Source organism: Halorussus salinisoli, assembly GCA_005239435.1.
Taxonomy (GTDB): Archaea; Halobacteriota; Halobacteria; order Halobacteriales; family Haladaptataceae; genus Halorussus; species Halorussus salinisoli.
Genome location: SZNP01000001.1, coordinates 276,346 through 332,857 on the forward strand (window position 1 = coordinate 276,346; position 56,512 = coordinate 332,857).

Annotated in this window: 52 protein-coding genes (2 of these 52 running past the window's edge); 25 read left to right on the forward strand and 27 right to left on the reverse strand. The window is 64.7% G+C overall.

Annotated elements, in window-relative coordinates; all coding sequences use genetic code 11:
• A protein-coding gene (locus tag E2484_RS05950; RefSeq protein ID WP_137284312.1) for an N-6 DNA methylase crosses the window boundary here: on the forward strand, positions 1 to 430 show its final stretch. Its footprint begins 1,808 nt before the window's first position; 430 of the gene's 2,238 nt are visible here — the last part of the coding sequence; its start codon lies beyond the left edge, outside the window; it ends in the stop codon at positions 428 to 430.
• Here the strand turns inward: E2484_RS05950 and E2484_RS05955 are convergent.
• From E2484_RS05955 to E2484_RS05965, 3 genes are all read right to left on the reverse strand, one after another.
• Complete coding sequence (locus E2484_RS05955; RefSeq protein ID WP_137284313.1) at positions 403 to 2,388, reverse strand: AMP-dependent synthetase/ligase; 1,986 nt, start codon at positions 2,386 to 2,388, stop codon at positions 403 to 405. The genes E2484_RS05950 and E2484_RS05955 overlap by 28 nt on opposite strands.
• Before the next feature lie 63 nt (positions 2,389 to 2,451).
• On the reverse strand, positions 2,452 to 3,666 hold the full coding sequence (locus E2484_RS05960) for a Gfo/Idh/MocA family protein (RefSeq protein WP_137284314.1): 1,215 nt from the start codon (positions 3,664 to 3,666) through the stop codon (positions 2,452 to 2,454).
• Between the two features lie 449 nt (positions 3,667 to 4,115).
• Positions 4,116 to 5,027, reverse strand: coding sequence for an MBL fold metallo-hydrolase (locus E2484_RS05965; protein WP_137284315.1), 912 nt, complete (start codon positions 5,025 to 5,027; stop codon positions 4,116 to 4,118).
• A 168-nt stretch (positions 5,028 to 5,195) separates the two neighbouring features.
• On the opposite strand from E2484_RS05965, the gene serS reads away from it, so the two are divergent.
• The gene (serS, locus tag E2484_RS05970) at positions 5,196 to 6,554 is read left to right on the forward strand and encodes a serine--tRNA ligase (RefSeq protein ID WP_137284316.1); all 1,359 of its coding nucleotides are present in this window, start codon (positions 5,196 to 5,198) and stop codon (positions 6,552 to 6,554) included.
• A gap of 27 nt (positions 6,555 to 6,581) precedes the next feature.
• On the opposite strand, the gene E2484_RS24805 is transcribed toward serS, so the two are convergent.
• A complete protein-coding gene (locus E2484_RS24805) occupies positions 6,582 to 6,755 on the reverse strand; it encodes a hypothetical protein (RefSeq protein ID WP_170977253.1) in 174 nt (57 codons plus the stop codon).
• Positions 6,756 to 6,881: 126 nt separating this feature from the next.
• Here E2484_RS24805 and E2484_RS05975 point away from each other — a divergent pair, with 126 nt between their 5' ends.
• Positions 6,882 to 8,300: an FAD-dependent oxidoreductase gene (locus E2484_RS05975; protein WP_137284317.1), complete on the forward strand. Its 1,419-nt coding sequence runs from the start codon at positions 6,882 to 6,884 to the stop codon at positions 8,298 to 8,300.
• A gap of 10 nt (positions 8,301 to 8,310) precedes the next feature.
• On the opposite strand, the gene E2484_RS05980 is transcribed toward E2484_RS05975, so the two are convergent.
• Entirely contained in the window at positions 8,311 to 8,634 is a 324-nt protein-coding gene (locus E2484_RS05980; RefSeq protein ID WP_137284318.1) for a nuclear transport factor 2 family protein, read from the reverse strand.
• An 80-nt stretch (positions 8,635 to 8,714) separates the two neighbouring features.
• On the opposite strand from E2484_RS05980, the gene E2484_RS05985 reads away from it, so the two are divergent.
• Positions 8,715 to 9,791, forward strand: a complete 1,077-nt coding sequence (locus tag E2484_RS05985; protein ID WP_137284319.1) for a DNA primase large subunit PriL — start codon at positions 8,715 to 8,717, stop codon at positions 9,789 to 9,791.
• 329 nt (positions 9,792 to 10,120) lie between these two features.
• Here the strand turns inward: E2484_RS05985 and E2484_RS05990 are convergent, their stop codons facing one another.
• On the reverse strand, positions 10,121 to 10,324 hold the full coding sequence (locus tag E2484_RS05990; RefSeq protein ID WP_137284320.1) for a DUF7472 family protein: 204 nt from the start codon (positions 10,322 to 10,324) through the stop codon (positions 10,121 to 10,123).
• Between the two features lie 368 nt (positions 10,325 to 10,692).
• Here E2484_RS05990 and E2484_RS05995 point away from each other — a divergent pair, with 368 nt between their 5' ends.
• Positions 10,693 to 11,379: an SWIM zinc finger family protein gene (locus E2484_RS05995; protein ID WP_137284321.1), complete on the forward strand. Its 687-nt coding sequence runs from the start codon at positions 10,693 to 10,695 to the stop codon at positions 11,377 to 11,379.
• A 153-nt stretch (positions 11,380 to 11,532) separates the two neighbouring features.
• On the opposite strand, the gene hjc is transcribed toward E2484_RS05995, so the two are convergent.
• Positions 11,533 to 12,024 carry a Holliday junction resolvase Hjc gene (gene hjc, locus E2484_RS06000; RefSeq protein WP_137284322.1) on the reverse strand — a complete coding sequence of 164 codons (492 nt, stop codon included), beginning with the start codon at positions 12,022 to 12,024 and terminating at the stop codon, positions 11,533 to 11,535.
• A 169-nt stretch (positions 12,025 to 12,193) separates the two neighbouring features.
• Here hjc and E2484_RS06005 point away from each other — a divergent pair, with 169 nt between their 5' ends.
• The gene (locus tag E2484_RS06005) at positions 12,194 to 13,018 is read left to right on the forward strand and encodes a formate/nitrite transporter family protein (protein ID WP_321111952.1); all 825 of its coding nucleotides are present in this window, start codon (positions 12,194 to 12,196) and stop codon (positions 13,016 to 13,018) included.
• 24 nt (positions 13,019 to 13,042) lie between these two features.
• On the opposite strand, the gene E2484_RS06010 is transcribed toward E2484_RS06005, so the two are convergent.
• The 6 genes from E2484_RS06010 to E2484_RS06035 form a co-directional block, all read right to left on the reverse strand.
• Positions 13,043 to 13,438 (reverse strand): RidA family protein, encoded by a 396-nt coding sequence (locus E2484_RS06010; protein ID WP_137284323.1) that lies wholly within the window; start codon positions 13,436 to 13,438, stop codon positions 13,043 to 13,045.
• Between the two features lie 25 nt (positions 13,439 to 13,463).
• Positions 13,464 to 14,426: an alpha/beta fold hydrolase gene (locus tag E2484_RS06015; protein ID WP_137284324.1), complete on the reverse strand. Its 963-nt coding sequence runs from the start codon at positions 14,424 to 14,426 to the stop codon at positions 13,464 to 13,466.
• Positions 14,427 to 14,515: 89 nt separating this feature from the next.
• Positions 14,516 to 15,799: an adenosylhomocysteinase gene (locus tag E2484_RS06020; protein WP_137284325.1), complete on the reverse strand. Its 1,284-nt coding sequence runs from the start codon at positions 15,797 to 15,799 to the stop codon at positions 14,516 to 14,518.
• Positions 15,800 to 16,407: 608 nt separating this feature from the next.
• The gene (locus E2484_RS06025) at positions 16,408 to 17,109 is read right to left on the reverse strand and encodes a hypothetical protein (protein ID WP_137284326.1); all 702 of its coding nucleotides are present in this window, start codon (positions 17,107 to 17,109) and stop codon (positions 16,408 to 16,410) included.
• A 181-nt stretch (positions 17,110 to 17,290) separates the two neighbouring features.
• Positions 17,291 to 18,589 carry an amidohydrolase gene (locus tag E2484_RS06030; RefSeq protein WP_137284327.1) on the reverse strand — a complete coding sequence of 433 codons (1,299 nt, stop codon included), beginning with the start codon at positions 18,587 to 18,589 and terminating at the stop codon, positions 17,291 to 17,293.
• A gap of 40 nt (positions 18,590 to 18,629) precedes the next feature.
• Complete coding sequence (locus E2484_RS06035; protein ID WP_137284328.1) at positions 18,630 to 19,904, reverse strand: threonine synthase; 1,275 nt, start codon at positions 19,902 to 19,904, stop codon at positions 18,630 to 18,632.
• Between the two features lie 304 nt (positions 19,905 to 20,208).
• Between E2484_RS06035 and hisG the strand changes: the two genes are divergently transcribed.
• The gene (hisG, locus tag E2484_RS06040; protein WP_137284329.1) at positions 20,209 to 21,075 is read left to right on the forward strand and encodes an ATP phosphoribosyltransferase; all 867 of its coding nucleotides are present in this window, start codon (positions 20,209 to 20,211) and stop codon (positions 21,073 to 21,075) included.
• A gap of 30 nt (positions 21,076 to 21,105) precedes the next feature.
• Here the strand turns inward: hisG and E2484_RS06045 are convergent, their stop codons facing one another.
• From E2484_RS06045 to E2484_RS06055, 3 genes are all read right to left on the reverse strand, one after another.
• Entirely contained in the window at positions 21,106 to 21,519 is a 414-nt protein-coding gene (locus E2484_RS06045; RefSeq protein WP_137284330.1) for a VOC family protein, read from the reverse strand.
• A gap of 35 nt (positions 21,520 to 21,554) precedes the next feature.
• Positions 21,555 to 21,899, reverse strand: coding sequence for a DUF7473 family protein (locus tag E2484_RS06050; protein WP_137284331.1), 345 nt, complete (start codon positions 21,897 to 21,899; stop codon positions 21,555 to 21,557).
• Positions 21,900 to 22,016: 117 nt separating this feature from the next.
• Entirely contained in the window at positions 22,017 to 22,577 is a 561-nt protein-coding gene (locus tag E2484_RS06055) for a TATA-box-binding protein (RefSeq protein WP_115797963.1), read from the reverse strand.
• A gap of 219 nt (positions 22,578 to 22,796) precedes the next feature.
• On the opposite strand from E2484_RS06055, the gene E2484_RS06060 reads away from it, so the two are divergent.
• On the forward strand, positions 22,797 to 23,807 hold the full coding sequence (locus tag E2484_RS06060) for a methyltransferase domain-containing protein (RefSeq protein WP_137285313.1): 1,011 nt from the start codon (positions 22,797 to 22,799) through the stop codon (positions 23,805 to 23,807).
• A 53-nt stretch (positions 23,808 to 23,860) separates the two neighbouring features.
• On the opposite strand, the gene E2484_RS06065 is transcribed toward E2484_RS06060, so the two are convergent.
• The 4 genes from E2484_RS06065 to E2484_RS06080 all read right to left on the reverse strand — a co-directional run bounded on the left by E2484_RS06065 (position 23,861) and on the right by E2484_RS06080 (position 28,359).
• Entirely contained in the window at positions 23,861 to 24,298 is a 438-nt protein-coding gene (locus E2484_RS06065) for an acyl-CoA thioesterase (RefSeq protein WP_137284332.1), read from the reverse strand.
• A gap of 67 nt (positions 24,299 to 24,365) precedes the next feature.
• Positions 24,366 to 25,385, reverse strand: coding sequence for an AAA family ATPase (locus tag E2484_RS06070; protein WP_137284333.1), 1,020 nt, complete (start codon positions 25,383 to 25,385; stop codon positions 24,366 to 24,368).
• A 186-nt stretch (positions 25,386 to 25,571) separates the two neighbouring features.
• Entirely contained in the window at positions 25,572 to 26,558 is a 987-nt protein-coding gene (locus tag E2484_RS06075) for a DUF4382 domain-containing protein (protein WP_137284334.1), read from the reverse strand.
• 151 nt (positions 26,559 to 26,709) lie between these two features.
• A complete protein-coding gene (locus E2484_RS06080; protein WP_137284335.1) occupies positions 26,710 to 28,359 on the reverse strand; it encodes a DUF7282 domain-containing protein in 1,650 nt (549 codons plus the stop codon).
• Positions 28,360 to 28,574: 215 nt separating this feature from the next.
• On the opposite strand from E2484_RS06080, the gene rnz reads away from it, so the two are divergent.
• From rnz to E2484_RS06100, 4 genes are all read left to right on the forward strand, one after another.
• Positions 28,575 to 29,501: a ribonuclease Z gene (gene rnz, locus E2484_RS06085; RefSeq protein WP_137284336.1), complete on the forward strand. Its 927-nt coding sequence runs from the start codon at positions 28,575 to 28,577 to the stop codon at positions 29,499 to 29,501.
• A gap of 122 nt (positions 29,502 to 29,623) precedes the next feature.
• The gene (locus E2484_RS06090; protein ID WP_137284337.1) at positions 29,624 to 31,612 is read left to right on the forward strand and encodes a bifunctional metallophosphatase/5'-nucleotidase; all 1,989 of its coding nucleotides are present in this window, start codon (positions 29,624 to 29,626) and stop codon (positions 31,610 to 31,612) included.
• Positions 31,613 to 32,100: 488 nt separating this feature from the next.
• On the forward strand, positions 32,101 to 34,110 hold the full coding sequence (locus E2484_RS06095; RefSeq protein WP_137284338.1) for a DUF460 domain-containing protein: 2,010 nt from the start codon (positions 32,101 to 32,103) through the stop codon (positions 34,108 to 34,110).
• Between the two features lie 112 nt (positions 34,111 to 34,222).
• Positions 34,223 to 35,203: a tyrosine--tRNA ligase gene (locus E2484_RS06100; protein WP_137284339.1), complete on the forward strand. Its 981-nt coding sequence runs from the start codon at positions 34,223 to 34,225 to the stop codon at positions 35,201 to 35,203.
• A gap of 164 nt (positions 35,204 to 35,367) precedes the next feature.
• Here the strand turns inward: E2484_RS06100 and E2484_RS06105 are convergent, their stop codons facing one another.
• Positions 35,368 to 35,577, reverse strand: coding sequence for a DUF7470 family protein (locus E2484_RS06105; protein ID WP_137284340.1), 210 nt, complete (start codon positions 35,575 to 35,577; stop codon positions 35,368 to 35,370).
• 100 nt (positions 35,578 to 35,677) lie between these two features.
• On the opposite strand from E2484_RS06105, the gene eif1A reads away from it, so the two are divergent.
• The 6 genes from eif1A to thsA all read left to right on the forward strand — a co-directional run bounded on the left by eif1A (position 35,678) and on the right by thsA (position 42,117).
• A complete protein-coding gene (eif1A, locus tag E2484_RS06110; RefSeq protein ID WP_137284341.1) occupies positions 35,678 to 35,968 on the forward strand; it encodes a translation initiation factor eIF-1A in 291 nt (96 codons plus the stop codon).
• 351 nt (positions 35,969 to 36,319) lie between these two features.
• Positions 36,320 to 36,988 carry a nitroreductase family protein gene (locus tag E2484_RS06115; RefSeq protein ID WP_137284342.1) on the forward strand — a complete coding sequence of 223 codons (669 nt, stop codon included), beginning with the start codon at positions 36,320 to 36,322 and terminating at the stop codon, positions 36,986 to 36,988.
• Between the two features lie 62 nt (positions 36,989 to 37,050).
• A complete protein-coding gene (gene rio1, locus E2484_RS06120) occupies positions 37,051 to 37,914 on the forward strand; it encodes a serine/threonine-protein kinase Rio1 (RefSeq protein ID WP_137284343.1) in 864 nt (287 codons plus the stop codon).
• A 223-nt stretch (positions 37,915 to 38,137) separates the two neighbouring features.
• Positions 38,138 to 39,310, forward strand: a complete 1,173-nt coding sequence (locus E2484_RS06125) for a tryptophan--tRNA ligase (protein WP_137284344.1) — start codon at positions 38,138 to 38,140, stop codon at positions 39,308 to 39,310.
• A gap of 224 nt (positions 39,311 to 39,534) precedes the next feature.
• Entirely contained in the window at positions 39,535 to 40,083 is a 549-nt protein-coding gene (locus tag E2484_RS06130; protein ID WP_137284345.1) for a KH domain-containing protein, read from the forward strand.
• 345 nt (positions 40,084 to 40,428) lie between these two features.
• Positions 40,429 to 42,117 carry a thermosome subunit alpha gene (gene thsA / locus E2484_RS06135; RefSeq protein ID WP_137285314.1) on the forward strand — a complete coding sequence of 563 codons (1,689 nt, stop codon included), beginning with the start codon at positions 40,429 to 40,431 and terminating at the stop codon, positions 42,115 to 42,117.
• A 320-nt stretch (positions 42,118 to 42,437) separates the two neighbouring features.
• On the opposite strand, the gene E2484_RS06140 is transcribed toward thsA, so the two are convergent.
• Together E2484_RS06140 and lrp are read right to left on the reverse strand one after the other, a co-directional pair.
• Positions 42,438 to 43,091, reverse strand: a complete 654-nt coding sequence (locus E2484_RS06140) for a helix-turn-helix domain-containing protein (RefSeq protein ID WP_137284346.1) — start codon at positions 43,089 to 43,091, stop codon at positions 42,438 to 42,440.
• A gap of 84 nt (positions 43,092 to 43,175) precedes the next feature.
• Positions 43,176 to 43,637: an HTH-type transcriptional regulator Lrp gene (gene lrp / locus E2484_RS06145; protein ID WP_137284347.1), complete on the reverse strand. Its 462-nt coding sequence runs from the start codon at positions 43,635 to 43,637 to the stop codon at positions 43,176 to 43,178.
• A gap of 125 nt (positions 43,638 to 43,762) precedes the next feature.
• Between lrp and glnA the strand changes: the two genes are divergently transcribed.
• Positions 43,763 to 45,133: a type I glutamate--ammonia ligase gene (glnA, locus tag E2484_RS06150; protein WP_137284348.1), complete on the forward strand. Its 1,371-nt coding sequence runs from the start codon at positions 43,763 to 43,765 to the stop codon at positions 45,131 to 45,133.
• A gap of 15 nt (positions 45,134 to 45,148) precedes the next feature.
• Here the strand turns inward: glnA and E2484_RS06155 are convergent, their stop codons facing one another.
• The 3 genes from E2484_RS06155 to E2484_RS06165 all read right to left on the reverse strand — a co-directional run bounded on the left by E2484_RS06155 (position 45,149) and on the right by E2484_RS06165 (position 48,430).
• Positions 45,149 to 45,976, reverse strand: a complete 828-nt coding sequence (locus tag E2484_RS06155; RefSeq protein ID WP_137284349.1) for a phosphatase PAP2 family protein — start codon at positions 45,974 to 45,976, stop codon at positions 45,149 to 45,151.
• A 33-nt stretch (positions 45,977 to 46,009) separates the two neighbouring features.
• Positions 46,010 to 47,248 carry a YihY/virulence factor BrkB family protein gene (locus E2484_RS06160; protein WP_321111963.1) on the reverse strand — a complete coding sequence of 413 codons (1,239 nt, stop codon included), beginning with the start codon at positions 47,246 to 47,248 and terminating at the stop codon, positions 46,010 to 46,012.
• Between the two features lie 72 nt (positions 47,249 to 47,320).
• Positions 47,321 to 48,430: a tRNA (guanine(26)-N(2))-dimethyltransferase gene (locus tag E2484_RS06165; RefSeq protein WP_137284351.1), complete on the reverse strand. Its 1,110-nt coding sequence runs from the start codon at positions 48,428 to 48,430 to the stop codon at positions 47,321 to 47,323.
• Positions 48,431 to 48,872: 442 nt separating this feature from the next.
• Between E2484_RS06165 and E2484_RS06170 the strand changes: the two genes are divergently transcribed.
• On the forward strand, positions 48,873 to 49,220 hold the full coding sequence (locus tag E2484_RS06170; protein ID WP_137284352.1) for a hypothetical protein: 348 nt from the start codon (positions 48,873 to 48,875) through the stop codon (positions 49,218 to 49,220).
• Between the two features lie 219 nt (positions 49,221 to 49,439).
• Here the strand turns inward: E2484_RS06170 and hisH are convergent, their stop codons facing one another.
• Complete coding sequence (gene hisH, locus E2484_RS06175) at positions 49,440 to 50,105, reverse strand: imidazole glycerol phosphate synthase subunit HisH (protein WP_137284353.1); 666 nt, start codon at positions 50,103 to 50,105, stop codon at positions 49,440 to 49,442.
• Between the two features lie 124 nt (positions 50,106 to 50,229).
• On the opposite strand from hisH, the gene E2484_RS06180 reads away from it, so the two are divergent.
• The 5 genes from E2484_RS06180 to E2484_RS06200 form a co-directional block, all read left to right on the forward strand.
• The gene (locus E2484_RS06180) at positions 50,230 to 51,543 is read left to right on the forward strand and encodes a DUF4350 domain-containing protein (RefSeq protein WP_137284354.1); all 1,314 of its coding nucleotides are present in this window, start codon (positions 50,230 to 50,232) and stop codon (positions 51,541 to 51,543) included.
• Positions 51,544 to 51,909: 366 nt separating this feature from the next.
• Complete coding sequence (locus E2484_RS06185; protein WP_321111964.1) at positions 51,910 to 52,878, forward strand: PhnD/SsuA/transferrin family substrate-binding protein; 969 nt, start codon at positions 51,910 to 51,912, stop codon at positions 52,876 to 52,878.
• Positions 52,879 to 52,926: 48 nt separating this feature from the next.
• Positions 52,927 to 53,709 (forward strand): phosphonate ABC transporter ATP-binding protein, encoded by a 783-nt coding sequence (gene phnC, locus E2484_RS06190; protein WP_137284356.1) that lies wholly within the window; start codon positions 52,927 to 52,929, stop codon positions 53,707 to 53,709.
• Entirely contained in the window at positions 53,702 to 54,700 is a 999-nt protein-coding gene (gene phnE / locus E2484_RS06195; protein WP_137284357.1) for a phosphonate ABC transporter, permease protein PhnE, read from the forward strand. Before phnC ends, phnE begins: the two co-directional genes overlap by 8 nt.
• Before the next feature lie 464 nt (positions 54,701 to 55,164).
• Positions 55,165 to 56,512, forward strand: the 5' portion of a protein-coding gene (locus tag E2484_RS06200; RefSeq protein ID WP_137284358.1) for an outer membrane protein assembly factor BamB family protein. Its footprint extends 812 nt past the window's final position; the window shows 1,348 of its 2,160 coding nt (coding positions 1–1,348); the start codon lies at positions 55,165 to 55,167; its stop codon lies beyond the right edge, outside the window.

Below are 56,512 nucleotides of genomic sequence, written 5' to 3' on the forward strand. Positions count from 1 at the left end.
CGTCTCGACCGTCGATGACGACGACCTCGGCGAGAAACTGGTCGTGCCGGGCGACCACTACATGTTCGTCGCGGCCGACAGCGAGCGAGAGGCCCACTTCCTCTGTGCCCTGCTCAACTCGGCCGTCTACCAGCGGTCGCTGAAGAACGTCGCGTCCGAGGGGAAAGCCAGCCTCTCGAAGACGGTCGTCTCGAAACTGGAACTCCCTGAGTACCGGGAGACCGAACGCCACCAGCGACTCGCCGACCTCTCGATGCAGGCCCACGAAATCGTCCCCGAGTACACCGACACGTCCAAGCGCGCCTACAACGAGCGGACGATACCGGAGCTAGAACCCGTGCAGGCCGAAATCGACCGCCTCGTCGAGGAGATAGTGTCCGACGGGTCATCTTCGGACCGCCGTCAGGCCGTCTCGTACTCGCGCTCGTAGATCTCGTCTATCTCGTCGGCGAAGCGGTCCAGGATGTTGCGGCGCTTCTTCTTCATCGTCGGCGTCAGCAGGTCGTTGTCCTCGGTGAACTCCTCGCCGACCACGCGGAACTGCTTGATCTGTTCGTGAGACTCGAACTGCTCGTTGATTCGCTCGACCTCCTCCTCCATCCACGCCTGGACTCGGTCGTCCCGGGGGAGGTCCCGGTCGTCGTCGGGCAGGTCGATGCCCTCGCTTTCGGCCCGCTGGCGGACCGTCTCGAAGTTCGGGACCACGAGCGCGGAGACGAACTTGTGGCCGTCGCCGACCACCATGACCTGTTCGACCACGTCGCTCGCAGCGAAGGCGTCCTCGATGGGACCCGGCGCGACGTTCTTGCCGGTCGAGAGCACCAGCAGTTCCTTGGCGCGCTCGCGGAACTCGATGTAGTCGTCGGGTCGAAGCTCCACGATGTCGCCGGTTCGGAACCATCGCTCCGACGACTCGTCTTCCGTGAAGGCGCGCTCCGTGGCCTTTGGCATCTCCCAGTAGCCCTCGGTCACGTTCGGTCCCTTCACGAGGAGTTCGCCGACTTCGCCCTCGGCGTCGTCGAACGCCTCCTGCGAGACCGCCGACTGGTCCACCTTCACGTCCGCGTCCACGACCGGCGGGCCGACGGTGCCGACTTTCGGGTCTTCCGGCGGGTTCACCGCGACGACGGGCGAGGTCTCGGTCAGGCCGTACCCCTCCAGAATCGGCAGGCCCATGCCGTGATAGAGCGAACAGAGGTCGGGCGAGAGACTGCCGCCGCCGCTGATGAGGAAGTCGACGTTGCCGCCGAGTCCGTTCCGGACTTTCCGGAAGACGAGTTTGTCGGCGACCGCGCGCTTGGCCCGGAGGACGGGTCCCGGACGCTCGGTCTCGAAGTACTCTCGACCAACGTCGGTCGCCCAACCGAACAGGCGCTCGGAGACCGGCGAGGACTCGGCCTGCTCGCGGATGGCGTCGTACATGCGTTCGTACACCCGCGGGACGCTGGTGCCGGTGGTTGGTTCGACCTGCTGGAAGTCCTCCTGGAGGGTCTCGGGGTCCTCGGCGTAGGCCACGGTCGCTCCCGCGGCGAACATCAGGAAGTGACCCGCCAGTCTCTCCAGGACGTGCGCGAGGGGCAGGAATGAGACGGTCCGGGAGTTCTCGTCGATGCCCGGCAGGTCGCCCTTGTCGGGCCGAGGACCGAACCGGCGATAGCACTGGTTGACGTTCGACCGGAAGTTCCAGTGGGTCAGTTTCACGCCCTTCGGTTGGCCCGTGGTTCCGGAGGTGTAGATGAGCGTGGCGAGGTCCTCGGGGTCGCGGGCGTCGAGCCACGACTCGTACTCGTCGCGGTCGAACGCCTCGCGTCCGCGCTCGTAGAGGTCGCCGAGCGTCAGAACCTCGAAATCGGCCGCGTCGGTCACGCGCTCGGCCTCGTCGCCGAGTTCGTCCATCACGACCGCGAACTCGAGGTCGAGCGAGTCCTGGACCGCCAGCACGCGGTCGAGCAGTTCGGCGTTCTCCACGACCACGCCGTCGGCGTCCGGGTCGCCGAGCAGGTACTCCACTTGGTTCGGCGACGACCCGCGGTACACCGTGGTCACGACCGCACCCGCCGCCAGCAGGCCGAAGTCGGTCTGTGCCCACTCCATCCGGGTGTCGGCGAAGATACCCACGCGGTCGTCGGCTTCGACGCCTAACTCCCGAAAGCCCGCCGCGAGCGACCGGACGACGTCGCGCATCCCGGCGTACGAGAGGGGCCGAAACTCGCCGTCGGTCGCCGCCGGAAACGCACTACCGGCGAGCGACCGGTCGTAGATGCCCCCTTTGTACTGCTGTGCCGGACGGTTCTCGTGTCGGGCCGCGCTCTCTTCGAACAACCGGGACAGCGTGGACTCCCCGATGACCCTGTCCTCGTAGTCCCGTTCTGCGTCACGCCACTCCATACCATTGTATCAGAACCCCGGGACATTAAGCTACTCCCGAACTTCCCGGCCGTTCATCAGGGTTTACTCGGTCTCTTCGGACGCTCGTTCTATCACTTCCTCGCGGGTGACCTCTCGGCCCGCCTCGGCCGACCGATAGATGCCGTCCGTGACCACCATCGACTCCAGTGCCAACTCGTCGGTCGGCAGGGGGTCGTCGTTGCCGAGCAGCGAGTCGACCCACTGGTAGAGCGGGTCGGCCCAGAGTCCGAACTCGTAGGCCCGTCGGCCGCGCTCTCCGTCGAGCAACTGCTGGCGGAACAGGTACTCTTCGAGGTCGGCGCTGGCCCGCATCTCCACGTCGGCGACCGTCGAGAAGTACTCGAAGGGGTCGAGGCGGACGCCGCCCTCGGTACCGACCACGGCGCTCGACTCGCCCTCGGCGTAGCGCGACCAACTCGTCCGGATCGACAGGACCGACCCGTCCTCGAAGGTGACGAAGGCCGCGCTCACGTCCTCCACGTCGTAGCCGCTCTCCTCGATGCGCCGGGCGTACTCGGAGCCGTCGGAGACTCGCTCGGGCACGGTCCGGAACGTCTCGCCGCGCACGCGCTCGACCGTGGGCAGACCGTCGTCGGGCGACCCCATCAGGTAGAGGAGTTGGCCCACAGTGTAGCTTCCGAGGTCGAGGACGACCCCGCCGCCCGCCGTCTCCTCTCGGACGAAGGGCGGGGAACCGTAGCCGTCGACGTAGGGCGTCCCCCGACGGCGCGCTCCCAGCGGGACCTCCTCTGGGTCGTCGCTGGCGTCGAAGGCGAATCCCGACGACCGGGCCGCGATGCCGTGGTACACGTCGCCGAGTTCGCCCGCGTCGGCCAGCGCCCTGGCGGCCCGCGTCTCGACGGTGTAGAGCAACTGGTTCTGGACTGCGAGGCGATTGCCGGTCCGGTCGGCGGCGTCGGCCATCCGGCGAGCGTCGGCATAGCTCCCGGCCATCGGCTTCTCGCAGAAGACGTGCGTCCCGGCCTCCAGCGCGTCCACCGTTACCTCGGCGTGGAGGGTCGCGTGGATGCAGACGTTCGTGGCGTCGAGGTCGGCCGCGCCGAGCATCTCGCGGTGGCTGGCGTAGCTCTCGGCCCCGTAGTCGTCGGCGAGGGCTTCGGCCTTCGGTTCGTCTATGTCGGCGACTGCGGCGACCTCCGCGCCGGGAATCCGGTCGTAGCGCGCGGCGTGGTTCCGGCCGCGGTTGCCCGCGCCGACGATGCCTACACGAACTGGTTCGGTGAGTTTCGCTCCCATCAGAATCAGCACATCGCACGACATGAGGACGTAAACCGCTGACGGTTATCTGAACCCGTGGCGGCGATACGCACTGGCTGACCAGTCTCCCTGGCGTGCGCTCTTCTGGTCACTTCCATCCCGGCGCGCGCTGGCGCGGCCCGCGATTTGGGTCGCGCCCATGCGCGCGAGGGACGAGCGAACGAAGTGAGCGAGGAGGCTGGGGAGGCGTGAGGTCCGCGGTTGCGGTGCGGGGCGGTGCTGTGCGGGTCTGATTGGCTCAAGCCTGTAGCTAGCTTCGCCTCAGCTTTCGAGGGAGTTTCGGCGATAGCTTCATTCGTTACTGTTCGGACTGGTCGTGACGTTCACCGCGTCTCGTAGACGAAAGCTGAGAAACCAGCCACCGACCTGCAAGAAACATTCTTGCTTCTTTTAGAAATGAATACCTACTTAAGACGTATATTTAGTCACTATTCGCGTTCGTCTAGATACGTCACGACGCCGCGGACGTTGAGTCGCGCTTCCTCGCTTGCCTTCCGTTCGCCCCACACGTCGGCCATCTCGGTGTGTTCGGCGAAGTAGTCCTCGACGGCCTCGGCGTCGCCCAGTTCCTCGTACTTCTGTTCGACCTCTGCGACCCACTCGCGGAGGACGTCGGCGTACTCGTCCATGACGCCGGTCTCGTACTCTCGCGGGCCGAAGTGCGGGTAGAGCAGCGCCTCGGGGTTCAGGTCCCGGATGGTCTCGAGGTCCGCAAGACACTGTTCGAGGTCGAAGTTCGACGGCGGCGAAGACTCCCGAATCTCGCCCTTCGAGGGGACCCAGATGCCCGCCGCGTCGGCGGTGAACACGGCGTCGTCGCCCCGGTCGTGGAAGACGACCTGATGGGGTGCGTGGCCCGGCGCGTGGTACACGTCGAGGTGGTGGTCGCCGAGCTCGATGGTGTCACCGCCGTTGAGTTCGACCACGCGGTCCTCGGGGACGGGTTTCGGTTCGACGTAGAACTCCCACTGGTCGCCGACCGCCGCCTTCGTTCCGGCCACGAGTCGGGAGGGGTCCACGAGGTGGCGCGCGCCGATTTCGTGAATCATCACCTCTGCGTTCGGGCATGCCTCCGCGAGGTAGCCCGCGCCGCCCGCGTGGTCGAGGTGGACGTGGGTCGGCGCGATGACCGCCACGTCCTCGCGGGCGATGTCCAACTCGTCCAGCGCGTCGAGAACGAGTTCGTGATGGGTGCCGATGCCCGTGTCCACGATGGCGGGCCGAGCGGCGTCGTAGATGTAGACCGCGCCGTACTCGTCGGTGTCGTACATCCCGGTGTCGAGGTAGTAGAGGTCCGAGCAGTCGCCGGTCGTGACCTCCCGGAGGTCTCCTCGTGTCATGGTTGGGAAGTGGGTCGTGGCGGGGTAAAAGGTGTTCGCCCGCGGAAATTTAGTCGTGAAACGTTCGTGAGACTGGGGGAGACGCGACGAGTTCCGAACCGGCCCCTGTCAACCCCTGCCCCACGAACGATACGGTTTTTTGCCGGGAGCAGAATTTGGGGAGTAGGAATGCTAGACCGGAACTACATTCGGGACAACCCCGACGAGGTCCGCGAGGCGCTTCGCAAGCGAAGGGCCGACGACGTGGACCTCGACGCGATACTGGAGATGGACGAGGAGTGGCGCGACCTGAAGGCCCGCGGCGACGACCTGCGCCACGAGCGCAACCAGGTCAGCGACGAAATCGGCGAACTCAAGCAGGCCGGAGAGCACGACGAGGCTGAAGAGGCCATCGAGCGCTCGCAGGAACTCAAGACCGAAATCGAGGAGGTCGAAGAGCGCGCGGCCGAGTTGGAAGAGGAACTCGAAGACGTGCTTCTGCGCGTCCCGCAGGTGCCCCACGAGAGCGTCCCCGAGGGCGACGACGAGGACGACAACGTCGAGACCCGCCGCGAGGGCTTCGACGACCTGCGAGACCTGCCCGACGAGGTGACGCCCCACTACGACCTCGGCGAGGAGTTGGACATCATCGACGAGGCTCGGGCCGCCAAGACCACCGGGAGCGGTTACTACTTCCTGAAAGGCGAGGGGTGTCAACTCGAACACGCCCTGATGCAGTTCATGATGGACATCCATCGCGAGCAGGGGTATCAGGACGTGTTCCCCCCCATCCCCATCGACAGCGAGTCGATGACCGGGACGGGCCAACTTCCGAAGTTCGCCGACGACGCCTACAAACTCGAAGACGAGGACCTCTGGCTCTGTCCGACCGCGGAGGTTCCGGTGACGAACATGTACGCCGACGACATCCTCCTGAAGGACGACCTCCCGCTGAAGCACCAGGCTTACACGCCGAACTTCCGGCGCGAGGCGGGCGAACACGGAACCGAGACCCGCGGCATCGTCCGCGTCCACCAGTTCAACAAGGTCGAGATGGTCAACTTCGTGGAACCCGAAGGGAGCTACGACCGACTCCACGAACTGCTTGACGAGGCCGAAGAGGTCCTCCGACGCCTCGACCTCCCCTACCGCGTCCTCGAACTCTGTACCGGCGACCTCGGGTTCAAGGCCGCCAAGCAGATCGACCTCGAAGTCTGGGCCCCCGGCGACGACATGGAGGACGGTCCCGAGCAGGGCGGCCGCTGGCTGGAAGTCTCGACCGCCTCGAACTTCGAGGACTTTCAGGCCCGGCGCGCTGGCCTGCGCTACCGACCTGAGCGCCACGAGTCGACCGAGTACCTCCACACGCTCAACGCGTCGGGTCTCGCCCTGCCGCGCGTGATGGTCGCCATCCTCGAATACTACCAGAACGACGATGGCACCGTGACGGTCCCCGAACCCCTCCGGCCCTACATTGGCGGCAAGGAGGTCATCGAAGGCCACGAACCGGTCGGTGAGAGTGCCCTCGGCGCGGGCGAGAAGGAGTAGTCCTCCGCGACCGTCCGGAGACCGACCTCACTCGGTCAGCGAGACGACGTCGGAACTGCCACATTCGGAACACTCCTCGCGGTCGGAGAAGAATCGCTCGCCGCAGTTCCGACACTCGTGGGTCGCCTCCTCGGACGCCACGGCCTCCGAGGCTTGCTTGAACTCCTCGACTTTCTGCCCGAGGTCTCTGAAGAGGCCCATCGTACGTGTACAAGTGGCAGAACAGCACAATAAGTCTTGTTGGCCGAGGAGTGGTGCCGGAATCGAGCCCCTATATTGTAAGAGACGTACAATTCTATTTTATGTTTCGAGCGCGTACGCTCACGCATGGGAGAAACGTTCGTAGTCATCGGTGGCGACGCGGCCGGGATGAGCGCGGCGAGCAAGGCCAAGCGCGAGAATCCGGACCTCGACGTAATCGTCTTCGAGAAGGGCGAGTGGGTGTCCTACGGCGCGTGCGGGATGCCGTACTACGTCAAGGGGGAAATCGCGGAACTGGAAGACCTCGTGGCTATCACGCCGGAGGAGTTCCGCGAGGAACGAAACATCGACCTCCGGACCCACAGCGAGGTAGTCGGTATCGACCGGGAGGCGAAGACCGTGACCGTGGAAAGAAGCGAGGCGAACCGTGCCTCGGAACCGCGAGCGGGGAGGAACGACCCTCGAGCGAACGACGACGGGACCTACGAGCAGGCGTACGACGACCTGCTCGTGGCGACCGGTGCGCGAGCGATTCGACCCCCTATCGACGGGATGGACCTCGACGGCGTCTTCACGTTTCACTCGATGGAGCGCGCGAGGGAGGTCCGAGATATCGTCGCGGGTGACGCGGCCGAGAGACCCGAATCGGTCGGTATCATCGGCGGCGGCTACATCGGGTTGGAGATGGCCGAGGCGTTCGACGCTCGGGGTCTCGACGTGTCGGTGTTCGAGATGCTCCCGCACGTCCTCGCACCCTTCGGCGACTCCATCGCGGAGACGGTCGAGGACCACCTCCGCGAGCAGGGCGTCTCGCTCCACCTCGACACGCTGGTCGAGGAGATATCGGGCGAGCAGGGCCGAGTCGCCGCCATCGAGACCGAGGACGACCGCTACTCCGTCGATTCGGTGCTGGTCGCCACGGGGGTCGCACCGAACGCCGAACTCGCCGAGTCTGCTGGCATCGAACTGGGCGAGACCGGCGCGATTGCCACCGACGAGTACGGCCGGACCGACGACCCGCACGTCTACGCCGCGGGCGACTGCGCCGAGGCCCACAACGTCGTGACCGACGCTCCGGACTACGTTCCGCTGGCGCTGACCGCGAACCGGGCCGGGCGAGCGATCGGAGCGACGGTGGCGGGCGACCCCACGGAGGTCGGCGGCATCGTCGGCACGGCGGTCGTGAAGGTGTTCGACCTCGAAGTCGCCCGGACGGGCGTCACCGACCCCGAGGTGGCCGAGGAGGCGGGATTCGACCCCGTATCGCAGGTCGTCACCGCCGGGTCGCGCGCTCACTACTACCCCGGCGGCGAGCCCATCACCGTCGAGATGGTGGGCGACCGGGAGACGGGTCGCCTGCTCGGCGCGGCGATGGTGGGCGAGGAGGGCGTCGCCAAGCGTATCGACACCGTGGCGACTGCGCTCCACGCCGGAATGACCGTCGAGGAGGTTCAGAACCTCGACCTCTCGTACGCGCCGCCGTTCGGTCCGACGTGGGACCCCGTACTGACCGCGGCGAAGGTGCTGTCCGGAAAACTGGAGTAGGTCGGCGAGACTACCGGGTGTAGGTCCGAATCTCGGCGATTCGCTCGCCCTCGAACGAGAAGGTGTCCACGAACTCGAACATCGGTTCTTCGTCGGAGTCGAGCAGACGCCCTTCGACGGCCACGCCCTCGCCTCCGTCGTAGATTCGCTTCGTCTCGTGGGACGTGTTCTTGTTCGGCCGACCCTCCTGCATGAACTCGACCAGGGTCTCCCTGCCCTCGATGGTCCGGTCGGGTCGGCGGTGGACGGTTCCCGGCGCGAGCAGGTCGGCGAACGCATCGTAGTCGCCCGCGTCGATGGCCTCGTAGTAGGCACGGGCGGTCTCCTCGCTCATGAACGGGGAGAGGGCCGCGGGGCGTATCAACCCCGTCCATCTTCGTCGCGTTTATCGGGGTTGCCCGAAATGAGGCGAACATGGACCCGCTTCACGCCCGGTACCCGTTTCTCGCGGCGGCCCGCGAGAGCGTCAGAGAGGCCGACATCGGTCTCGTGGCCATCGTCACGGGCGACGGGCGCCACCCCGCGGTCGAGCGCGGCGTCGAGCGGGTGCGCCGGGCGCTCATCGACGGGACCGTCAGACCCGACCCGGAGACCGGACGGCGGTGGGACGCGCGCGCAGAACTGCTCTCGTACCCGGTCGCGCGCGTGCTCGTGTCGCTCGTGGACGCGCCCGGCGCGGTCGAGAAGTACGCCAGTGCGGAGGCCAACACGGCCTACGACCGGTTCACCGACGACTTCCGGAACCCCGACGACGGCCTGAAGAGTACGAGCGCCAAGGCCATCTCGCTCGACGCGCTCCTCGCGGAGTTCGACCTCGCGAGCGACGTCGAGGAACTCCGGGACGGCTACCGAATCGACGTCGGCCGGTATCTCCCGCTGTCCTCGAATCTCGACGGCGAGTCGTGGACGCTCGCCACCCGACAGTTGGCCGGCGGGACGGTCAAAATCTCGGCGGCGGAACTCCACGAACTCCTCCGGGAGGCGGTCCGCCAGCGAGTCGCCGCGGGCCTGCCGACTCGCGTCCCGGACGAGATTCGGGAGGGCCTGACCGACGAGGTGGCCGAACTGGAGGACACCTTCTCCGACGTCGATTTCTCGCAGGACATCGACGTGCTCGCGCCCGACTGCTTCCCGCCGTGCGTCGAGTCGCTGATGGAGCGAGCGCAGGCGGGCGAGAGTCTCGCGGACCACGCCGAGTTCGCGCTCGTTTCGTTCCTGGCGAGCGCCAACGCCGACACCGACGAACTGCTCGCGCTCTGCGGCGTAGATAGCGACACCACCGCGAAGTCGGTCCACTACCGGGCCAAGCGCGTCGGCGACGAGTCGGGCGCGCAGTACGCGCCGCCCTCCTGCGAGACGATGCAGGCCTACGGCGAGTGCCCGGTCGCCGACGACGAGGACCCGACGACCGACGCCCGCTGTGACTCGATTTCCCACCCGCTGGCCTACTACGAGGACGCGCTGGCCGAAGCGGGACGCGCCGGGGAGTAGCGGATTCCAGGAACGTACGTCTTTCAGCAATCAAATCATATCTATAAACAACAAATAGAAACCTCGACGCGCGCTGGCACGGCACACGGGTGCACTGCGCCAACTCGCGCGAGGTTCGCGCGAGCGAAGCGAGAAGCCCAGGAGGAGGGGAGATTCGAGGCTCTCGCGGACCGGGGCGGTTGCGAGCGGGGCCGTGCATTCTTCGTAGGGTCACGGAGTAGTTAGCCACGCTCTCCTCCATCCTCGTCGAGTAAGAAGGACCCCGAACACGTTCGGAAAACCGAGACGATTAGCTTCCCAGACGAGAACCGATCCACGAGAACCCGGTTTCAGTACTGCTGTGCCATCCAGTAGCCGACGCCAGTCATCACCAGCACGAAGACGACGATGACGCCCACCGCGGCTAGCGCACCCGTCTGCGTGAGACTGCCGTTACCGTAGTTCGCGCCCACCCACATCAGGAGCGCGATGAATAGGCCGACAGACCCCACGCCGACGAGTATCTCTCGGCGCGTCTCTTGGTCGATTTCCATGCCGAGGGCTTCCGAGGGTACCGGCAAAAGGGCTTCGGAACGACCTACGACCGTTCCCGCGGCCGCGAGAGCGCGAGCAGTTCGTCGGTGTGTACGACCGCCGGTGCGCGACCCTCCGGTTCGCTGCGAAACGGAGTCGGACTGACCGCTCGCGGACGCCGATTTAATTCGAAACGACGGGGGGCGGATTTAGCTGTTATTCGGCCATTAACGCCACTAGAACTGACTATAGCCTCACTGACAGGTGCAAGACTTAGGAGTGTCCAGCCCCTATCTATCTGTACGCGGAACCGACCGCAGGCGCGACGATTGGGGTGGAGACGCCGACGCTGTACACTGCCGGTCACCGCACAAGAGGTGGGAAGCCTATGGGAAACACAACAGCTTCCGAACGAACGCGCGCATCGCTCCCTCCTGCGGGCCGCGTGACCGACGCCCGGTCACAGCGCGCTCGCATGGAGCGGATGGCAGTCACGCCGCTCGGTGGCGGCGTCTACGAAGTCGAGGGGCAGAGCGGCAACGCCTACTCCGTGGACCTCCCCGGCGGGCGCTGTACCTGCCCGGACCACAACTTCCGCGGCGTCCGATGTAAGCACATCCGACGGGTCGCCATGGAGGTCAACGAGGGTCTCGTCCCGCCGCCCGGCAAACGAGCCGTGGCGTGCCGGAACTGCGGCGAGGAGACCTTCGTGGACGAGACCGCCGAGGGACCGCACTTCTGCGAGGAGTGCGAACTCGACCCCGGCGAGGCCGTGGTGGACCGCGAGACGGGCGACCTGCTCGTCGTGGTCCGGACGACCGGTCGCCGGGCCGACGAAGTGGAAATCACCGACCGGGACTACACGGTCGCGGCGTATCCGAACAACGAGCAGTACCGACCCGACGACGTGGTCGTCGAGGCGATGTACCCGGTACCAGCGGGTCTCGGCTCCGACGACCTGAAGCCACACCACCTGCGGCGTTACTCGTTCCCTCGCGGACGACTCGCACGCAGGGGAGAAGCAACGGGCCACGACGACCAGTCGGAACTCGCCGACTTCGAGGTGGCCGAGTAGCTACCTTCGAGGGGTAGGTACGAGAGACGGCGGCGGTCCGGCCCTCCGTCGGTTGTGTCCCAGTGTGGACCACCGCCGGTGAGGGGAGACGAACAGTCGTACCAGCAGACGTTTTCCGTCTACTTCAGTGACTACGAAAATCGCGTGGAGTCGCTATTCGAGCATCGCCGCCGCCTCGTCGGGCGACAAGACGCCTTGCTCGACCGCCTGGAGCACGTCCCTGATGTCGTGCCCGTCGTCGTCGCCGTCCTCGTCGGTTCCTCGGAGTGCGTCGAGTGGGTCGCCGTCTTCGAGCGCGGCCTCCTTCTTGACGCGGTAGTTGCCGCCGTCGGTCTCGTGAACGTCCGCGGGGTGGAAGAAGTACCAGTCCTCGCGGTCGAACCGCACGCCGATCTTGGGTTTCGCGCCGAAGTTCTGAGAGAAGTAGACGAGGGCTTCGACCTCTTCGCCGGTGAGATATATCGGGTCGCCCGAACTCGACTTGGCTTCGATGGCGTAGAAGACGTCGCCGTCGCCCGCGAGTACGTCCGGGAGTTCGCGCTCAGTTGCGCTGCCGCTGGCGGGCGCGCGCATGACGGCGAACCCGGCCTCGTCGAGTCGGTTGACGAGTTCACGCTCCCGCCTGTCGCCCTTGGCGTTGGACATCACGGCACCCCCGAAAGATCCGTCGCGTCTGGCATATCTGGTACTGTTTCCTTCGGCGTGTTAAGTCCCCCGCAAGCGCGGTGGAAGTAGAACTCGTCGGGTCGTCAGCTTTCGCTCTGTAATCGGGCGGCCAGACCGCTTTTCATCGGAAAGGCCGACGCTATCGATAGTGTCGAAGGAAGAACTTGACCGGCGAATCCGGACCGAAGCGCCGGGGGAGGGCCAGAAGCCCAAGCAGGAGATCCTGGCCCAGGAGATTCAGGAGGGGTTAGAGGAACTCGAACGCCCGTCGGACGGCCTGTTCCTCTCGGGCATCTCGGCCGGACTCGACATCGGCTTCGGTCCCCTGCTCATGGCGGTGGTGCTCACCGTCGTCGGCGGTTCGTGGGGCGACCCCCTGACCCGAATCGTCGTCGCCAACGCCTACGCGGTGGGATTCATCTTCGTCATCGAGGGGCGGTCGGAACTGTTCACCGAACACACGGCCCGCGCCACGCTTCCGGTCCTCGACGGCCGGGCGACCGTCGGGGAACTGGCTCGGCTCTGGGCGCTCGTCTACGGCGGAAACGTACTCGGCGGAAGCGTCTTCGCCGTCGCTATGGTCTGGTTCGCTCCGGCCTACGGCATCGTCGATCCCTCGGCGTTCACCGAAATCGCGTTGCATCTCACGGAGCACGGTCCGTGGATACTGCTGGCGGGTGGCGTCGTGGCCGGATGGCTGATGGGTCTGCTCTCGTGGCTACTGACGGCCGCCAGGGAGAGCATCTCGCGCATCGTGGTCGTCTGGCTGGTCACGACCAGCATCGGTCTCGCGCACCTGCCACACTCCATCGCGGGTAACGTCGAGGTGCTGGCCGGGACGCTCGTCTCGCCGACCATCTCGCTCGCACAGTACGCCGGGTTTCTCGCGCTCGCCACGGTCGGCAACGCCATCGGTGGCTCTGTCTTCGTCGCCCTGCTGAAGTACGGTCACGTCGTTCGAGGCGAGGAGTGATCCGCTTCTGTTTCGCCTCGGCATTTACTCGCCGTCTCCGATCCTGGCCACTGCTTCGATCTCTACGAGCATCTCGGGGTCGATCAGGCGCTCGACCTGCACCATGCTCGTGGCGGGTCGAACGTCGCCGAACACCTCCGTGTGGGCACGTCCGACCGCCTCCCACTGGTCGACGTCGGTGACGTAGATTCGGGTCCGCACGACGTCCTCGACGCTCGCGCCCGCCGCGTCCAGCGCCTCCGCGACGTTCGAGAGCGCCTGCTTCGTCTGCTCGTACGGGTCGCCCTCGCCGACGAGGTTTCCGCCGTCGTCGGTCGCGGTCGTACCGGAGACGTGGACCTCGTCCCCGGTTCGGACCGCCCGCGAGTAGCCGACCTTCGGTTCCCACTCGGTGCCCGAGGAGACGCGCTGTCGCTCCATGCGAGGCCGGACGGCCGACGGTGCCTTAACGTTCGCCACTCGGTCCGACCTCGCCCGCCAGAAACGCCACGGCCGGTTCGGTCGCCTCGTCGCCCGGTTCGAGCCACGGCATGTGTCCGTGGTCGTAGAGGGTCACGAAGTCGCCGTTCGCCATCGCCCCGGCCACCGGACGACCCACCGACGGCGGCCAGAAGTAGTCCTCGGTGCCCCAGACGAACCGCGTGGGCGTCTCAACCTCCCGAACCTCCTCGCGCAGGTCGAACTGGGGCTTCATCCCGCGGAACGTCCCGAGGGTCTCCATCAGCGACCGGAGGCTCTCGCGCTGGCCGGGCAGACCCTCGCCGACGATGCCCGGCCGGAAGTAGCAGTCCGGGAGCGCCGAGTCGTCAACGACGTTCATCTGGCGGTAGGCCCGCCGGGCGTCGGCTACCGACTCGGCCTCGAAGTAGTCGAACAGCCAGTCGCCGACCAGGGGCAGGTCGAACAGTCGGAAGAACAGCGGAATGTCGAGCGAGAGCCCGGCAGGTGCGCCGATAGCACAGAGTCGCTCCACGCGCTCGGGGTGGTCCACGACCAGTGCGAGCGCCTGAAATCCGCCGAGGGAGTTGCCCATCACCGCGGTCCCTTCGATACCGAGCGCGTCGAGGAAGTCGGCTACGTACTCGACGCCGAACTCCCGGAATCCCGTCTCTCGGTAGTCCACTGCGGTCGAGAGACCCCTGCCCGGTCGGTCGGGCGCGTAGACCGTGAAGTGGTCGGTCAAGGCGTCGAACATCGGAACCCACACCGTCGCGGTAGCTCCGAGTCCGTGGAGGAGAAGCAGGGGCGGCCCTTCGCCCGCGGTCAGGTAGTGAACTCTGCTGGCGGGGTCGGGGAGGTCTACGTACTCGGATTCGGCTTCGACCTCGTAGTGGTCGCAGACTTCGGAGAGCGCGTCGAGGTACGGTTTCGCCGTCTCGCTCGGGTCGGCGGCGTGGTCGAGGGGCATACCCCGAAGTTCGAGCGTTCGAGAGAAAAGAGTTGGTTCCGCTTACAGGCAGTCGAGGCGAATGCCCCGGGGCTTGACCCCGAGGCGATTCACGTTCCGTGCTGCCAGCTACTCATGTACTCCGCCTGCTCGTCGGTCAGGTCGTCGTACTCGACACCTTCGGCGTCGAGTTTGATTTCGGCGATTTCGCGGTCCAACTCGTCGGGCACGTCGTGGACTCCGGCGTCGTACTGGTCGCTGTTCTCGACCAGTTCGCGGACCGAGGCGGCCTGCACGCCGAAGCTCTGGTCCATAACCTCGACCGGGTGGCCCAGCGCGATGGGTGAGGCGAGGTTGACGAGGCGGCCCTCCGCGAGGACGTTGAGGCGGCGGCCGTCCTCCATCTCGTACTCCCGGACGCCCTCGCGGGCCTCGCGCTCGTTCACGGCGAGGTCCGAAAGCTGGTCGAGGTTGATCTCGATGTCGAAGTGGCCCGCGTTGGCGAGCAGGACGCCGTCGTTCATCTTCTCGAAGTGGTCTCGGGTAATCACGTCGCGGTTACCCGTGGTCGTGAGGAACACGTCGCCGATTTCGGCCGCCTCGCCCATCGGCATCACGTCGTAGCCCTCCATGTGGGCTTCGAGCGCGCGCCGGGGTTCGACCTCGGTCACGACGACGTTCGCGTTCTGTCCGGACGCCTTCTTGGCGACGCCGCGTCCGCAGTCGCCGTAGCCCGCGACGACGACGTTCTTGCCCGCCCACGAGAGGTTGGTCGTCATGGCGATGTTGGCCAGCGAGGACTCGCCCGTGCCGTGGACGTTGTCGAAGAGGCGCTTCATCGGCGTGTCGTTCACGGCGAAGACGGGGTACTTGAGTTCGCCGTCGGCGTCCATCGCGCGAAGTCGGTGGACGCCCGTGGTGGTCTCCTCGCACCCGCCGACGATGGAGTCGATGAGCTCGGGGTAGTCCTCGTGGATGGCCGCGACGAGGTCCATCCCGTCGTCCACCGTCAGGGTGGGTTCGTGGGCGATGACCGCCTCGATGGCCGCGTAGTACTCCTCGTCGTCGACCTCGCGCTCGGCGTAGGAGGTGATATTGGGGTGTTCGTCGAGCGCGGCGCTCACGTCGTCGTGAGTCGAGAGGGGGTTACAGCCCGTGATAGCGACCTCTGCACCGCCCTCGGCGAGGGTCTCGACCAGCACGGCGGTCTTGGCCTCGACGTGCATCGCCATCCCGATTCGCTGGCCGTCGAGCGGCTGGTCGGTCTCGAACTCCTCTTGGACCGCGGTCAGAATCGGCATGTGTTCGCGCGCCCAGTCCATCTTCCGATGGCCCTCGGTGCGAGCAGATTCGAGATCGTCTACCTGCTCGCTTATCGTCGGATAGTCTGCCATACGCGAGCAAAGGGGAACCGCGCCCAAAACGCTACCGAAGGGCGACACGCGAGACTTGCCGTTCCGGAATCCTCTGCGAACTCGCAGTCCGTCGGAGGTCCCCCGAGTTCCCACTTCCGTCGCTGTGTCTTCGACACTCTCCGTGCCTTTTCACTTCCGAGGTATCCGGCCCTGGCGCACTCATCACTTCTTCGAACCTGTTCTCCAGTCGTTACCTTTCACCCCCCGATACCCCCAGTGCGCGCTAGCGGTACGGTCACGTGCACTTCGGTGGTCTCTGGAGCGCGAGCGAATCAGTACGTCCGGGTACGGTTCCCCGGACGAATTTCCTCGAAGGTCCATCCGAGAAATAAGTATATTTCTACAACAGTTACGTACGATTTCCTAAGAATTGTATTCGTTTCCGAAACCGACCGTCGTAGTGGTGTAGACGTGTCGGCGTTCGACGGTCGTGACGGGTCGACAGTCGGAGGAGTTCGCCGACAGCGGCGAGTCGATCGGGGACGGCGGAGGGTGAACGAGAATCGGAGGACCGACGAACTATCGGCGAGGACCGACGGAAATCGGCGAAATCAGCGGCGGACCAGCGAGGGCGTCAGCGGAACCGCTCAGTGGCCCTTTCCGTTACCGTTGTTGCTGTTGCCTTTCTCGTCGTCGCCTTCCTCGTCGTCGCCTTCCTCGTCGTTACCAGCGTGCTCGGGCGGACCCTGCGAGCCACCTTCGTCGGTTCCGTTCTCCGTGGTGGCGTTACCGGAGTTGCCCGCGTCGGCGGGCTTGCCCGCGTGGTCGGGTTTCTTCTCGGAGGCGTTGCCCGGGTTGTTCGAGGTCACGAACTCCGAGACGGCCTGTCCGATGGGGCCGCCGTCGTCGCCCGCGTTCAGCATCTCGTGGACGAACGAGGACACGAGGTCACCGAACGAGCCTTCCTCGGCGTCCTCCGCTGACGCGGTGAGCGTGGCAGTCGCCGCACCGGTCGCGTTGTCCTTCTCTGCAGTGACCGCGACGGTCACGTTCTCCTCGGGTGCTGGCAGATAGACCGTCCCGTTTTCGTCGGTCTCGTAGTCGCCAGCGCCCGCGTACGTGTCGTTGTCGTCAGTGGTGTCGACGGTCACGCTTGCGTTCTCGACCGTCGAGTCGTTCTGCGTCACCGTCACGGTCGCACTGTGGTCGTCGGCTTGTTCGACCGCGACCGTGAGCGATTCGTTCGCCGTCGTCTCGGCTGCTGCACTTCCCATGCCCGCGGCCGCCACGCTCGACAGGAGCAGGACTCCCACGAGGACGACCGAAAGGGTGCGGTTCTTCGATGTCATTGCACTCGGTCGTAAGGGAAATGGTAGATTAAACCCCGTCTGTCGTCCAATTCGTTTTCGTGGTTCATCCGAGCGGAACGAAACGGCGTTACGAACGTAGACCGTTTAAAAATAGTTCTAATCGTTTATCTCCGACAGTTCAACGACCCGTTTCGAGCACCGAAAACGAGGAAACAGTGCGTTACTCGGCGCGCTCGACGGCGGCCGCGGCGCGCTCCTCGGCGCGTACCCGAACCGCCTTGGCGTCGAGAGTCAGTACCTCACCGTCGCGCATCAGGACCGCGCCGTCACAGATGGTGTGGCGCACGTCCGACCCGCGGGCCGCGTAGACGAGGTGGCTCACGAGGTCGTGGTGCGGCGTCAGATGGGCGGCGTCGAGGTTCACCACGGCGATGTCGGCGTTCGCGCCCGGTTCGATGCGGCCGCTGTCGAGTCCGAGCGCCTGCGCACTCCCCTCGGTCGCCATCCGGACGACGCTCTCGGCCGGGACCGCACTGGCGTCGCCCTCGGCCAGTTTACCGACCATCGCGGCGTCGCGCATCTCGTCGAACACGTCCAGGTCGTTGTTCGAGGCCGCGCCGTCGGTGCCGAGACCGACCGTCACGCCCGCGTCGAGGAGTTTCTGAACCGGGGCCATCCCGCTGGCGAGTTTCATGTTCGACGCCGGGCAGTGGATGACGCTCGTACCGGTCTCGGCCAGCAGGTCGATTTCGGCCGCGTCGAGGTGGACGCCGTGAGCCACGAAGTCCGACTCGTCGGTCATATCGAGGCCGCGGGCGTATTCGAGCGGTCGCTCTCCCTCCTCCTCGACGATGGGGTCCACCTCGTCTACGGTCTCGTTGGCGTGGTAGTGAATCGGAATCCCCTCCTCGCGGGCCTGTCCGACGTACTCTCGGAGGTACTCCTCACCGACCGTCGTGAGGCTGTGGGGCATGAACGCGGTTTTCACCCGACCGTCGGCCGCGCCGTCGAGTTCTCGGGCAGTGGCGAGGCTCTGCTCGCAGTCCTCGCGTGCGCCCTCGTCGTCTTTCCCGACCGTGACGATTCCGTAGCCGAGACGAGCGCGCAGACCAGCGTCTTCGACCGCCTCGGCCACCTCGCCCTCGTGGAAGTACATGTCGGCGAACGCCGTGGTGCCCGACCGAATCATCTCCAGCAGGCCGAGTTCGGTCCCGGCGCGCACATCCTCGGGCGTGAACTCGGCTTCGACCGGCCAGACGTCCTCCTGTAGCCACGCGTCGAGTTCCTTGTCGTCGGCGTAGCCCCGCAGGAGCGTCATGGCGACGTGGGTGTGGGCGTTGACCAGACCCGGCATCACCAGGCCGTCTTCGGCGTCCAGGGTCTCGTCGCCCTCGGGCATGTCTTCGGGGTCGCCGACCGCGACGATGTCCCCGGACTCGGAATCGACCAGCACGTCGGCGCGCTCGACGGTCGCGTCGGGACGGAGGACCTGCCCGCCCGCGATTCGCAGTTTCGTCATGTGGTGTCGTTCACACCGAGGGGGCCTGAAACCTCCGACTTCATCGCAGACCGAAGGGAACTTCCTCGCCAATCGCGTCCAGCGAAGGCTCGACGGTCGGGGACTCGCCCACGGCCCCGGCCGTCTTCCCGGGCCACGCGACCCCTGCGCCGGTTCCCACTGCGACCACGGTGTCGTCCTCGCCGACTACGCCGTCCGCGAAGGCCTGCGAGACCACGGCGGGCGCGAGCGCGGAGGCCGGTTCGAGGAAGACGCCGTCCCGACCCACAGCCCGGATGGCCCCCTCGACCGCCTCGCGGTCGGCCGCGTAAGCCGCCCCGCCGGAGGCCCGGACTGCCGCCAGGGCGTGGTCGCCCGAAGTCGTCCCCATCGTGGAGGTGCTGAGGGGTTCGGGACCCTCGTCCCGGCCGACCGACTCGGCGTCGGCCTCGAAGGCGGCCGCGAGGGGGTGGCGCTCTGTGCTCTCGGCGCTCAACATCCGAGGCGTCTCGGCGACGACGCCGCGGGCCGCGAGTTCCCGGAACCCCTTCCAGATACCGTAGAGACCGTCGCCAGCGCCGACCGGGACGACCACGGCGTCGGGGGACTCCCCCATCTGCTCGACGAGTTCGTAGGCGATGGTCTTGTACCCCTCGTAGACGTACGGCTGGCCGGTGTAGCGGCCATCGAGGTTGTAGGCGGCGAACCACCCGCAGTCGGCCAGTTCGGCGAGGAGTCGCTTGCGCTCGCCGTAGTCCGTGAGGCGGATCGATTCGCCCCCGTACGCCCGAATCTGGCGGTGGTGTGGCGGTTCGCTCGACGGCGAGAGGAAGGCGACCACGCGATCGATTCCGGCCCGCGAGGCGTAGGCCGCGACTGCGCTGGCGTGGTTGCCGGTCGAGGCGGTGGCGATGCGGTCGGCACCGTCGGACCGTCGGCCCGCAGATGCTCCGGCGACTGCGTGGGGGACCACGACCGAGGCGAGCCGGTCCTTCCACGACCACGTCGGGTTGGTCGTCTCGTTCTTCAGCAAGCAGTCGGGACCCGCCGCGTCGAAGTCGGCGGCCGCCTCCTGAGCGAGGTGCGGCGCGTCGGCGAGCGGGGTCCACCCCTCGCCCATCGATGCCGGAGGTGCGCCCGCGGAGTCGAGGTCGAGACCCTCGGTCGGAAGCCAGTCGGCGTAGCGCCAGAGGTCGGTCCGGTCGGAGTCCGGGAGGGCATCGGGGAGGTCCTCGTGAGCGACTTCGAGCGGGCCGCCACAATCGGGACATCCCGCGGGACGCTCGGCGTGGTCGGTCGTCGCGCCACACGACAGACACTCGAAGACGTAGGTCATGGCAGAAGTGTTGGCTCGGTGGATAGATAGTGGTTCGGGAAACGGCCAGGAACGTCGGAAGTTGGGGAACGAAGGTTGTTCGCCCGGGCCGTCGTTTCCGGTGGAAAACGCCACTCAGATTCGGCATGCGCTGGCGTCGTCGCGCCGTCGGCGCGATGGCCCGGCGGACGCGGGTCGTCCGCCGGTACGACCTCGCGGTGTGAGGCCGTCGCAGTGCCCGACCAGGAACCGAACGTCGAGAGTCGGCGAGCGTTGGGGAAGGACGAAAGGTAGTTCCGCGAAGAACGCCAAAACCGACCAATCCATGAGAATCGCCGTCCCGAACAAGGGCCGACTTCACGACCCGGCGATGGAACTGCTCGAACACGCCGGTCTCCACGTCGTAGACGGTGCAGACCGGAAACTGTACGCCGACACGGTCGACCCCGACGTGACCCTGCTGTTCGCTCGCGCCGCCGACATTCCCGAATACGTCAGCGACGGCGCGGCCGACGTGGGCATCACGGGGCTCGACCAGATGCGGGAGGCCGACCCCGGGAACGTCTCGGACCTGCTGGACCTGGAGTTCGGTCAGTGCCGACTCGTACTCGCGGCTCCCGAGGACGGCGACATCCGCTCCGTGGCGGACGTGGCGGGCAAGACCGTCGCCACCGAGTTCCCCCACATCGCCGAGCAGTACTTCGCGGAGAAGGACGTCGAGACCGATATCGTGGAGGTCAGCGGCGCGACCGAACTCACGCCCCACGTCGAGATGGCCGACGCCATCATCGACATCACCAGCACGGGGACCACGCTGAAGGTCAATCGCCTCGCCATCGTGGACGAAGTGCTTTCGAGTTCGGTCCACCTGTTCGCACGCGACGACGTGGCCGACGACGAGAAGGTCCAGCAAACCGCGATGGCGCTCCAGTCGGTTCTCTCGGCCGACGGCAAGCGCTATCTGATGATGAACGCGCCCGAGGACCGCTTGAACGAGGTTCGAGACGTGATCCCCGGTCTCGGCGGCCCGACCGTGATGAACGTCGAGAGCAAAGACGACGGGGAGAAAGACGGCATGGTCGCGGTCCACGCCGTCGTGGACGAGCGCGACGTGTTCGAGACCATCAACGAGTTGAAGTCGGTCGGCGCGAGCGGGATTCTGGTGACCGAAATCGAGCGACTGGTGGAGTAGCGACTGGCCGGTCCGCCGACGGGTGACTCGTCACTCGGGACCGACGACTTCGACCTTGATTCCTTCGGGGTCCTCGCAGTAGAGCGCGTAGTACCCGCCAGCGAAGGGATGCTGGTCCTCGAACAGCACGCTCGCGTCCTCTCGCTCGCGGACGCCAGCGGTGAGTTCGTCCACTTGTTCGCGCGAAGCGGCGTGGAACGCGAGGTGGTTCAGTCCAGCGGCCTGCCGGTCGAAGGGGTGGTCGGTCTCGTCGGCCTGCCCGAGGACGACGTAGGTCGGGCCGTTTATCCACGAACGACCACCGTCCCAGTCGTTCTTTAGTTCGTAGTCGAGTTCGGTCAGGAGCCAGTCCCAGAAGTCGACCGAGGCGTCGAGGTCGGACGCGTACAGTTCGACGTGATGGAGTCGACCGGCGCGTTCGGGGTCGGCGTGGTCGTAGCCCATGCGTCGTTCCGACGGACGGGGGTGTGAAAGGGTTTTCACGTCGGCGCGGTCCCGAGCAGTCGAACCAGATTGAAAATCGTGATTCCGAGCAGCGCGCTCACCGTGTAGTGAGCCAGCGTGACCACGCCCGCCGTCTTGTATTTCAGCCGATACACTGCTCGGATGGTGAAGAAGTCCGCGCTGGCGCTCACGAGGATGACGATTGCCGGGCCGTAGGCCTGTAGCGCGAACGAGATTATCGCGGGGACGACGCCGACCGCGAACGCACGAACTATCGGTACGTCGCCGAGGACGTATCGCGCGGCGATGTGGGCCGTGACGCCGTAGAACAGCACCGTGAGTAGGAACGTACCGACCAGCGCGACGATGGGGACCGCCATGTGGGCCACTCGGGAGGCCGGGGCCAAGGAAGTAGCGGTTTCGCGCGATGCGGGAACCAGAGCGTCGGTCTCGGACTGTCCGAAAAACGAAAGACCGCCGCCGTTCGTTCGGCCGCGCTATTCCAGCAGACCGAGTTCTTCGAGTCGGGAGACGATTTTGTCGACCGCCTGCTCTGCGTCCTCGGGCTTCTTGCCGCCCGTGATGACGAGTTTCCCGGAACCGAACAGCAGCGCGACGACCTCGGGTTCGTCGAGTCGGTAGACGAGACCGGGGAACTGCTCGGGTTCGTACTCGATGTTCTCGAGTCCGAGACCGATAGCGATGGCGTTGAGGTTGAGATTCCGCCCGAGGTCCGCCGAGGTGACGATGTTCTGGACGACGATTTCGGGGTCCTCGTTCACGTCGATCTGGAGTTCTCGAAGCTTGTCGAAGACGATTTCGAGGCTCTCGTGTACGTCGGCCGTGCTCTTCGCGCCGGTACAGACGATTTTGCCCGACCGGAAGATGAGTGCGGCGGACTTGGGATTCTGGGTTCGGTAGACGAGACCGGGGAACTGCTCCGGGTCGTAGTCGGCGCCTTCCAAGTCCATCGCCACGCTCTGCAGGTCGAGTTCCTGCCCGATTCCGGTGGAGGCGACCACGTTTTCAATGTTGATGGTCTCCTTTGGGTCGGTCATGTGCGACTTAAATGTCGTATTTAAGGTTTATAAAGGTTGGTACTCCCTCTTGACAGGTGCGCTGAGGGTTTTTATGCGTCCGTTGGCCCCCAGCGACGGGGTTCCGCTTATTAGCGGGGTGAAATCCGGGGTCTCGGGGCGGCCCGTAGAGTGGGGCTCCTCGGAGGAATCCCACTCGCAGACGAAACCCCCAAGAGCCACGGCCGAGTCCGATACACCGTGTACGCGCTCGAACTCGGTGGGGAAGACGACCGATTCGCGGCCGAAGAGGCAGCGAGCGCCGCGACCGGCGTCGAAGTCGTCGCCCCCGGCTTGGCCACTGCGAACGTCGTCAGCGACCGCGTGCGAAATCTGGCGTACACCCACCGCGCCAGCGAGTTCGTCGGCGAGACCGACGCCAGCGTCGAATCGGCGCGCGTCCTGTTGGAAGTCGCCGGAATCGACCGCGAAGGGAGCGTGGCGGTCCGCGCCCGCGACGTGCGCGACACCGCCGGAATCGACACCCAACGTGCCGAACGCGAACTCGGGCAGGTCCTCGTCGACCGGGGGTTCGCAGTGGACTTGGACGACCCCGACCACGAACTTCGCGTCCTCTTCTCGGAGGACACGTGTCTGCTCGGGTGGCTCGAAATCGAGAGCGTCCGCGACTACGGCACGCGAAAGCCGACCGACCGGCCGTTCTTCCAACCAGGCGGGATGGACCCCCTGCTCGCTCGCGCGCTGGTCAATCTCGCGGGTGCCCGACCCGGCACGACCTTGCTGGACCCAATGTGCGGGACCGGCGGCGTCCTCATCGAGGCCGGACTGGTCGGCGCGACGCCGCTCGGGTCGGACGCCCAGCGCAAGATGGCCCGCGGCGCGGCCGAGAATCTGGCCCACTACCTCGACGCCGAGCAGCGAGCGACGGGCGACTGGGCCACCCTGCAAGGCGACGCGACCCATCTGCCCTTCCCGGACGACTCCATCGACGCCGTGGTGTTCGACGCGCCCTACGGCAGGCAGTCCAAAATCGCCAACCTCGACTTGGACGACCTCGTGTCGGGCGCGCTCGCGGAGGCCCGGCGAGTCGCCGACCGGGCCGTGGTCGTGGGCGACCGCTCGTGGGCTAGCGAGGCCCGCGAGGTCGGCTGGACCGTCGAGGTCGAGTTCGAGCGCCGGGTTCACCGTTCGCTCGTGCGCCACGTCACGGTGCTGGACGACGCGGACGCCGACTCGGCTATCTTCGACTGAGCGCGACTCGATCGGCCTCGACCGAGTTCGATTCGGGCGGGCGGCCGCGACGACTACGAGTCGGCCGCCCGCGCGAGAACGCGTAGTTCGCGCTCTTCGTCGGTTTCGACGGTCAACTCCGGGACCTGGACTGGATTTCCTTCCTCGTCGATAGCGACGAAGGTGAACGACGACCCCGTGGTGCGCTCTGTCTCGCCGGTTCTTGGGTTCTCGCGCCACGCCCGGAGATGCACCTCGACGCTGGTCTTCCCCGCGGCGTAGACGTAGGCCTCTATCAGTGCGATGTCGCCGACCGGAACCGGCCGGTGAAAGGAGAGGTCGTCGACGCCCGCGGTGACGCAGGTCTCGCCCGCGAATCGCATGGCCGACATCGCGCCGAGTTCGTCCATCCACTTCATGAGTTCGCCGCCGTGGAGCGTCTCGTAGTTGTTGGCGTCGTTGGGTTGGACTCGATAGCGGTTCCGGATGTGCGTCTCGGCGAGCGTGGGCATACCGTGACTTCGGGAGGAACGCAGAAGAATAGTTCGTCCGGACGACGGAGTGGGGTCGGCGCGCTGGCTACGCCTCGCCCTTCGCGCCGAGTTCAGCGAGCAGGTGGCCGAGGTGAACTCGGTCGCTGGACCCATCCGCGAGGTCCACGTCGATTTCGCCCGCGAGTCGGGTCAGCTCGGCCAGCTCGTCGCCGGAGTACCGGCCCGAGTGTGCCACGTCCAGAATCTCCTGCAGTACTTCCTCGCCGCTGTAGCCCTCGTCCACGAGCAGGTCGTCGAGGGTCTTGCGGGCGTCCGAGAAGTTGCCCGCCTCGGCGTCGTCCAGCATCTCCTCGATTTCGGCCTCGATTCCGACTTCACGGAGGACCTCGAAGGCCGCGGTCCGGGTGAGTTCGCCCTCCTTCTCGACGGTCGTCTGCGCGCCGAGGATGGCCTCCCGGAGGTCGCCGTTCGCGTACCCGGCGACGAACTCCAGTCCCTTCTCGTCGTACTCGACGCCCTCGGCTTCCACGATGCCTTCCAGCACCGCGACGATTTCCGGGACGGTCGGCGCGCGGACCGACACCGGGAAGCATCGGGACTTGATGGGCGGGATGAGCTTCGTCGGCTGGCGGGTCGTGATGATGAACTGGGTCGCCTCGTGGTGGCGCTCCATCACGCGGCGGAGCGCCTGCTGGAAGTCCTCGCGGATGGCCTCGGCGTTGTCCAGCACCACGGTCTTGTAGGTGCCCGCGACCGGCGAGTAGCTAGCCGACTCCTTGAGGACGTGGTTGATGAGGTCGGCCTTCGAGGAGTTTCGCCTGCGCTTGCTGTCGATGAACGACGAGAAGCGCGGGTCGTCGGCGATCTCCTTCTTCGTCATTCCGAAGAAGTCCGCGACGTTGATCTCCACGAGGTCGTTGTCGGGGTCTTCGTGTGCTTCGCGGGCCAGCGCCCGCACTGCCGCGGTCTTGCCCGCTCCCGACGGGCCGTGGAGGACGAGATTGATGGGGTCGTTCACGGCCTTCTGGAGGTACTCGCGGACCTCCGACTGCGGGAGGTCGGCCAGATCGGGCGCGTACCGTTCGGTCCACAGCGGCGCGTCCATTACCGGACAGTAGGGAGTCGGCGGGTAAGAATCGGTCGGTCCGTTTCGGGGAACACGCGGTTCGGTCGGCCGTCCGCGGAGATACCGGTCACGGCCTCAACAATATATATCTGTTCTTCAGTTATCTATCTGTGTCTTAAACGAGCAAAACAATAGCTCTAGATAGCGTTTCGCGGTCGGACGCGCTCAGTTACCGTCTCCCTGGTCGTTCTCCTCTCCGTCGCCGTCCCGTAGTTCCCGCTCCAGTTCCACCGACCCGTTCTCGGTCTCGATTTCGACTTCGAGCTCCGGTCGGTCGGGAACCGCGACGGTCAACGTCCCGTCAGCGGCCGTCTCACCGACGACTTCCCCGTTCACCGAAACCGTCGCGTTCGCCACCGCCGTTCCGTTTCGGGTCACCGAGACGGTGGCGTTTGCGCCGCGAGTGACGTTCCCGACGAAGGACGCGTTCAGGGCCGCGTCGGTCGTTTCTTGGTCGCCGTCCTCGTCCCTCTCGTTCCCGTCTTTCTCGTCCTCGCGCTCGCCACTCTCGGTTTCGCGTTCGTCTTCGCCGACGACTTCGATTTCCTCGTCGGTCCCCGACTCGCTGATGACCGGCTTGAGGATGTACTTCCCGCTCTTGCCCGCCTCGAACACGGAGATGTCGAAGACATAGTCGACCGACTCGTTCGCGCCGACCGAGAACGTCTGGTGAATCTGGAGTTTCTGGCTCGGGAGTTTGACGCGGACCTGCTCGCCGTCGGTGAGTGTACCGTTCACCTCGCTGACGTGGACGAAGACCGTCTCGTAGGTCCCGTTCTCGACCGGGAACGTGCCGAGTCGGGTCGCGTTCGCACCCGTGAGTTCGGTCAGGTCCAACGTTCGGTTGTCCACGGCGTGAGTCGTCCAGTTCCCGCCCGACTCCTCGAGACCGACTTTCGAGACGGTGACGTTCAGGTGCGCGAAGTCGTCCATCGCGTTCTTCTCGTCGCTCACGTAGAAGTTCAGTGCGCTCGCCTCTCCGCCCGAGGCGGTCGTCTCTGCGCTGGCGGTCGCTTGGGCAGTCGTGGTCTCCGCGCTCGTCGTCGTTTCGACGTCGCCGGACGCTGGCGACGTGGTCGTTCCTCCTTGTCCGCCGACACATCCGGCGAGCAGTAGCGTGACTACGATGCAGACAGCGGCGTATCGTCCCATGACGATTCGTTGGGACTCAGAAGCAGTTAATAAATGGTCGCTCTCGTTCGTATCCGTTTAGGACTCGCTTCCGTCTTGCGATTCAACGGTTTTGAACCGTAAAAAATCGAGAAACGTGTTCGGTTCGAGGTTCGACTCCTCGCGGTCGGAGTTACGCCTCGGTGGTAGTCTGGACCGTCGTCTCGTCACCTGCGGGCGTCTCGGTTCCTTCCGCCGCGGTCGTCTCCGCGTCTGGTTCCTCGATGACGATGATGGCGAGGTCACCGAAGTTGCGGGTGTACACTCCGTGGATGTACTGGCCCGCGGGCACGCCCTCGGTGTCGATCTCGAACGTCACGGTCGTCTGTTCCTCCGCGTCGAGCGTGACGGACTGGCGGTCGATGACGGTTCCTTCGAGTCGGAACGCCACGTCTTGAGTCGCCTCTTGGTCGTTCGGGTTGGAGAGAGTGGCGCTCACCTCGATGGTGTCACCGGCCGTCGCGCTCTCGGGCGCGTCCAACCCTGAGACCTCGAAGGAGTCGAGTTCGGCCTCTTCGGGCGTCGGTGTCTCTTCTTCTTCAGTCGGTGTCTCTTCTTCTTCAGTCGGTGTCTCTTCTTCTTCAGTCGGTGTCTCTTCTTCTTCAGTCGGTGTCTCTTCTTCTTCAGTCGGTGTCTCTTCTTCTTCAGTCGGTGTCTCTTCTTCCGGCTCCTCCACCGTCGTCATCGGCGGTTGCGGAAGGTCGACGTCCTCCGGAGCCGTGACGACGAGCGTCACGTTCTCCACGTTGACGTTCCGGATGACGAACCGAACGGTCTGGATGTCCTTCGAGAGGTTCTCTTCGAGTTGCTCCTCGGCCTCCTCGGGACTCACGGTCGTCATCTGGCCCAGGTCCTGCTGGGCCGCGCTCTGCCGGAGCACCTCGGTCAGGTTGATCTCGACGCGCCGGTCCTGAACGTTGATGTTGCTGATCGTCTCGGTTCGGTCGGGCGTCTCCTCGTCACCGACGACGAACGACCACTCGTCTATCTGCATCTGCTCTATCTTGAAGACGAACTGCTGTTGTTCGGCAGGTTCTTCGACCACTTCCGTGGTCTCCTCTTCTTCCGGCACTGTAGTGACTTCTTCTTCGGGCGTGGTCTCTTCCTCTTCCGGCACTGTGGTCACTTCTTCTTCGGGCGTGGTCTCCTCTTCTTCCGGCACCGTGGTTACTTCCTCTTCAGGCGTGGTCTCTTCCTCCTCTTCGGTCGTGGTCGTGGTCGTCTCCTCCGGGACGGTCACGTTCGCGGAGTCGATGACGACTTCACCGTCCGTCGTGTACGGACCGTCGAGTTCGCCGGTCGAGAGGACGAAGTCGTACACCTGGTTGTCGTTGGTGTCCAAGTGCGGCATGGCGACCAACGTCTGGCTCTCCTCGATGGGTCGGGCGAGCGTGATGGTCACGTCTTCGTGCGTCCCGGCTTCCAGATACACCGAGTTCCCGAGGACGCTCGAAATCGGAGCCTCGCTCACGGACGAGTCGTGGATGGCGACGAACCCGCCTTCGGGCATCGTCACCGACTCGATGACGACCTGTTCGCCCTCCGTCTCCTGGTCGTCCATGGTGACGCTGGCCCGGTCACCGTCGGCAGGTTCGTCTGCCTCTCTCGTCGTCTCTTCGGCACCGTCGTCTTCAACCGTCGTCGTCTCCTGCATCGCCGCCGCGTTCGTTCCTGTATCTGTCGCTGAATCCCCCGTTACTGCGAGTGATACAGCTGTACCGCTCGCTAAAATCAACAGCACCGCCATGAAGACGGCGCTAAGTGTCCTACTGTCACGTGTCATTTGTAACCCCCAACACGGGGAACGGCAAGACCGCGAATAAACAGACGCGACTGTTCACGAACGTAACAGGCAGATACGCCCGTTTAGGCCGGGACTATCCACTGATTCTCGGAAGTCGTTTCTGGTCGTAACCCGTTGTTTCCCCACGAAACTCGGCGTACTGCGCTCGGGATTTCGAAGGCGCTTTCCCGCGCGCCCGCCACGTTTCGATGAGGATGTCGATGCGCGTTACCTTTCTCGGAACCGGCGGGGCAGTGCCGACTACAGAGCGAAACCCGAGTTCGGTGCTGGTCAACCGGGAGGGAGACCGGTTGCTGTTCGACGCGGGCGAGGGCACCCAGCGCCAGATGATGCGCTTCAAAACCGGGTTTACCATCTCGGATATCTTCGTCACGCATCTCCACGGCGACCACGTACTGGGACTGCCGGGCCTGATTCAGACGCTCGACTTCAACGACCGCGAGGAGGCGCTCTCTATCTACACGCCCGCCGGAACCGAGGAGGACATCGACGCGCTCGTCCACGCCGCCGCCAATCAGCCCTCGTTCCCGGTCCACATCTACGGCGTCGGCCCCGACGAGGCCGCGGTCCGACGCGACGACTACGAGGTCCGAACCTTCCGGACCGACCACGACACCAACTCGCTGGGCTACGCGCTAATCGAGGACGACCGTAAGGGCCGGTTCGACCGCGAGAAGGCGGAGGAGTTAGGTGTCCCCGTGGGACCGAAGTTCTCCCAACTCCACGAGGGCGACTCGGTCGAACTCGACGACGGCACGAGTATCGACCCCGAACAGGTCGTCGGCGACCCCCGTCCCGGCCGGACGGTCGTCTACACGGGCGACACCCGCCCGAGCGCCAAAGTCGCGGAAATCTCGGAGGGGGCCGACCTCCTGATACACGACGCCACCTTCGCCGACGACCGGAAAGACCGGGCCGCCGACACGGGGCACTCGACCGCGCGACAGGCCGGAGAAACCGCCAGCAGGGCCGACGCCGCGCGCCTCGCGTTGACTCACATCTCCTCGCGCTACGCCGGGGACGTGTCCGACCACCTTGACGAGGCCCGCGAGACCTTCGACGGCGAGGTGTTCGTCCCGGACGACGGCGAGACCCTCGATATCCCGTATCCCGACGAGTAGGTCGCTTTTCGGCCCCGTCGCTCCCGCGCACTTCGAGACTCCGGAACGGTCACTCCGTTATAGTTTGACTAATTATTAGAAAGGGCTAGTTTTATTCTATACTCTAACGATTAAACTGATGCATGCGAAAGTCCGTAACGCTGGCACTGATTCTGTGTCTCGTCGTCGCGGGTGCGGTGCCGCCCGCCGCGGCGAGCGTATCCGACTCGCACAGTACCACCGAGTCCACTGCGCCCGCACCGACCGCGGCGCAGGCCCCGACGAACGACACGACCGACAATACCACGACGCTGACCGTCCTGTCGTACAACGACGTCCAGACCGCGGCCGCCGAGGACGGTACGCTGCCGCGGATGGTCACGCTACTGAACCAGCGTCGCGCCGCCCACGACAACCCGACCGTCGTCGTCGGCGGTGGCGACGAAGTCAGTCCCCACTCGCTCTCGCCGCTCAGTCAGTGGCGAGTGCCCGCGAAGGTACTGAACGTCGTCGACCCCGACGCCGAGGTCGTCGGGAACCACGACCTCGACTACGGTTTCGACGCCGTGGAGAACTTCAGCAACGCATCGGAGTTCCCGTGGTTGATGGCCAACGTCGTAGATCAGGAGACCGGCGAGACGATTCCCGGCACGAAGCCCTACACCGTCGTCGAGCGCGGCGGCGTGAAGGTCGGCGTCGTCGGCGTGGCCGACGAGAAGATCGAGTCCAAGACCGCGGTGGACTTCGACGAGCAGGGCTACGAACTCCGGAACTACTCCGAGACCGCCAGCGAGTACGCCACGATGCTCAAAGAAGACGAGAACGTCGACGTGGTCGTCGTCTCGGCCCACCTCGGCGTCCCCGTGGCGAAGAACCTCGCCAACACGACCGAGAACGTCGACGCCATCGTCGTCGGTGACGACGAAATCGAGTACCCGCCGCAGGAGACCGGCGGTGCGGTCATCATGGAGGCCGAGGCCCGCGCCGAACACGTCGCGGAACTCAACCTCACGGTCGAGGACGGCGAGGTGACGAAGTGGAACGGCCGTCTCCTGAACGTGACCGACGACGTGCCCAAGAACGAGACGGTCTCGCGCATCATCACCGAGGCCCGCGAGGACGAACTCGACGACGTGGCCGGGCGGACCGAGGTCGCACTCGACGCGCGGTTCTCTTCGAACTACCACGACGAGACCGCCTTGGGCAACATGATCACCGACTCGTTCCGCGCCCAGACCGGCGCGGAGGTCGCCATCACGAACGCGGGCGGTATCCGGTCGAACGCGATTTACGGCCCGGGCAACGTCACGGTCGGCGACGTGTACAACATCCTGCCGTTCCGCAACACGCTCGTCACGGTCGAACTGACCGGCGCGGAACTCGAGCGACTGCTCGCCAGTCAGGTCGTCCCACTCGAAAGCTGGACCGGCCAGAACTACGGCGCTGAGGCCCAGTTGCAGGTCAGCGGCGTCACCTACGAGTGGGTCGGACACGAGAACGAGAGCTACATTCGGGACGCGTGGGTCAACGGCGAACCCCTCGACGAGGACGAGACCTACACCGTGACGGTCAACTCCTACATGGCCGGGTGGGAGGACTCGGTCCTCGAAGACGCCCCGCGCGTCAGCAACTCCGACATGCTGTACGGGACGGCCCTCCTGGAGTACGTCCGAGAGAACAGCCCCGTCGCACCCGAGGATACCAACCGCATCCGGCGCGTGGACGACGTGACCGAGGTGCAGTCGGTCTCGGTCCGGAAGGGAACCGCCACGGTGTCGCTCGACGCGCCGAACGGCACGACGAACGTCGTCGCCGACAGCTTCTACGCAGTCCGAGGCGACTCCGGCGAGCGCCTCAAAGCCGAGTCGGTCACGGTCGAAGACGGCACGGTGAAGGTCCGCTTCGATAACGCAGAGTATCGAAAGCTCGCCGGTGACGGCGGCATGCTCCAGATTTACGGCAAGTACGACACGAGTGCCTACGAGCGGGTCTACTTCGAGCACTCGGTCTTGAACGCCGACTTCGAGGCCAGCGGCTCCGGCGAGAAGAAGGGCCACCAGACCGAGGACGGCGAGCAGTCGGCACGCGCCCCCATCACGCAGGGCTCGGCGTCCCCCATCACCGCCGCGTAACTGCGAGAACGCACTCCGGAACTTCTTTTTTCGCGGGTCGTACACTCTCGGCAGTCTCTCGACTGCTTGCCAAACTACCCGGCGCGTGCGGCGTGTCCTCCGTGTCACGCCAAGCGCGCGAGGGACGAGCGTCACAGGGAGGAGCGAAGTGACGACCGAGAAGCGCAGGCGGTTGGGGAGGTTCGAGGCCCGCGGTCGCGGGGCGGTCTGATTGGCTCAAGCCTGAAGCTAACTCTACAGAACCGTTTTTCAACTCGCGTCATCGTGCGGTTGCGGTGCTGTACGGTGGACTGTGCTGTCTACTGTGCCACAACAATAGCAACCGAATGAGAAATAAAAATAATTCTTAAATAAACATATATTTATATAGTATCGTAACAGAAGAGAGATTCTACACAATACGCAAATTCACATTGCAGCGCCCAACCCCGACTCCGCAGTCCAGTTCCCGCGTCGGATTTATATCCGCAGACACCTTACGCTCGTCCGTGAACGCCCGCACGAGTGCCCTCGACACGCTCGTTTTCGGCGTGGACGTCCAGAGCGGAGACGTCCGCGGCGATGCACCTTCCTACGCACTCGTCGCGTTCGACGGCGAAAACCTCGACCGCGACGTGGTGTCACACCGCAAGCTTCGGCGACTCGTCGAACGCGAGGAGCCAGCGCTCGTGGCGACCGACAACATGTACGAGTTGGCCGCCGACAAGGACGCGCTGGTCCACTTCCTGCGCGGACTCCCCGACGGAACTCGACTCGTGCAGGTCACGGGTGCCGAGCGCCCCGAACCCCTCTCGCGGGTCGCCTCGCGCCACGGCGTCCCCTACGGCAAGAAGCCGATGAAGGAGGCCGAGGCCGCCGCGCGACTCGCGGCCGGGAACGTCGGCTACGAGGTGTCGGCCTTTACGAACACCACCGAAATCAAGGTCTCTCGCGGTCGCTCGACCGGGAAAGGCGGGTGGAGCGAGGACCGTTACACTCGCCGGATTCACGGTGCGGTCCGGAAGCGAAGCCGGGAAATCGAAGACGAACTGGACGCGGCCGGTCTCGACTACGAGCGCGACGTGACCGAGAAGTACGGCGGGTTCTCGAACGCCGTCTTCGAGGTCGAAGGCCGACCCGAGGACATCCCGGTCTCGAACGAGCGCTCGGGCGACGTGCGCGTCGAAGTCGAGCGCGTGCGACGGGACGGCATCGAGTTCGAACCCCTCGCCAAGCGCCGCGACCACGTGTTGGTCGGTATCGACCCCGGGACGACCACCGCGGTCGCCGTGGCCGACCTGGACGGCGACCTCCTCGACGTACTCAGCACGCGGACCGCCGACACCGCCGAGGTCATCGAGTGGATCATCGAGCGCGGGCGGCCCGTCGTGATCGCCGCCGACGTGGAACCGATGCCTGAGACCGTCGAGAAGATTCGCCGGAGCTTCGACGCCGAAGGGTGGATTCCCCAGTCGGACCTCCCGGTGGACGAGAAGCAACACCGGACCCGCGACCACGACTACGACAACGACCACGAGCGCGACGCGATGGCGGCCGCGCTCTACGCCTTCGACGACCACGAGGACCAGTTCGACCGCATCGCCGAGAAGGTGCCCCCGCGAATGGACCGCGGGAAAGTCATCGCGCGCGTGGTCGCGGGCGAGGATTCGGTCGAAACCGCGCTGGCCGCCCTCTCGGACGACGACGAGACCGAGGAGGAAGAGACCGAACACACGCCGCGCGAACTCACGGCCGAGGAGAAGCGCATCAAGCAGTTGGAGTCGCAGGTCGAGCGTCTCGAAGACCACGTCGACGACCTGAACGACACCATCGAGAGTAAGGAGGGCCGCATCGGGCAACTGAAAGGCGAACTCGAAGACGCCAGAAGCGAGGAGCGCAAGGAGGTCCGCGAGCGCCGGGAGGTGTCCCGTCTCGAGCGCGAGAACGACAGGCTGGAGCGCGAACTCGACGACCGCGACGACCGCATCGAGGAGTTAGAGGGCAAACTCGCCCGCCTCAAGGAACTCTGGAAACTCGACCACTCGAACTTCAGCGACGTGTCCGAGAAGAAGGCCGGTCTCACGCCGGTCAAGCCCGTCGCCAAGTTCACCAACGAGGCAATCGACGTCGCCCACGAGAGTTTCGGTCTCGCCACCGACGACGTGGTGTACCTCCGAGATGCCTCGGGTGCCGGGCGCTCGACCGCCGAGCGACTCGCGGGGGTAGACCCGAAGGTCGTCCTCGTCGGCGACGGCGGCCTCTCGGACGCCGCCGACCGGGTTCTCTTCGAGAACGGGATTCCGGTCGGTCCCGCCGACGACGTGACGATTCAGGAGGTGGACGAACTGGCCGTGACCCGCGAGAGTGAGATCGAGTCGGTCATCGAGGACTGGGAGTCCCGGGCGGAGGAGCGCCGGAAGGAGCAGAAGGCCGAGCAACTCGATAGGCTCATCAGCGAACACCGGGCCGACCGGAAGTACGACGCGGGGTCGTCTGAGGCCAGCGGGCAGAGTCCCTGACTAAATTCCCCTCCTCGAACTCCGGACAAACAGGACGAGAACTGCCGACGCGGGCCCGAAACGTTGGCACGGTCCCGGAACGCTAAAGCCCCGCGCGGGACACGTCTCGCGTATGGACGCCTACGAGTTGATTTCGCGGAACGTCGAGGAGGCGGTGACGGAGGAGGAGGTCGAAGAACTCGCGGAGAGTCCCGAAGGCAAGCGAGTGTACGTCGGCTACGAGCCGTCGGGAGTCCTCCACATCGGTCACATGCTCACCGCCAACAAGCTCATCGACCTACAGGAGGCGGGCATGGAGGTCGTCATCCTGCTGGCCGACGTTCACGCCTACCTCAACGGCAAGGGCACCTTCGAGGAGATCGAGGAGACCGCCGAGAGGATGCGCAAGCAGTTCCTCGCCTACGGACTGGACGAGGAGCAGACCGAGTTCGTCTACGGGTCGGAGTTCCAGTTGGACGACGACTACGCGCTGGACCTCCACAAACTGGAACTCGACACGACGCTGAATCGGGCACAGCGCGCGATGGCCGAGATTCAGGGCGACGAGACCGCGAAGGTCAGCCACGTCGTCTACCCGCTGATGCAGGCGCTCGACATCGAGTATCTCGACCTCGACCTGGCGGTCGGCGGGATGGACCAGCGCAAGGTCCACATGCTGATGCGCGAGGAGTTGCCCGAAATCGGCTACGACGCCCGGCCGGTCCTCCACACGCCCATCCTGGCCGACCTCGGCACGGGCGAGGGCAAGATGTCCAGCAGTTCGGGCGTCACCATCTCGATGGAGGACTCCACCGAGGACATCGAAGAGAAGGTCAACTCGGCGTTCTGTCCACCGTCCCGCGACCCCGAGGACGACCTCGAAAACCCGGTGCTGGAAATCTTCCAGTACCACGTCTTCCCGCGGTTCGAGACGGTCGTGGTCGAGCGACCCGACGAGTACGGCGGCAATCTGGAGTACGAAGCGTACGAGGCGCTGGCCGACGACCTGGAAAGCGGCGAACTCCACCCCGCCGACGCCAAGGGCGCGCTGGCGAGGTACCTCGACGAACTGGTCGCGCCGGGCCGGGAGAAGTTGCGGGAGTTGGAGCAGTAACGGTCTAACCGTTTCTTTCGACTACTGGAGTATCCTTTTACGCGATACTCGTCCTTGCCAGTAGGGGAGTAGTTCGTTTTTCACCAACTGGTAGCAATCGCCCCGCGAACGTTTTGCCAGCGAGAGGATTCGCCGAAGGCGAACTTACGAGCGCAGCAGACGGTTCACTCGAAACCGCCACCGCCGCCCATCATCCCGCCGAGACCGAAACTCGCCATGAGGCCCGAGACGAGACCCCACGCCGTCAGGACGAATCCGAGGACGACGAGACCGATTCCGGCCGCGATGATCAGGTCCACGTACGCGATGACTCCGATGCCGCCGAGCAGGAGCAACACCCCGACGATGCCTTTCGCTCCGAGTTTGTCCAACATACGACGGGGTGAGTTCGGACGTAACTTAAACACCCTTGCTCCGGGGTCGAGACAGGAGTACGACAGTATATTTAAACCTCCCCGTCTCCAAACCGAAAATATGAGTGACAACGACGGCGGACGGCGGAAGAACCTCCGCATGCCCGACGACGGCGAGGTGTTCGCCACCGTCACTAACATGCTCGGCGCGAATCGCGTGAAAGTACGATGTGCCGACGGAAAAGAGCGAACGGCCCGGATTCCGGGCAAGATGCAAAAGCGCATCTGGATTCGCGAGGACGACGTGGTACTGGTCGAACCGTGGGACTGGCAGGACGAGAAGGCCGACATCAAGTGGCGCTACGACAAGCAGGAAGCCGACCAGCTTCGGGACGAAGGTCACATCCAATAAGACGAGCCTTTCCAGCGGTCGGAAATTCGCCTCCGGCGAACTTCCTCCTTTGCAAAAGCTCGACCAAAAACACGGCGTCACCCCCCGTCGGCGACGAAGCGGCTTCGCCGCTTCGCTCCTCCGTCGAGGGTTCCTTGGTACGCTCGCGGTAGAATTGCTGGTAGTTGACCACCGACTGGTACGGTCGCCCGGTCGATTCTGTGCAGTTTCCGACAGAAGTAATTGGAATTTCGAGGGGGTGTAGTAACGCCGATGTCTGGTGGTTACACCTGCGTCAGGACACCAGACCCCAATAGGCAAGAACGCGGGATTGCGTCTGGTGCTTAAGTGGGAATCACCTACTCGTCGCTGATGGCTATCGGACGCTCAGAGACCGACGAGACGGACGTAGCGCACGGCGAGGAGATTCCGGAAGCGATTAGAGCGATTCGGACCCGGCGGTCGGGACACAACTTCGACCCCGACGCCGAACTGGACGACGAGACGCTGGAGGGGTTGATTCGGGACGCCGCACTCGCGCCCTCGTCGTACAACCTTCAACCGTGGGAGTTCGTCGCCGTGCAGGACGACGACCGACTCGACGAGGTGGTCGAACTGGCCTACGGACAGGAACACGTCAAGGAGGCCGGGACGGCCATCTTCGTCGTCGGCCACACCGAACCCGAGACCGCCGACCGCGTCTTCGAGGAGTGGGTCGAAGCGGGCCGCTTCGACGCGGAGACCGGTGAGCAGGTCAAAGAGCAGACGGTCGCCGGCTACCAGAGCGAGCAGGCCGGACGCGACTACGCCATCCGTAACGCGAGTCTCGCCGCCGAGAACCTGCTTCTCTCCGCGCACGCCCGCGGCCTCACCGCCACGCCCATGAGCGGGTTCGACTTCGAGGGCGTCGCCGAGTTCCTCGGCCTTCCCGACGACAAGATTCCGGTGGTCCTCGTCGCAGTAGGGCCGAGCGGCGGCGACGAACCCGAACGACTTCCCCGGCGCGACGTGGACGAGGTTCTCCACCGGGAGCACTACTGAGACCCCCGCCTCGGCTCCCGAAAACCCACCCTTTTACCGCTGGAACCGCTAGGTTCGGGTAGATGACCGAGGAGTACAGCCTGCTCGAACCCGACAACGTGGAGGGCGTCGGCGACGAGTGGGAGGAGATAGACGTATCCGACACCGAGGCCGACAAGGTCCAGCGCCAGCGCGACCGAGAGTTCAACAAATTTCGGGAGCGACTGAAGAACACCGAGCAGTTCAAAGTCGAGCAGTCGGTGTTCGACGACGCGACGCTGGCGGCGCTCTACAAACTGGTCCAGGACGGCTATGTCCGGGCGTTCGGCGGTCCCATCTCCTCGGGGAAGGAAGCGAACGTCTACTCCGCACTCGGTGACGAAGAACACGGCGAGGTAGCGGTCAAGGTCTACCGCATCAACGCCTCGGACTTCCGGGACATGCGCGAGTATCTCGTCGGCGACCCCCGATTTGAGGAACTGTCGGGCGACAAGAAACGGGTCGTCCTCGCGTGGACGCGCAAGGAGTCGGCCAATCTCAAGCGCGCCCAGAAAGCCGGGGTGCGCGTGCCCGAACCCATCGCCGTCCAGCGCAACGTCCTCGTGATGGAGTTTCTGGGAACCGACGGCGAACGCGCACCCACGCTGGACGACGCTCACCTCGAAAACCCCGAGACCGCCTTCGAGGTGGTCCGGGAGTACATGCGCAGGCTCTACGACGCGGGACTGGTCCACGGCGACCTGAGCGAGTACAACATCATCGTCCACGACGGCGAACTCTGTATCATCGACCTCGGACAGGCCGTGACCACCCACCATCCCAACAGCGGCGAGTTCCTGACGCGGGACTGCGCGAACATCGCTTCGTTCTTCCGGCGACAGGGGATGGACGTTCGCGGCGACGAGTTAGAGGAGTGGATTCGGGAGAACGCCGACCCCAGCAAGTGACGACCGCGCGATCCGAGGCGCGAACGAGCGAAACGTTCAAGCCTCGGAACCGACTATCCTGACTCGATGAGGTCCGCTCTCCGCACTTGGCGCTGGCAGACGCCCGGAGAGCGGACAGTGTCGTGACCGACGGCGCACCGGCCTCACCGGGCGTCCGAGGTGGCGTCGCTCACTCGCTTTCTGGTGAACCGACCTCCGAGTGACAGCCGAAACCACGACATAGATGCCTGAAAACGCAACTTCCGACGACTTCACCGTCACACCCTACGCGGTCGAGGGCGAGGTAGACTACCGCGAACTCCTCGACCGATTCGGCGCGGACGAACTGACGGACGACCAAATCGCTCGCTTCCCCGGCCAGCATCCGATGGTCCGGCGGCGGGTGTTCTACGCCGGACGAGACGTGGACCGATTCCTCGAATCGGCGAACAGCGGCCGGACCGTCTCGCTCGTGACCGGACGCGGGCCTTCGGGTCCGATGCACCTCGGGCACGTCTTGCCGTTCTACTTCGCCAAGCATCTGCAGGAGCAGACCGGCGCGCACGTCTACGTTCCGCTCTCGGACGACGAGAAGTACTTCACGAAGGACCTCTCGCTGGCGGAAATCGGCGAGTACACCCGAGAGAACCTCCGAGACCTCCTCGCGGTCGGGTTCGACCCCGAGCGAACCCGAATCGTAATCGATACCGCCGACGCCGACGTGGTGTATCCCCTCGCGGTCCAGTTCGCCAAACACGTCACTCAGTCCACGATGGAGGCGACGTACGGGCGGCCGGACAACGTGGGCCTGTCGTTCTATCCGGCGGTCCAGATCGCCCACCTGCTCCTGCCCCAACTCGTCCACGGGCGACACGCGAGCATGGTCCCCATCGCGGTGGACCAAGACCCACACGTCCGCCTCGCGCGCGACGTGGCCGCGAAGGAAGCCTTCGACGTGGACAAGCCCGCGGCCCTGTTGAGCAAGTTCCTCCCGACGCTCGACGGCCCGGGGAAGATGAGCAGTTCGGGCGACGCGCCGGGTATCTATCTGACGGACGACCGTGAGACGGTCGAGGAGAAGATTCAGACTCACGCCTACTCCGGCGGGAAATCGAGTCTCGACGCTCACCGGAAGCACGGCGGCGACCCCGAGGTGGACGTGGCCTACCAACTGCTCGCGTTCTACTTCGAGGACGACGACGCGACCCTCGAACGACTCGCCGACGAGTACCGGTCGGGCGACCTGCTCAGCGGCGAACTCAAGGCCGCCGCCGCCGACAAAGTCGCGGACTTCCTCGAAGCACATCGGGAGCGCCGCGAACGCATCGGAGACCTCGAAGCCGAGTTCGAACCGTATCGGCTTACCGAAGACGAACGGGCGCGGGCGCGACCGGAGGGCGTCGGCCTCTTCGACTGACCGCGAGGTCTCGCGTAGGCCGACCAGCCGCCAGTTTTGCGCAGGCCGAACGAACCGCCTCCTCGGCGGTCTGAAAGGGCGAGCGCGCGAGGGCTTTCGAGGGAGTCGCTACCGGTCTCGTCAGTCACTCTGGAATCGATTCGAATTCTCCGAGTTCGACCCCGACGAGTAGCCGTTCGCACGCGGACGAAGGCTTAAAACACCCCGAGCGAGTATATATTCCCATGCAACACGTGAAGATTCCGCAGGACCGAATCGGTGTTCTCATCGGCGAAGGAGGTGAGACGATGCGCGAAATCGAGAGTCGCGCGGAGGTGCGACTCGACATCGACTCCGAGAACGGCAAGGTTGAAGTCGAGAAGACCGGCGACCCGATTTTGGGTCTCAAGGGGCCGGAAATCGTGAAGGCCATCGGTCGCGGCTTCGCGCCCGACGAGGCACTCACGCTTCTGGACGACGACATGATGATGTTCGACGTCATCGACATCGACGCCGCCGCCCGGAACAAGAACGACCTCGAACGACAGAAGGGGCGACTCATCGGCGAGAACGGTCGGACCCGCGAACTCATGGAGGAGTTGACCGGCGCGGCCGTCGTCATCTACGGCACCACGCTCGGCGTCATCGGCACCCCCAAGCAGGTGGACGTGGTTCGGAGCGCCGCCGAGATGATTCTCGACGGTGCGCCCCACGGGTCGGTGTACTCGTTCCTCGAACGCAAGCGCAACGAGATGAAGCGTCAGGGGATGGAGTTCCACCAGTTCCCCGGCTAGACGTGTTTTCTTTCGCAAATTGATTCAGTCGAGTCACTGATTTCGTAGTTTCTTCGTTTCCGAAAGCCCCCTTTCAGTCCCGCCCTGTCGGTCGTGTCACCGGGCGTTTCTAGTGGATTCCGTCACCGCCGCGGTTCTGGTGGAAGGCATACCGAGCGGTCCCATAGAAAGCGCCGTCGGGCGCGAGAACCCCCGCGAGCGGCCCGCTCCGGTGTCCCTTATAAAGATACTGTGTGAAGGGTTCCCATATCTCCTTTCCAGTTCTGTTCGGCTGGTTCTCTCGTTCTTTAGGGAAAGGTTTATATAGAATGCCAATCAATCTATCAGGTACACATGGCACAACGAATGGGCAACCAGCCGATGATCGTACTTTCCGAGGACAGCCAGCGCACCTCCGGAAAGGACGCGCAGTCGATGAACATCACCGCCGGGACCGCAGTCGCCGAGGCCGTTCGGACGACGCTCGGCCCGAAAGGGATGGACAAGATGCTCGTGGACTCGACGGGCGAGGTCGTCGTCACGAACGACGGCGTCACCATCCTCAAGGAGATGGACATCGAGCACCCCGCGGCCAACATGGTCGTGGAAGTCTCCGAAACCCAGGAGAACGAGGTCGGCGACGGTACGACCACCGCGGTCGTCGTCGCCGGTGAGCTCCTCGAGAAGGCCGAGGAACTCCTCGAACAGGACATCCACGCGACCACGCTCGCACAGGGTTACCGCCAGGCCTCCGAGAAGGCCAAGGAACTTCTCGAAGAGAAGGCCATCGACGTGGACGCCGACGACACCGAGACTCTCGAGAAGATCGCGTCCACCGCGATGACCGGCAAGGGCGCGGAGAACGCCAAGGACCTCCTCTCGGAACTCGTCGTGCGCGCCGTTCAGAGCGTCGCCGACGACGAGGGCATCGACACAGACAACATCAAGGTCGAGACGGTCGTCGGTGGTTCCATCGACCAGTCCGAACTCATCGAAGGCGTCATCGTGGACAAGGAGCGCGTCCACGAGAACATGCCCTACTTCGTCGAGGACGCCAACGTCGCCCTGCTCGACGACGCCCTCGAGATTCAGGAGACCGAAATCGACGCCGAAGTCAACGTCACCGACCCCGACCAGCTTCAGCAGTTCCTCGACCAGGAAGAGCAGCAGCTCCGCGAGATGGTCGATTCGCTCGAAGCGGTCGGCGCTGACGTGGTCTTCGTTGACGGCGGCATCGACGACATGGCCCAGCACTTCCTCGCGGAAGCGGGCATCATCGCGGTCCGCCGCGCCAAGTCCGACGACCTGAGCAAGCTTGCTCGCTCGACCGGGGCCAACATCGTCAGCAGCGTCAGCGACATCGAGGCCGACGACCTCGGCTTCGCTGGCTCCGTCTCCCAGAAGGACGTCGGCGGCGACCAGCGCATCTTCGTGGAGGACGTCGAAGAGGCCAAGTCCGTCAGCCTCATCCTCCGCGGCGGCACCGAACACGTCGTGGACGAAGTCGAGCGCGCCATCGAGGACAGTCTCGGCGTCGTGCGCGTCACGCTGGAGGACGGCAAGGTCGTCCCCGGCGGCGGCGCACCCGAGACCGAACTCGCACTCGAGCTCCGCGACTACGCCGACTCCGTCGGCGGCCGCGAACAGCTCGCGGTCGAGGCGTTCGCCGACACCCTTGAAGTCATCCCGCGCACCCTCGCCGAGAACGCCGGTCTCGACCCCATCGACAGCCTCGTGGACCTCCGCAGCCAGCACGACGCTGGCGACTTCGAGTCGGGCCTCGACGCCTACACCGGTGAAGTCGTCAACATGGAGGAGGACGGCGTGGTCGAACCCCTCCGAGTCAAGACCCAGGCCATCGAGTCCGCCACCGAGGCGGCCGTCATGCTGCTCCGCATCGACGACGTCATCGCCGCGGGCGACCTGAAAGGCGGTCAGGTCGACGGCGACGACGGCGGCGACGGCGGCGCACCCGGCGGCGCTGGCGGTATGGGCGGCGGCATGGGCGGCATGGGCGGCATGGGCGGCATGGGCGGTATGGGCGGCGCGATGTAAGCCAGGCCACCGCCTGCTTCCACCGTCCGTTCGACCCGTTCGGCCGACCATCCGTTCGAACGGCGTGCTGTCGTCTGACACCACGTCTGGAATTCCGTCGTCGTTCTCACTTCTCTCTCGACTCCATCTCCCTCTGCTCTCACTTCGTTCGACCACTCGTTTCGTGACTCTTCGTCGCGCTCGACGACGCGAAGTGACGAGCGTCGGACCACGAGAGAAACGTTTTACATGCTCTAAACGGTAGAATTATTTCTCTAAACCGGAAATACGGTTCCGACGCCTCCGAAGCGCCGACAGGTCACCGGACTCGGAACCGCGCTTCACAGGTCGCTCAGGAGCGTGTTCGAGACGAGTTTCGAGATCCCCCGGCGGAGTCGCTCGGACGCCGACTGGCCGCTGATGTCGAGTTCCGCGCCCAGTTCCTCCAGCGCCACGTCGCGGGGAACCTCGAAGTACCCCACCCGCTCGGCGGTGGTCAGCGCCTGTCGCTGCTCGGAACTCAGACCGAACTCGTCTTCGAGTTCCGAATCGCCTGGCGTGTAGAGTCGGTGGAGGCGGAAGTCCACGCCCTTGTCGGCACAGAGGCGGCGCATCTCCACGACCGAGTCCCGGTCGGGAAATCGGACCCGGCGTTGCCACCCGTCGACCGACCCCGTGGCGGCCATCGGCGACGCGCCGATGGTCTGGTAGAGAGGATAGATAGCACAGACGTTCTCGGTGTCGAGTCGCGTGCGGTAGAGTTTCCGCTCGCCCAGTTCCTCGATGACGGTGCTCTCGCGGACCGACTCGTCGCGTTTGAGTCCCGCCTCCAACTGCTCGAATCCGCCGCCGAACGCCCAGAAGACAAGCACGGGCGCGTCGAGCTCGGTCGCCATCTGCTGTTCGAGTTCGACGGTCATGTCCGGGGCCGCACCGAGGGCAGACGTCAGCACGAGGTCCGGGGACCGAAGGGAGAACTCGGCGATGAGACTCATTACGGACCAACTACGCTCGATTGCTTGAAAGCCTATCGATACTGAATCAAATTTGCCGCGCCTCGAGACAGCGCCCGACCCGTCTCACTCCGCTTCGATGTCGAGTTCGAACTGCTCGTGTTCGCTGGCCGCGTTCAGGACGACGCTGGTGTTGCTCTCCTTGATGTCGGGGTCGTTGAGCAGCGTCTTGATGCCCTGATTCATCCCGTCGGTGTCGGCGAACTTGCCGACCGCGATGATGTCGTAGTCGCCCGTGACCTCGTAGACGCTTATCATCTGGTCGTGGCTCCGGAGACTCTCCGTCACGTCCGGGAGCGCGTTGCCTTCGACTTTGAGTTGGATAATCGCAGTCACGTCGTATCCGAGCGCGTCGTAGTCCACCTTGGGCGTGTAGCCGTCGATGATGCCCTGGTCTTCGAGGTCCTTGAGGTGGTTCGAGACGGTGGTGACCGACACGTCGAGGTCCTCCGCGAGACTCCGGAGACTCGCCCGGCCGTCGCCTAACAGCGCATTCACCAACTTCGCGTCGAGATTTTCGTACGTCATTACGTTCACCAACGGAAGCCACCCTTTAGAATTTTACGAATATCCAATTCTAGCCCGGAAAGGCAGAATTGAGCCAATCGGTAAGGTTTTACTACTACACGTAGTGGTGTAGATTGCCAACAAAAATGACGGATGGACAAATTGCAGCCAGCAAGGAGTCGGAGTTGACGGAAGCCGAGAAGGACGTACTCGACCGCATCGAAACGGAGAACGTGGACTTCGTTCGCCTCCAGTTTACGGACATCACGGGAACGGTCAAGAACGTCAGCGTGCCGGCCTCGCAGGTCGAGAAGGCCTTCGAGGAAGGCATCTGGTTCGACGGCTCTTCCATCGAGGGGTTCGTCCGGATTCAGGAGAGCGACATGCGCCTCGAACCGGACCCCGAGACGTTCGCGGTCCTGCCGTGGCGCTCGGACGGTGACACGGCCAGCGCTCGCCTCATCTGCGACGTCGTGAACACCGACGGAACGCCCTTCGAGGGCGGTCCCCGCCAGGTTCTCAAGAGCGTCCTCGAAGAAGCCGAGGAGATGGGCTACTCGGTCAGCATCGGTCCGGAACCCGAGTTCTTCCTGTTCGAGAAGGACGAAAACGGAAACGCGACGACCACGCCGCACGACTCGGGCGGCTACTTCGACCTCGCTCCGAAGGACCTCGCCTCCGACGTGCGCCGGGAGATCATCTTCACGCTGGAGCAGATGGGCTTCGAAATCGAAGCCAGTCACCACGAAGTCGCCGACGGCCAGCACGAGATCAACTTCAAGTACGACGACGCGCTCTCGGCCGCCGACAACATCTCGACGTTCCGCGCCGTGGTCCGTGCGGTCGCCGAGAAGAACGACCTCCACGCGACCTTCATGCCCAAGCCCATCAGCGACATCAACGGGTCGGGCATGCACAGTCACATCAGCCTCTTCGACGACGACGGGAACGCCTTCGCCGACGAGGACGACGAGTTCAACCTGAGCGAGGTCGCCTACAAGTTCATGGGCGGCGTCCTGAACCACGCCCAGGCGTTCACCGCAGTCACGAATCCGACGGTCAACTCCTACAAGCGCCTCGTCCCCGGCTACGAGGCTCCCGTCTACGTCGCGTGGAGCGACGTGAACCGCACCGCGCTCATCCGCGTCCCGGACGCCGCCGGTGCGAGTTCCCGGTTCGAAATCCGGAGTCCCGACCCGTCCTCGAACCCCTACCTCGCCCTCGCCGTCGTCATCAAGGCCGGACTCGAAGGCATCGAGAACGACGCCGACCCGGGCGACCCGGTCCGCGAGGACATCTACGAGTTCGACGACGCCAAACTCGACGAGTACGGTATCACCACGCTCCCCGGTAGCCTCGACAGCGCGCTCGACGAGCTAGAAGAGGACGAGGTCGTCCGGGAGGCGCTCGGCGACCACGTGACGGAGAAGTTCCTCCAAGCCAAGCGCGCCGACTACGCCGACTACAAGACCCACGTCTCCGCGTGGGAGAAAGAGAAGTACCTCGAGAAGTTCTGAATCGGAAGTCGCAGTTTAGCTCGGCGACGCCGACCGTCCTTTTTTCGCGCGTTCGACGACGAGCGGTAGCAACAGGATGCCGACGGGCACGACCAGATTCAGGACGAACACCGCCGGAAGCGGGAGGACGAGTCGGTTCCCCGCGTAACCGACCACTCCGAGCGCGGCCAGCCCCGCGACTGCGGCCGGGATGTGAACCGACCCGCCGAGGTCGGCGTCCAGCATCGCCCACGTCGTCCCCGCGCCGACGACACCTGCGACCATGGCGACCGAGTCGTGAGTGATACCGTTCGTGGCGACCGCCACGAGGGTCAGTCCGGCCGCGACGACGAAGCCACGGGACGGGTTCCACTCGGTCACGTACAGGAGCACCGCGAGGTAGGTGAGTGCGACGGCGATGCCGATTACCACGTCCACGACGTAGTGGACGCCGATGACGATTCGGGAAGTCGCCACGACCGCCACCACGGCTCCGGCGCCAATCGCGCGCCACCGGTGAGAGCCTCGTTCGAGAATGAGTGCGAGCAGTCCCCACAGGGTCGTCGCTCCGATGGCGTGGCCGCTGGGGAAACCGTAGCCGCTGGCGTGGCCAGCGTACAGTTCGGTCGGCGGGCGGGGGAGTGCGAACAGTCCCTTGAGCGCGAGCGTCAGTGCCAGCGCGCCGAGGATTGCCGACAGCGCGAACGCGCCGCGTCTCCGGTTGCCGAACCAGTAGAGGAACGCGACCGTGGCGAACAGAAACCACGCGTCTCCTAACTGGGTAAGGACGGCGAACAGCTCCCGTACCCACGGGGAGAGCAGTCGTTCGAGTGTCTCGGTGACACCGAGTCCTCGTCCGGGCATCGACTGAACGTAGACGGGCGAGAGGGTTATACGCTACGACCGGAAGTTCCCGATGCGGTCGCTGATTCGACCGGGGAGGCTCAGCACGCCGATGCCGAACCCGAACACCACCATCAGGGTGTAGAGCCCGAGCGTCGAGAGCCAGACGACGGCCATGGCGAAGATGGCCCACGCGCCGCGGAGCCAGAAGAACGCGCCGAGGGTCATCGCAGTCCCGTACAGCAACACGAGGTACGGGCCCCAGCCGCGGGCGTGGCCTCGGCGCATTCGCTTGCGGACGTACTGCTTCAGCTCGGACTCGACTTCCGGTTTCTCGACCGTACGCGTTTCGATGTCCTCTTCGAACGATTCCACGTCTGCTCGCAACTCCCGCAACTCGTCGCGGAGTTCCACGATGTCGGGAGCGGATTCGTCGTCGGTCATGTATCGGGAGAGTAGTTCCTGCTTGCGTTCGATGCGCGGTTCTTCGGGTTCGCTGGTTCGCTCGGCGTAACTGCCGCGGTTGGCGAGGACGACGTTCACCACTCCGCCGAGCAACACCAGAATACTGGCGAAGTACAGCCACGTCACCAGCAACAGGGCAGTCCCCAGAAACTGGGACGGGCCGGTCGAAGAGACCCCGGCGTAGATGCGGAACACCACCTGTAGCACGGTCCAACCGACCGTGACCAGTACGGCTCCGGGAAGCGCCTCCCGTACCGACACGTCCGCGTCGGGGAAGACGACGTACAGCGGGAGGAACACCGGGACGAGTGCTACCAGTTGAATTATCGTGGTGATGACGCCGACGAACGGGAACTGGGGAAACAACGTAGTCGCCGCGCCCGTCAGCACGACGACGACGACGCCTGCTCCGATAGCGGCCAGCACGAGAAGTGCGTCCTTGATTTGGTCGGCGATGCCGGTCTTGGCGTCGGTCGCGTAGATGGCCGAGAACGCCTCGTCGAAGCCTCGGAACACCTTGATCGCGCTCCACGCCAACACCACGAGACCGATTACCGTCGTCCCGCCGCGTCCCGTGGGGTCCGTGATGAACTCCCGTAGCTCCTCCTGCCCCGTTGCAGTCAGCAGACCCGAGGCCCGATTGACGACCTGCGTCGCAAACTCGTTGCCGGCCACGAACGAGACGACGACGAAGGCCAGCAGTAGCAGGGGGATGAGCGAGACGAACGCGTAGTAAGCCGTACTCGCCGCGAGGAAGGTAATCTCCTGCTCTCGGGCTTCCTCGAACACCGAGCGACCGACGTTCACAACGTTTCCGAGACTGGGCACGCGACTCATTTCGCCAACGAGATACAAATATTCATTGGCAATACCCCGGGTATCTGGTTCCGAGGCCCGTAGTTACGAGTCTCGTGTCGCCTCACGTATTTGTTCGACGGTCGCCGGGGTTTTGAACGTGGTTCCGCCGAAGTGAGTGCGCGACGCTTCGAACCCCGCGTCTCGGAGCTGGCCGAGGAACTCGTCCATGGCCGGGGCCGTCCGCGTCCACTCCTTGCAGAGGCGGTGCTGGTCGTAGTTGGTCGGTTCGTGGAGTTCGGCTTCGAGGGTGTCGAGCAGGCGCTCGGCCTTACTCGCAGTGCCCATCGACTCGTCCAGTTCCTCGCGGACCGCCGCCACGAAGTCGGCGTCGTGGGCCGCCCCGAGCCACAGCGGTCCGGCGGTCAGCGTTCGTTCGCTCCCGCACTCGGGGCACGAGTCGAGCGGGTCGGCGACGAGACCGTACTCGTGTTCGCGGTAGAGGCAGTCCTCGCAGTGGTAGACGTGCCCCAACTCGTCGATAGCCGCGTTGGCGTCGCTGGCGCTGTGGTCGAGTTCGAGGTAGGTCCGGACGTAGTGGTTGGTAGCGTGGGTCAGGACGGGCGTCACGCCCGCGTCGTAGCGCGCCGCGGTCCGGGCCATCGCCGACAGCAGGATTCGGACGCCCATCTCGGCGTGATAGTCGGTGTTCCGCGGGACCGCGCTGTACTTCCGGACGCCGCTGTGGAAGTGCGCGCCGCAGAGCGGCGCGGTGTCGGTCGCCGTGACGCAGACGAGGTCGCGGGTGTTGGCGAACGCGGCGTCCGCGAAGGGGATGGGCGACCCGAAGGGGTCGATGTCCACCACGTCGAAGACCTCCTCGTGCATGAGCGCGTTCGCGTCGCGCTGGACGACCTCGGCGTCCAGGTCGTTGCGGTCGAGGTTCTCGCGGCAGAGTTCGACCGCCTCCTCGTCGATGTCCGCGAGGGTCGCGTTCCAGCCCTCGGCCGCGGCGCGGACGCCCCGGACGCCGCTGGCGGCCATCGCGTCGAGGTAGTACTCCGCTCGCGGCTCTCGGTCCCGGTAGGCCCGGAGCGTCGCCACGGTCAGGTCGCGGTTGAGTTCCTGTACCGGGTTGAAGAACACCTCGTCGCCGATACCCTCGTCGGCCTGTTCGGGGACCTCGACCTCGACCCCGCCTTCGCGGACGTGCATACCGCTACTCGTCGCTCCCCATCGAAAAGCGAACCGATAGCTCTCCGCGCCCAGTCGCTGGTCGTGCTTGGCTCAGCCGTTTCCGGGTAGTCGGACTGGCGGTCCTCGGCCCGGCGTCCGAGCGACCACGCGGAACGTCCAGTCAGGGTTCGTCCCGTGCCCGTATTTGAACCCTCGGAGGAAATCACGGCTTCGTGCCGAGCGCGCGCCGAGTGGCACGCTGGAAACAATTTTATTTCTAATATATTTATATATAGTGCTAAGAGAACTGTCTTCGTTTCTGTCGAAACGGAATACAATGCCGAAATCACAGAGGTCTCGGCGCCGAACGCGCGACACCGGAACCTGTTTACGGCCGCCGTCCAAACCCCTCTGGCGTGTTCCCGGCCGACGCCACCGAACGCGACCGCTCGGAGTGTTCCCGCTACCGGAGGCGATACGCGTGAATCGGGTCGAACAGTGGCAGGCCGACCTCGATGCGGCGGGCCAACTCACCCCCGAAGTCACGAATCGAATCCTGTCGGTTCACGACGACAGGGGCGCGCAGGCGATCGAAGCCGTCTCCGAGGGGCGAGTCAAAGAGTACCGGGATTTCACCGTCGTCGTGGGCCACGACGACGAGTACGTCGTGGAGGGGCACGGCTGTGGCTGTCGAGATAGCGAGTACAACCTCGACCCCGAGGACCCGACCGACCTCTGTTGGCACGTCATCGCAGTCGCTATCGCGCGCCGGGTGGACGAGGTTGACGACCACGACATGTGGTACTCCGACGTGCGAGACTTCTTGTAACGCTCGCCAGAAGGGAAACCGGGTGAAATCGGGGGCGGCGTACTCGCTCGTGGTGCTATCGGCAGTTGCGGCGGCGGGTCAAGAAATGTCGTCGGATACGAGTGCCGGGGTTACTGTGGGAAAATGCATACGGCGACGACGGGCGGGTTGGTGGAGGCCCCATACGGTCGTTCCGTCGAGGGCAACTTCGAACTCGGGAGTACCGAATTGAACCGTGAGTCACTCGGTGCAGACGTCCACGAAGTTTCGCAAGATTTGGAGGCCGGTTTCGCCGCTCTTCTCCGGGTGGAACTGCGTGCCGAACACGTTGCCGGCGTCGTTAGCGACGATGGCGGGGAACTCCTTCTCGTAGTCGGTCGTGGCTACGATCGCGTCCTCGTCGTCGGGCACCGCGTAGTAGGAGTGGACGAAATAGGCGTAGTCGCCGTCGATACCTTCCACGAGTGGGTGGTCGCGCTTCACGTCGAGTTCGTTCCAGCCCATGTGTGGCACTTTCTGGCCCTCGGCGAATCGGACGTTGGTACCCGGAATCAGGTCGAGTCCGCGCACGTCTCCCTCGCCTGCGCGCTCGGCCTCCTCGCTGGTGGTGAGCAACATCTGCATCCCGAGACAGATGCCGAAGACGGGCGTTCCGCTCTCGGCGACGTCGAGAAGTACCTCGCGGTACGGTCCGGCGTTTTCGACGCCTTCGCGGAACGCGCCCACGCCCGGGAGGACGACGCCCTCGGCCGACCGAAGCGCCTCGGGGTCGTCGCTGACTTCGACGCTCGCGCCCGCCCGTTCGAGTCCGCGCGTGACGCTCCGGAGGTTGCCGAGTCCGTAATCGACCACGACGACGGATGCCGTCTCCTCCTCCGCCCTGGTGCGCGTACGTTGAGTACTCATGCTTTACTATGGGACACTCGTGGGCAAGTCCCTTTCCCTTGGGGCAACTCCAGTGTATTATAATTATCCTATATTTCATTAATATAAAGAACTATTTGAATACCTAATATAATAAAATATAGATATGAAACGACGAAGCTTTCTCGGACTGCTGACGACGGCCGCGGCGGGCGGTCTCTCGGCGTCCCAGACGGTGGCAGCGGCAGACACGCAACTCGAACCCGGTACGTGGTACGACGCCACCATTACCGACGTTACGGACGGTGACACCGTCGACGTGACCCTCGACAGCGACGGTACGGAGTACGAAATCCGTGTTCTCGGCATCGACACGCCTGAAACTCGACGTAACAGTCGCTACGAGAACGTCGACGAGTGGGAAGGCATCGAAGACGACAAACACCTCACGAACTGGGGCGAGAACGCCAAAGAGTACGCCCAGAACGAACTTCCGGACGGAACCTCGGTCGAAATCGCGGTCGACTCCGAAGAAGAGGAAGAGGACGCCTACGGTCGACTCCTCGCGTATATCAAGTACGACGAGAGCGGCGACGGCTCGATGGACACCCTCTACAACCGCGACGTCATCGAGCAGGGTTACGCCCGCGTCTACGGTTCCAGCCTCACCAAACACGACGACTTCTGGAACGCCGAAGACGACGCCCGAGCCAACGGCGCCGGCGTCTGGGGTCCGAGCGACCCCCAGAACACCTCCGAGACGGGCGACGACCCGGTAGACGAGGTGTTCTTCCCGAACGTCTCCAGCGTCCGAACCGACACGGGCGGTCTCGCCGACTCGCGCGCCCCAGTCTACGCGCCGACGGACGCGAGCCAGAGCCTCGACGGTGGCTACGACTACAGCGGTGACATCCCGCTGGTCGGCGTGGACGAGGCCGTGAACACCGCGATGGTCGGCGGCCTGTTCGTCAACGAGGAGTACGACGCGTCGGGTCAGCACTTCGTCTTCCTGACGAACCTCATCGACTTCCTCTCGGGCAAGTCCGGACAGGTCCTCATCGACGGCGGCCACCACCAGTTCAACAACACCTACGCGTTGTCGAACGAGGACGCCGTCGACTACCAGCGCTACCTCGAAGGACAGGGCATCGCCTTCGAGCAGGTCAACACCTTCGACGGCGCGGGCGACAACGCACTCTCGACCGCGCGAGCCATCGTCGTCACCAGCCCCTACGAGGCCCTCACCACTTCCGAGACGGACGCGCTGAACACCTTCGTGAGCAACGGCGGCGCGGTAGTCCTGATGGGGAGCGCCAAGTCGTCGGCCAGCGCTCGGACGAACCTCGACGACGTGGCGGCCGCGCTGGGGTCGGACCTCCGACTCAACGACGACCAAGTCTTCGACGGGTCGGGCAACAGCAACTTCCAGACCTCGAATCTAGACACGACGAACTTCTCGCTCTGGAGTTCGTTCACCTGATTGGCGGCCGGCCGTTCCACGTTCCGTTCGCCAGAGGTGACGGAATCCCCTACGCGACGGTCTTCGACACTTCGTTCTCTCCGTTTGTCAGTACAGCAGACGAGATTCGACCCGTGTCTTCCGATTCTGAACTGATCTCGACCAGCCGTGTTCTGTGTCTTCCGACGAGCGTCTTTCCTCGGGAACGATTTGCACGTTACGAGGGGACTTCGGGTTTGTACGGGCCGAACGAACGTACGGTTCATAGGAAAAATAGGAAGACTTAACCGGCGTGTGTCTGAGGGGTAATACGATTCGGTCATGGCAAACCGACGAAAATTCCTCAAGACTACTGGTGTAATCGGGACGGTTGGACTCGCAGGCTGTATGGGTGGTGACGGTTCGGACGACGAGACCACCACGACCGCCTCGGACACGTCCTCCGGGACGGGCGATGGTGACGCGACCACCGAAGAGGCCGAGACGACGACGGAAGAACAGCTGAACTTCCAGAACGGTGAACTGAACTTCAACACTTCGCCCGCCGTCGCACAGGAGAAGCTCGAAGCCCAGTATCAGCCGATCCAGGAGTACCTCAACAGTGAGTTCGACGTCCCCGCAAAACTCCAGTTGGCGAACAACTACAGCGCCGTCATTCAGGCGCTGGGTGCTGGTACGTCCGACGTCGCCGAAACCGGCCCGTTCTCGGCCGCGTTGGGCGTCAAGGCAGAGAAGGCCGAAATCGTGCTTCAGCGGAAGGGTTACGGTACGTGGGAGTACAAGAGCCTCGTCATCGCGTCCAACGACGTGGACGTGTCGAACCTCGACGAGATGAAGACGTACATCGAGAACAACGACGACGTTACCGTCGCGTTCGCCGACCGACTCTCGGCGAGTGGCTGCCTGTTCCCGCTGTACGACCTGAAGCAGGCCGGAATCGAAATCGGCAACCTGCCCGAGTCCGGCGGAAGCGAGGCCTCGTTCAACCCCAACTTCTCCAGCCACACCGCGGCCTACGAGACGCTCAAGAACGGCCAGGCTGATTTCGCTGGTGTCGGCGGGTTCGTCCCCGGTCTTCAGGACGACTTCGAGGACAACGCCACCATCATCAAGGAGCACGACGGCCTGCCCCGCGCGCCCATCGTGGTCAGTCCCGAGCTGTCGGACGCCGAGAAGTCGGCCATCGTCGATGCCTTCACGAGTGCGCCTCAGAAGATCTACCACGGCAAAGACGGCGAAGAGGGTACCGACGACGACCTCTGGTTCAACGGCGTCCGCGAAATCAGTGTCGAGGAGTACCAGCCGGTTATCGACGCGGCCAACGAGCTGGGTCTCGGCGCAGACTACTTCAAGTAACGCCCTAAAATAAGCAGATAAATAAACAGTAACATTCGTTTTTAACTGATGCCAGCAGTCTCACTCGATAACGTTACCAAAATATACGGGGGAGATACGGTCGCCTTGCGGGACGTTAGCTTCGAGATTCCCGAAGGTGAGTTTGTGGTTCTCCTCGGCCCGTCTGGAGCGGGAAAATCGACCATGCTCCGCGTCCTCAACGGGTTGACCCAACCGACAGAGGGAGAGGTCATCATCGACCAAGAGCCAGTCCACGACGAGCGGAGCGAGGTCGGGATGGTCTTCCAGATGCACTACCTCATCGAGAGCATGAGCGCGTTCCGGAACGCGCTCACCGGCGCACTCTCTCGGTCGAACTTCGCCCAGAGCGCACTCACCATGTACCCCGAAGAGGACAAGCGCGCGGCGTTGGACGCGCTCGACACGGTCGGTCTCCTCGACGAGGCCGGACAGCGTGCGGGGTCGATGAGTGGCGGCCAGAAACAGCGCGTCGGCATCGCCCGAGCGCTCGTCCAGCAACCCGACCTGTTGCTGGCCGACGAACCGGTGTCGAGTCTCGACCCGAAGGCCGCCAAGGACGTGATGCGCTACATGAAGGAGGCCGCCAAGGAGCGCAACCTGACGACCATCGCCAGCCTCCATCAGGTCAACATCGCCCGCGAGTTCGGCGACCGGTTCCTCGGCGTTCGGGACGGCGAACTCATCTTCGACGGCGACCGCGAGGACCTCACGATGGACGTAGTCGACCAGATATACTACGGCGAAGACGGCAAAGAGCAAGCGGAGGATCTCGCCACCACGGCACCCGACCGAGGTGAGGACGATGAGTAGTTCCCGCATCGACGAGACGCTACGGACGCTGGAGCGTCGGCGGCGAATCCGGCAGTTGTTCGGCGTCGGCATTCTGGCCGTCGTTCTCGTGGTTACGTACTTCGGGCTGAACTTCATCGGCTTCGACCCGAAGGAACTCTGGGCGCAGGTCCCGCAGGAAATCGAGTTCGTCAAGGGCTTCGTGCCGCCGAACTTCGTGGACTTCACCGTCTACACATCGCAGAACGAGATTACGGGCCTGAAGGCGATTCCGGCTAGCTTCCGGAACTTCGGCCAGCCAATCGTCGAAAGTCTGACGACCGATAGCTCGTCGCTCGTGCGCCTCAGCATGGTGACGATCATCCTCGGGTTCACCGGGACGGTCATCGGCTTCCCGCTCGCGCTGTTCTTCGGCGTCCTCGGCTCCGAGCAGGTCACGCCGTTCCCGTTCAACTTCATCTTCCGGGGCATCATGAGCGGTATCCGCGCCATCCCGGCGCTGGTCTGGATTCTCATCTACGTGCCGCTGGCGGGCATCAACGAGGTCAGCGCGGTGCTAGCCATCGCCACCGACACCATCGGGAACCTCGGTCGCCTGTTCACCGACGAGTTGGAGGAGATCGAGGACGGTCCCATCGAGGCCATCCAATCGACGGGGGCTTCGCGCCCGCAGGTCATCGGCTTCGGAATGTTGAGTCAGGTCTCGACGTCCTACGTCGCGTGGACGCTCTACATCCTCGAAATCAACACCCGCATCGCCATCAGCCTCGGCGTCGTCGGCGCGGGTGGCGTCGGGCGGTACATCCGCCTGCGACAGGACCTGTTCAAGTACCAGAAGGCCGCAGCGGGCATCATCATGGTGTTCGTCATCGTCATCTCGGTGGAACTGCTCTCCTCGCGCATCCGCGCGCGACTCCGCCCGGACGAACACGAGAGTAAGTCCATCGTCGACGCCATCAAGGACCTCGCGGACGGCAGTAAGTGGCTCGGCACTGGGTCGAACAAGCCCTAATCAGTCGACCTCTTTCGGCTCGCGTCATTTCCGGCAATGAGTATAAATATCTTGGAAATACATCGTTAGGTCTAACAGTTATATTGATGTCTTATGGTGTGGTATAGGGACGTGACTCGGCGACGACAGCACGACCCTCGCTACTTCGTGAGCAAGTCGTGCCCGTACAGCACCGCGACTACGTCGTGACCACGCCACGACCGCGCCGCACTACAACTGCACCGCGAGTGCGCTGCGAACCGCGACTGCACCGCAACGGCAACGAATCGGCTAGCTACTGCTCGGGCCAATGAACACCGCTTCCGCACAGCACCGCCACTGCACGGCACCGCTTCCGCACAGCACCGCGCCCCCGTACCTCCCCGCACTGCGAGCGCCGACAGGCGCGAGCAGTGCGCGTCCCGTGGTAAATTACAGTTCCCACCGACCCAAACGCTGAAGAGCGCTGAGCGTCCCGTGCCGATATGGTCCCCCCAGAGACGAGTCGGCGAGCGTTCCTCCTCGGCGCGAGCGGACTCGGCACAACCGATCAGTCCACAGTCGGCGCAACCGGCCAGTCCGCGGTCGGCGTTCCGGGTATCGACACCGACCACGGGATTCGGTGGACGTTCGATACCAGAGAAGAAGCGACGGTGTACCCCGCGGTCCGGACGCGAGGAGTCGTCGTCACCCTCGTCCGGACGGAACCCGACGAGGAGATGCTGTACGAGGTCTACGCCTTCGACGCGGAGACAGGCGAGACGCGCTGGCGTCGGGAGTTGGACGGTCACTCGACGTTCCCGCGGGCGGTAGACGGGACGGCGTACGTCCCCGACGGCGACCGACTGCTCGCGCTCGACGCGACCGACGGGAGCGAACGCTGGCGACTCCGGGGGGAGAGCATCGACTTTCGGTCTCTCGCAATCGGCGACCGGACCGTCTTCGCCGTGGACGATGCGCGAGTGACCGCCGTCGACGCTACGAACGGCGACGAACGCTGGACGACCGAGGTGGGGAGCGACGGCCGACTCAGAGGCCCGACGCTCGACGGCGAGCGGGTCTACCTCGGCGGCCACCGCGGTTTCTACGCGCTGGACCGCGAGACCGGGCGCGAGCAGTGGAACGCCGAGACGCAACCCGGCGAGCGAGCGTGGGCCGCCGGAGTTCGAAACGGTCTGCTGGTCGGGTGGTCCGAGCAGGCCGTCTACGGACTCCGAGTCGCCGACGGAACGCGACGCTGGCGCACGTCCCACGACGACACCCGCCCGTTCCCCACGATGGGCACCGTCGGCGACGACACCGCCTACGTGTGGGGCCAGTCGCTGGCCGCAATCGACCTCCGAACCGGCGAGAAGCGATGGACGTTCCAGACCGACACCGTCAGAGGTAACAGTCCCGAACTCCACGGCGGGAGCGTCTACTTCCCCACCGACGAGGAGTTCGTCGCGCTCGACGCCGACTCCGGCCGCGAACGGTGGCGCACCGACGACAGGAGCCAACTCGGTTACTGGGGGAACGTCGTCGACGGACTGGTCTATGTCGTCGGCGAAACCGGGGCCGCCGCCATCGACGCCGGGTCGGGACGCCGACGCTGGACCCTCGACTTCGAGAACGACCGAGGACTCTGGGCCGACGCCGCGGGGGACCTCGCGCTCGTCGGCACCCGGGGAGGGACGCTGTACGCCGTGGACCGTCCCTCGGCGCTCGCCACCGCACCGGCCGCCACGGCCGAGCAGTTCGCCACCTCGCCGCCGGGTCTCGGACTGTTCGGACTGCTCGGCGCGGGCCTGCTCGGGGTCGGCTACCGCCAAGCGAAGCGCGGAATCCGCGAGA

Excerpts from the sequence above, each read along its gene's own strand:
- E2484_RS05955 (WP_137284313.1), bottom strand. The coding sequence starts at position 2,388 with ATGGAGTGGCGTGACGCAGAACGGGACTACGAGGACAGGGTCATCGGG.
- E2484_RS05960 (WP_137284314.1), bottom strand. The coding sequence starts at position 3,666 with ATGGGAGCGAAACTCACCGAACCAGTTCGTGTAGGCATCGTCGGCGCG.
- E2484_RS05965 (WP_137284315.1), bottom strand. The coding sequence starts at position 5,027 with ATGACACGAGGAGACCTCCGGGAGGTCACGACCGGCGACTGCTCGGAC.
- serS (WP_137284316.1), top strand. The coding sequence starts at position 5,196 with ATGCTAGACCGGAACTACATTCGGGACAACCCCGACGAGGTCCGCGAG.
- E2484_RS24805 (WP_170977253.1), bottom strand. The coding sequence starts at position 6,755 with ATGGGCCTCTTCAGAGACCTCGGGCAGAAAGTCGAGGAGTTCAAGCAA.
- E2484_RS05975 (WP_137284317.1), top strand. The coding sequence starts at position 6,882 with ATGGGAGAAACGTTCGTAGTCATCGGTGGCGACGCGGCCGGGATGAGC.
- E2484_RS05980 (WP_137284318.1), bottom strand. The coding sequence starts at position 8,634 with ATGAGCGAGGAGACCGCCCGTGCCTACTACGAGGCCATCGACGCGGGC.
- E2484_RS05985 (WP_137284319.1), top strand. The coding sequence starts at position 8,715 with ATGGACCCGCTTCACGCCCGGTACCCGTTTCTCGCGGCGGCCCGCGAG.
- E2484_RS05990 (WP_137284320.1), bottom strand. The coding sequence starts at position 10,324 with ATGGAAATCGACCAAGAGACGCGCCGAGAGATACTCGTCGGCGTGGGG.
- E2484_RS05995 (WP_137284321.1), top strand. The coding sequence starts at position 10,693 with ATGGGAAACACAACAGCTTCCGAACGAACGCGCGCATCGCTCCCTCCT.
- hjc (WP_137284322.1), bottom strand. The coding sequence starts at position 12,024 with ATGTCCAACGCCAAGGGCGACAGGCGGGAGCGTGAACTCGTCAACCGA.
- E2484_RS06010 (WP_137284323.1), bottom strand. The coding sequence starts at position 13,438 with ATGGAGCGACAGCGCGTCTCCTCGGGCACCGAGTGGGAACCGAAGGTC.
- E2484_RS06015 (WP_137284324.1), bottom strand. The coding sequence starts at position 14,426 with ATGCCCCTCGACCACGCCGCCGACCCGAGCGAGACGGCGAAACCGTAC.
- E2484_RS06020 (WP_137284325.1), bottom strand. The coding sequence starts at position 15,799 with ATGGCAGACTATCCGACGATAAGCGAGCAGGTAGACGATCTCGAATCT.
- E2484_RS06025 (WP_137284326.1), bottom strand. The coding sequence starts at position 17,109 with ATGACATCGAAGAACCGCACCCTTTCGGTCGTCCTCGTGGGAGTCCTG.
- E2484_RS06030 (WP_137284327.1), bottom strand. The coding sequence starts at position 18,589 with ATGACGAAACTGCGAATCGCGGGCGGGCAGGTCCTCCGTCCCGACGCG.
- E2484_RS06035 (WP_137284328.1), bottom strand. The coding sequence starts at position 19,904 with ATGACCTACGTCTTCGAGTGTCTGTCGTGTGGCGCGACGACCGACCAC.
- hisG (WP_137284329.1), top strand. The coding sequence starts at position 20,209 with ATGAGAATCGCCGTCCCGAACAAGGGCCGACTTCACGACCCGGCGATG.
- E2484_RS06045 (WP_137284330.1), bottom strand. The coding sequence starts at position 21,519 with ATGGGCTACGACCACGCCGACCCCGAACGCGCCGGTCGACTCCATCAC.
- E2484_RS06050 (WP_137284331.1), bottom strand. The coding sequence starts at position 21,899 with ATGGCGGTCCCCATCGTCGCGCTGGTCGGTACGTTCCTACTCACGGTG.
- E2484_RS06055 (WP_115797963.1), bottom strand. The coding sequence starts at position 22,577 with ATGACCGACCCAAAGGAGACCATCAACATTGAAAACGTGGTCGCCTCC.
- E2484_RS06065 (WP_137284332.1), bottom strand. The coding sequence starts at position 24,298 with ATGCCCACGCTCGCCGAGACGCACATCCGGAACCGCTATCGAGTCCAA.
- E2484_RS06070 (WP_137284333.1), bottom strand. The coding sequence starts at position 25,385 with ATGGACGCGCCGCTGTGGACCGAACGGTACGCGCCCGATCTGGCCGAC.
- E2484_RS06075 (WP_137284334.1), bottom strand. The coding sequence starts at position 26,558 with ATGGGACGATACGCCGCTGTCTGCATCGTAGTCACGCTACTGCTCGCC.
- E2484_RS06080 (WP_137284335.1), bottom strand. The coding sequence starts at position 28,359 with ATGACACGTGACAGTAGGACACTTAGCGCCGTCTTCATGGCGGTGCTG.
- rnz (WP_137284336.1), top strand. The coding sequence starts at position 28,575 with ATGTCGATGCGCGTTACCTTTCTCGGAACCGGCGGGGCAGTGCCGACT.
- E2484_RS06090 (WP_137284337.1), top strand. The coding sequence starts at position 29,624 with ATGCGAAAGTCCGTAACGCTGGCACTGATTCTGTGTCTCGTCGTCGCG.
- E2484_RS06100 (WP_137284339.1), top strand. The coding sequence starts at position 34,223 with ATGGACGCCTACGAGTTGATTTCGCGGAACGTCGAGGAGGCGGTGACG.
- E2484_RS06105 (WP_137284340.1), bottom strand. The coding sequence starts at position 35,577 with ATGTTGGACAAACTCGGAGCGAAAGGCATCGTCGGGGTGTTGCTCCTG.
- eif1A (WP_137284341.1), top strand. The coding sequence starts at position 35,678 with ATGAGTGACAACGACGGCGGACGGCGGAAGAACCTCCGCATGCCCGAC.
- E2484_RS06115 (WP_137284342.1), top strand. The coding sequence starts at position 36,320 with ATGGCTATCGGACGCTCAGAGACCGACGAGACGGACGTAGCGCACGGC.
- rio1 (WP_137284343.1), top strand. The coding sequence starts at position 37,051 with ATGACCGAGGAGTACAGCCTGCTCGAACCCGACAACGTGGAGGGCGTC.
- E2484_RS06125 (WP_137284344.1), top strand. The coding sequence starts at position 38,138 with ATGCCTGAAAACGCAACTTCCGACGACTTCACCGTCACACCCTACGCG.
- E2484_RS06130 (WP_137284345.1), top strand. The coding sequence starts at position 39,535 with ATGCAACACGTGAAGATTCCGCAGGACCGAATCGGTGTTCTCATCGGC.
- thsA (WP_137285314.1), top strand. The coding sequence starts at position 40,429 with ATGGGCAACCAGCCGATGATCGTACTTTCCGAGGACAGCCAGCGCACC.
- E2484_RS06140 (WP_137284346.1), bottom strand. The coding sequence starts at position 43,091 with ATGAGTCTCATCGCCGAGTTCTCCCTTCGGTCCCCGGACCTCGTGCTG.
- lrp (WP_137284347.1), bottom strand. The coding sequence starts at position 43,637 with ATGACGTACGAAAATCTCGACGCGAAGTTGGTGAATGCGCTGTTAGGC.
- glnA (WP_137284348.1), top strand. The coding sequence starts at position 43,763 with ATGACGGATGGACAAATTGCAGCCAGCAAGGAGTCGGAGTTGACGGAA.
- E2484_RS06155 (WP_137284349.1), bottom strand. The coding sequence starts at position 45,976 with ATGCCCGGACGAGGACTCGGTGTCACCGAGACACTCGAACGACTGCTC.
- E2484_RS06165 (WP_137284351.1), bottom strand. The coding sequence starts at position 48,430 with ATGCACGTCCGCGAAGGCGGGGTCGAGGTCGAGGTCCCCGAACAGGCC.
- hisH (WP_137284353.1), bottom strand. The coding sequence starts at position 50,105 with ATGAGTACTCAACGTACGCGCACCAGGGCGGAGGAGGAGACGGCATCC.
- E2484_RS06180 (WP_137284354.1), top strand. The coding sequence starts at position 50,230 with ATGAAACGACGAAGCTTTCTCGGACTGCTGACGACGGCCGCGGCGGGC.
- E2484_RS06185 (WP_321111964.1), top strand. The coding sequence starts at position 51,910 with ATGGGTGGTGACGGTTCGGACGACGAGACCACCACGACCGCCTCGGAC.
- phnC (WP_137284356.1), top strand. The coding sequence starts at position 52,927 with ATGCCAGCAGTCTCACTCGATAACGTTACCAAAATATACGGGGGAGAT.
- phnE (WP_137284357.1), top strand. The coding sequence starts at position 53,702 with ATGAGTAGTTCCCGCATCGACGAGACGCTACGGACGCTGGAGCGTCGG.